The following is a 57,671-nucleotide window of genomic DNA, read 5'->3' as shown; positions in this document are numbered from 1 at the left end:
CGGGGACGCGCCGGGGGAAACGATGTCTCACGCGGGCCGAGGCTCCGGCCGCCGCCCGCTTCCTCTCTTCTATGACGTGCTCTCTCTCCATGAAGTCAGCCCACTCGCCGAACAAGCATGTGATTGAGGGTTCATGGAGACTTACACCGCCGAGCGCCTGGCGCAGGGTTTCAGCTGGACCGAGTGCCCGCGCTGGCACGCCGACCGCTTCCACTTCTCCGACATGTACAACCGCCGTGTCGTGTCACTGACCGAGAACGGCGAGGCCGAGACCATCGCGGACGTCTCCGGCCGGGAGCCCTTGGACGGGGCCGAGCTCGTTCCGGCCGGCACGGGGCACCTGCCGGACGGCCGGCTCCTGGTGAACTCCATGTTCGAGAAAGTCGTGCTGGTGGTCGAGAACGGCAGGGCGGAGGTCTACGCCGACCTGCGGGACCTGGCGGCCGGTCCGATCAACGACATGGTCGTCACCGCCTCCGGGCGGGCGTATGTGACGCAGCTGGGCTTCGACCTGTGGAAGGGCGAGGAGCCCGCGCCGTCCCCGATCATCATCGTCGAGCCGGGCGGGGCCGCCAGGATCGCGGCGGGTACCGAGCACCTCATGGGTGCGAACGGCGTCGCGGTGACCGCGGACGGCGGCCGGCTCGTCACCGCCGAGGCGTTCGCCAACAAGGTCACCTCCTTCGACATCGCCGGCGATGGGGAACTGTCGAACCACCGGCTGTTCGCGGAGCTCGACGAGCTGCCCGACGGCATGTGCCTGGACGCAGAGGGCGCCGCCTGGGTGGCCTTCCCGATCAGCGGCCGCGTGACCAGGTTCGCCGAAGGCGGCGAGATCCTCGGCCAGGTGACCATCCCCCAGGCCGAGGCGGGTTCGAGCACCGCGTGCGTGCTCGGCGGTGCGGACCGGCGGACCCTGTACGTGGCCTGCGGGTTCGAGGTCTACGACTTCGCCAAGTCCCGGGAGGGCGGCCAGGGGTCCATCTGGCAGGCCCGCGTCGGCGTCTCCGGCGGCGCGTCCCGGCCCTGACCCCCGGCGGCCCCGGACGAAAGGCGACCGGCCGACCGGGGCCGCGCCGCACCCACTGCTTCACCGATACAAAGGACTCTTCCATGCTCGACTTCACCGGCCGCGTCGTCATCGTGACGGGTGCCGCCCGCGGCATCGGCCGCGCCTACGCTCACCTGCTGGGGGCCCGCGGAGCCTCCGTCGTCGTCAACGACCTGGGCGGCGACACCGACGGCCGGGACCCGTCGGCCGAGCCGGCCGCCGCCGTCGCCGCCGAGATCGAGGCCGCCGGCGGGACCGCCGTGGCCAGCGCCGACTCCGTCGCCGACCCCAAGGGCGTGGAGGCCATCGTCGCTCTCGCCGTCGAGGAGTTCGGACGCGTCGACGCCGTCGTCAACAACGCCGGCAACTACCGCATCGGCAGGTTCGAGGATCTGGAGCCCGAGGTCTACCAGTCCTTCCTCGACGTGCACTATCTCGGCAGCCTGCTGCTGGCCCGGGCGGCCTGGCCGCACCTGGTGGCCTCCGGGAGCGGGCGCGTCGTCAACACCGTGTCGGCCGCGCTGACCGGCCAGCCGGACATGGTGCACTACGGCGCGGCCAAGGGAGCCGTCTACGGCTTCACCCGCAACCTCGCGGTCGCCGGCGCTCCGCACGGCATCAAGGTCAACGCCGTCGCCCCCGGAGCCGGCACCCGGATGATGGACGTCGCCGGCCCGGCCCTTCCACCCGGCACCGTCGAGTTCATGCACGAGCAGATGCCCCCGGAGATGGTGGCCCCGGTCGGCGCCTACCTGGCCCACCCGGACTGCGCGATCACCGGGGAGGTGCTCAACGCGGCGGGCGGCTATGTCTCCCGCATGGTCATGGTCGGCACCCCCGGTATCCACGACCCGGAGCTGAGCCCCGAGACCGTCGCGGCGCGCATCGGCGAGATCACCGACCCGGCGAACGCCCAGCCCGCCGAACTCGCCTTCCCTGCCTGACCGGCCGCCACAGCATCCAGGAGAAGCCGAAAACCGAAGGGCCGTCCGCCGGAACCGGCGGACGGCTCTTCGCCTTCCGGCCGGCGGGGCGGCCGGAAGCCGACGTGGAGCGCCGGTTCCGATCTCCCAGTCAGTGGGAGAACTCCTGTTGAGGGGCTTGGCGCGCCTCCTAACTTCGAAACAGAGAGAGATGCACTTCACAGTCACCCGAAACGGCTCGTCGCGTGCGTCCCCGGCATGCGACGAGCCGTTCCGAACCGACATCGCCACTCGACTCTGGAGCTTTTTGTGACCACTCCTCAGACCGCCGACGGCGACGGAGTCCGTGTCATCGAGGCGACCGCGCCGCCCGCGCGTTACGCGCGAGGCTGGCACTGCCTCGGCCTCCTTGAGCAATTCCGCGACGGCAAGCCGCACGCGGTGGAGGCGTTCGGCGCCAAGCTGGTCGTCTTCGCCGACAGTGCCGGCAAGCTGAACGTCCTCAACGCCTACTGCCCCCACATGGGCGGTGACCTCAGCGAGGGAACGGTGAAGGGCGACGAGATCGCCTGTCCGTTCCACGACTGGCGCTGGTCGGGCAACGGCCGGTGCGCGAAGATCCCGTACGCCCGGCGCGTGCCGCCGCGGGCCCGCACCCGCTCGTGGACGACGCTGGAGCGCAACGGCCAACTGTTCGTCTGGCACGACCCGCAGGGCAACCCGCCCCCACCCGAGGTGACGATTCCCGAGATCGAGCAGTTCGGCTCGCCGGAATGGACGTCCTTCACCTGGAATCGAATCCTGGTCGAGAACTCCCACTGCCGGGAGATCGTCGACAACGTCGTGGACATGGCGCACTTCTTCTACATCCACTACTCGTTCCCGACCTATTTCAAGAACGTCTTCGAAGGGCACACCGCCTGGCAGTACATGAGGAGCAGCTCGCGCCCGGACGTCGATCTGGGAACCGGCTCGTCGGCCGACAAGATGACCATCTCCGAGGCCGCCTACTACGGGCCGTCCTACATGATCAACCCGCTGCGGAGCACCGTGGCGGGGCGGACCATGGAGAGCATCCTCATCAACTGCCACTACCCGGTGTCCCCGACCAGCTTCGTGCTCCAGTGGGGCGTGATGGTCAGGAAGATCGACGGGATGAGCGACCGGGACGCCGAGCAGTACTGCGCCGCGGTCGCCAAGGCGGTGGAGACGGGCTTCCTGCAGGACGTGGAGATCTGGAAGAACAAAACCAAGATCGACAACCCGCTGCTGTGCGAGGAGGACGGCCCCGTCTACCAGTTGCGCCGATGGTATGAGCAGTTCTACGTGGACGTGGAGGACGTCACGCCGGAGATGACCCAGCGGTTCGAGTTCGAGATCGACACTGCGCGCGCCAGAGAGTTCTGGCACAAGGAAGTCGAGGAGAACCTGGCCGAGGGCCGTCTCGTCACGGTCGGACCCCCGCAGGCCGAGTCCTGACCGGGCCGGAGGGAGACGGCGTGCATCCGGTGTCCTGCCGCCGCTGCGGGACGTGCGTCCTGGTGAAGAAGAACAGCCTCGCGCACACCGAGATCCAGTGGACGACCGACACAGGCGCCTGCGCGGAGCTGTGGCGGGACCACCGGCCGGACGTCATGCACAGCGTCACTCCCACCTGCGAGGCGATGCGCGGCAGCGTCGAGCAGGCCGTCCGCGAAGGGCTGCTCCCCGTCCCGGGTGAGGAGGAGCGGGCGCCATGACGGTGGCCGGCGGCCGCGAGGCGCCCGCCGGCCCACCCGCCCACCGGGGAGGAGTACCGATGACCGTCGAGGCGACGCGGAAGGCGCTGGCCGAGGTCCTTCCCATGCTGCGGGAGAGAGCAGCCCAAGCCGATCGCGACCGTATCGTCCCGCATGCGTCGATTGAGGACCTCACCTCGGCCGGAGTGTTCCGGTTGCTGGTACCCCGTGATTCAGGTGGAGCGGAGTCGGACGTAGCCGACTTCTTCGAGGTCATCCGGGACGTCTCGGCGGCCTGCGGGTCAACCGGCTGGCTCGCGAGCTGGTTCGCCGTGCACGCGTGGCATCTGGCCCTCTTTCCCCCCAGGGCACAGCGCGACGTGTGGGGTTCCGCGCCCGATGCGCTTCTGACGGCCGCCTATGCGGCGACGGGCCACGTGGCCGAGGTGCCGGAGGGATACCGGCTGGAGGGGCGCTGGAGCTGGGCGACCGGCTGCGAGCACGCGGACTGGGCCCTGCTCGGGGGCATGATCGCCGCCTCGGACGGCTCACCCGCCGATCTCGCCACCTTCCTCGTCCCCATGGCCGACCTGCGGATCGAGCACAACTGGGACACCGTTGGACTGCGTGCGACGGCGGCCCACGACCTGGTCGCCGTCGATGTCCTCGTCCCCGCACACCGCGCGCTCAGCTTCGCTCCGTGCCTGCGGTGCGCCACCCCGGGCCAGGAGGAGAACACCGGCCCGCTGTACCGGCTGCCGCTCCCGTCGATGTTCGCCGCCGCCGCGGCCGCGCCCGTCATCGGCATGGCGGAGGGCGCGTACTCCATGCTGGTCGGATGGCTGCGCGCCCGTCTCGGCATGGCATGGGAGGGGCTGGAGTTCGGCAGCGACGATTTCAACAGCGCCCGCCTGGCCGCGGCGAGCGCCGACATCGACGCCTCATCGCTGCAGCTCATGCGCGACATGCGCGAACTCACCCAGTACGCGGAGGCCGCCCGCCCCATCCCCATGGCCGTGCGCCGCCGGATCCGGCGCGACCAGGTTGTGGCGACGCAGCGCGCAGCCGCAGCGGTGGACCAGCTCTTCGAGCACTCCGGGGGAGCGGTAATACGTACCGGCAACGCCATCGAGCAGGCATGGCGCAACATCCACACCACCCAGGCCTTCGCCCTCAACGACCTGGACCGCACCCTGGCGATGTACGGAGCGGGCGAACTCGCAGTCGAAAGCCAAGCCCCCATGGTGTGAATCCCCACGATCGCAACTTACGCTGGAGCTCCTCCCGTGAAGACCTTGCCGCTGCCCTTCTCGCCCACCTCGGCGTCCAGCCGATCGACACTGCAGGGCCAGGAGCAGCAGCTCCTCGCGAGCACCGAACCGGTGCTCGCGGCCCGGGATGGACGGGTCGGCGCAATCAGCCTTCGCCTGCGGCAACGGACGGCGCTCGCCCGGCTGGCGAAGCCACCAAGGGTTGTTTGCAGAGATTGTGTCAACGACGGCCGAATTCTGACCCCCTGGCGACGTCTGAAAGTTGACCCCCTGATGTTGTCGGTCGTTACTGCTCGTTGTTGGTGGTGTTGGCCGCGGGGACGCGGCCCAGGTCGCGGTTCTTGAGGCGGTAGCTGTCTCCCTTCAGGCTGATGACCTCGGCGGTGGTGGACGAGGCGGTCGATCATGGCTGCTGCGACGACGTCGTCGCCGAACACCTCGCCCCAGCGGCCGAACGGCTTGTTGCTGGTCACGATCAGCGAGGCCCGCTCGTAACGGGACGAGACCAGCTGGAAGAACAGGTTGGCGGCCTCGGCTTCGAAGGGGATGTAGCCGACCTCGTCGACGATCAGGACCGGGACGCGGGCGAGCCGGGTCAGTTCGTCTTGCAGGCGTCCGGCGGCGTGCGCGTCGGCCAGGCGGGCGACCCACTCGGCGGCGGTGGCGAAGGCGACGCGGTGTCCGGCCTGGCAGGCGCGGATGCCCAGCCCGATCGACAGGTGGGTCTTGCCAGTTCCCGGCGGGCCCAGGAAGACGACGTTCTCGCGGGCGGCGACGAAGTCCAAGGTGCCCAGGTGGGCGATGACCTCGCGTCGGGCGGAGCGCTGGTGGTCGAAGTCGAAGTCCTCCAAGGCTTTGCGGGCGGGGAAGCGGGCCGAACGGATGCGGGCCTCGCCGCCGTGGGCCTGGCGGGCGGCGACCTCACGTTGCAGGCAGGCGGCCAGGAACTCCTCGTGCGTCCAGCACTCGTCCCGAGCCCGCTCGGCCAGACGAGCGGCGGCGGCGTGCAGCGACGGCGCCTTGAGCACCCGGGTGAGGTAGGCCAACTCGGCCTCGATATTGCGGCCGCCGGCGCTGGTCGCGGCGCCCGCTGCGGTGGCTTTCGGGGTGGTGGTCTTGGTGCCGGGCGCCATCACGCCACCCCTTCGATGCCGGCGGCACCGATGTCCTGGACTCCCAGGACGGCGTCGTAGTCGGTCAGCCGCCGCTGCTCGACCTCGGTGTCGGCGGGTGGCCGGGTGGTCTGCAGGCGCAGCCGCCGCATCGTCGCGGCCGCCTGGGCGTGCGCGGGGTCGGTGATGGTCTGGTGGACCGCCCAGCAGCGCGGGTGCGCGGCGACCTGCTGCCCGCCGCAGGTGACCCTCACCTGCTCGGGGTCGGCGACGACCTCGACCAGCCGACCGATCACCGAAGGATGCACCGAGTAGTCGTTGGAGGCGATCCGGACGTAGTGGTCGCGGGCCAGCCGCGTGGACGTGCGCCAGCCGACCACCGGTGCGACCGGCGGCAGCGGCACCATCGCCGTGGTGTCGGTGGCGATCCGGTCGGCGGGCCGGCACTCGATCCGCCGGTGGTGACGGACGTTGGCGCGATGCGCCAGCCAGTGGTCCAGCTGGGCGTTGAAGTCGCCCGGGCCGGTGAAGGACCGGCCCGGCATGAACGAGGTCTCCAGATACTCGTTTGCTCGCTCGACCAGGCCCTTGGCTTCGGGATCGGCGGGGCGGCACTGCACGATCTTGATGCCCAGGGTGCCGCGGAACGCGTTGGCCTCGGCGGTCAGGACCGGACCCCCTGCCCGCCACTGCCCGATCGCGCCCTCGTTGTCCCACACCAGCGTCTTGGGCGCCGCGCCCAGCAGGCGCAGCAGCGCCCACATCCCGGCGAACAGGTCCCCGGCCGCCCGCGAGGGCAGCATCCGCGCCAGCATCCACCGCGAATACCCCGACACCATCACCAGCACCGGCGGGCTGGTCTGCTGCCCGGCTCCCACCGGCACCTTCGCCGGCGGGAACCACAGATCGCATTGCGCCAGCTCACCGGGCTGATACGCCGTCCGCGACGCCGGATCAACCGGCTTGTACTGCGGCCGCAACTGCCGGATGCGGTCCTTGAGCACCGTCATCGACCGCTCCCAGCCGATCCGCTCGGCGATCACCGTCGCGGGCATGTCCGGGAACTCCGCCAACAACTGGCGGATCGCCGGCTCGGCCGCGTCCACGATCGAGCCCTTCCCCGCCCGCCGGTACTTGGGCGGCTCATCGGCCGCCAGCGCCCGCTTGACGGTGTTCTTCGAGATGCCCATCCGCCGGGCGATCGCCTTGATCGGCATGCCCTCAGCCCGGTGCAACCGGCGGATCTCCGCCCAGTCCTCCACCTTGATCACCCTCCACAGTGACAGTGGGGGGTCAGATTTCGGCCGTCGCCTGGGGGTCAGTATTCACGCGTCGTCGACAGATTGTTACCGGTATGCGGACACCCTTCGAGCAGGCGCACCAGGTCAGGCTCAGGTGGGACACGAGGGGATGAAGTTTTCTAGCTGCTGCGAACAGGGCGAGAACGGGTGCTGAGCAGAGTGACGATGGCCAGCCACGATCCCTTCTGGTGACGGGCCGCGGACCGGCCGGTCCAAGCGGCGGACCTTCACCGCCTCCTACAAGCTGCGGATGGTCGAGGACGCTGCACACCGGCGCCGGCCTGCTCACCGACCGCCAGAAAGACCGGTCGGTTGCGGCGCGGTTGCCGCCCTCGAACGGCACCTGGAGACCGCCCTCGTGCACGCCTTCGCGAACGGCCGGTGGACCTTCGTCGCGTGGCGGTCCATTTCTCGGGATCTGGGTCCGTCAACCACATGCAGTTATGTCCATTGGGTGTTGCCCCACATGAGCAAGCCACCCGATTCGGGGTGGACCGGGAACGTGGGTTGCCTTGACTGGACGGGACTGTACGGGGTTTTCGGCTCTGCCGCTTTTTCGGGGGAAGCCCCTCTCCATGGGAGTCCTGGGGTGCCACCACCTGCTTGACCGCGGCATGGGTGACGCATGCTGCGCAACCTTGGGTGACGCCCGGGCGGAGTGCCTCGTCGATGGCATTCCGCGCGGGGACTTCGCGGTGGGGACGGTGTCGCTCGCTGCCGGCGTGGGGGTGCGGCCCGGCCGGGGCGGATGCAGTTACCGGCTGTCCGCGGCTGGGATCACGCGAGGCTCATGAAGAGCTTTTCCAGCTGGGCGCGGTCTACTTCGATCTGCTCAGGGTCGGTGCCCTCTCGAATGCACTTGTCCAGACCGGTTGCGATGATCTTGAATCCGGCGCGGTCCAGTGCCCGTGAGACCGCCGCCAGCTGCGTGACCACGTCCTTGCAGTCCCGCTCGTCCTCGATCATCTGGATGACGCCGCCGAGTTGTCCCTGCGCACGTCGCAGGCGGACGACGACATCGGCCAGCGAGTCTGCCTTGAGTTCCACGTTGCCCTCCTAATACCCACCAGGGTATACGGCCCGGCCGGGATTGTGCTGGCCCAGGCGGTGGCCGGGATTGTCGCGGCCGGTGCCCGGCCGGGCGGGGATGTTGCGGGCAGAGATACCCCTGGGGGTATTTGCGTGTCGGATGGACCTTCGATTACTGTCCATCACATACCCCGGGGGGTATGGACCCGGCCGGGGGTCGGGAGAACCCGTCTGAGGAGTGGAAGGGGCAGTTCGATGGTCGAGATCGTTCCGATCGACACACCCACGTTGGGGGACCGCAGCTACTTCGTCAGCGACGGCGAGGTCGCCTTCGTGGTCGATCCGCAGCGCGACATCGACCGGGTGCTCGCCCTGGCCCAGGAGCGGCAGGTGCCCGTCGTTGATGTCTTCGAGACTCATATCCACAACGACTACGTGACCGGCGGGCTGGCCCTGGCCAGGGCGACGGGGGCCGCGTACCACGTCAACGCCGCCGACTCGGTGGCCTTCGAGCATGACGCGGTGGCCGACGGCGACGTGATCCAGGTGGGTGAGCGGATGCGCGTGCGGGTTCTGGCGACGCCGGGCCACACCTTCACGCACCTGGCTTACGTCTTGGACGTTCCGGACCGGGCGCCGGCGGTGTTCACCGGCGGATCGCTGCTGTACGGATCCACGGGACGCCCGGACCTCCTCGGCCCGGCCCACACCCAAGAGTTGGTGACCGCCCAGTTCGGCTCCGCGCACCGGCTGGCGCGCGAGCTGCCGGACGAAGCCGCGATCTTCCCGACCCACGGATTCGGCAGCTTCTGCTCCGCGACCCAGTCGCGGGCCGAGGCGTCGACGATCGGCCGGGAGAAGCGCGTCAACCCCGCTCTCGTCCTCGAAGAGAAGGCTTATGTGGAGACACTGCTGGCCGGATTGGACGCCTACCCCGCCTACTACGTCCACATGGGCCCGGCCAACAGTGCTGGACCGGAGGCGCCCGACCTGTCGGAACCGCACCGCGCGGACGCGACCGAACTCCGGCGGCGCATCGAGGCGGGGGAATGGGTGGTCGATCTGCGGAACCGTACGGCGTTCGCGGCCGGGCACATGGCGGGGACGCTCAACTTCGGGCTGGACGGGAGTTTCGCGACCTACCTCGGCTGGCTCGTCCCGTGGGGTACGCCGCTGACGCTGCTTGGCGAAACGCCCGATGATGTGGCCGCCGCGCAACGTGAGCTGGTCCGCATCGGCATCGACCGCCCGGCGGCCTCGGCCACCGGCGGCCCGGGGCGCTGGGCGGCCGGGGAGCGGCCGGCCTCCTTCCCGAGGGCGTCGTTCGACGAGCTGGCCTCCGTGCGGCACCACCGGCCGGTCGTGGTGCTGGACGTCCGCCGTGCCGCGGAGTGGGAGCAGTCCCACATCGACGGTGCCGTGCACATCCCGTTGCAGGACCTGCCGCAGCGCTTGGACGAGGTGCCCGAAGGCGAAGTGTGGGTCCACTGCCAGGGCGGCTACCGCGCCGCCGTGGCCGCCTCGTTCCTGGCCGCCGCGGGGCGGCGCGTCGTCGCCGTCGATGACCGGTACGACGCGGACGGACTGTCCGGGCTTCCGGTCGTTGCAGCCGCCGCGTGACCCCGACGGTCACCGCGCACGGCGCCTCACGTCGTCGATTCACAGCCTCCGATTCCGGGCCCGGCCCGCACCGGGTCCGGAACGGCCCAGACCGCGAAGGGTGAAACCGAGATGGCCAAGCTCTCCCCGAAGATCGGCCCTGCGTCCCTGCGCGACCGCATCGCCGCCCCGGACGGGCCGCGCATGCTGGACGTGCGCACCCCCGCCGAGTTCGCCGCGGCGCACATCCCAGGCTCCTACAACGTCCCTCTCGACACGCTCCGGGAGCACCGCGACGAGCTGCGCGGCTCCCTGCAGGAGGTGGTGCTGGTCTGCCGGACCGGCGCCCGCGCCGCTCAGGCCGAGCACGCACTCGCCGAGGCGGGGCTGGCCAAAGTACACGTCCTGGACGGCGGGATCGTCGCCTGGGAGGCGGCGGGCGCGCCGATCAACCTCGGCCGGGCCCGCTGGGACCTGGAGCGGCAGGTGCGCCTGGTCGCCGGGCTTCTGGTGGTGGTCGGCGTCCTGGGCGGCATTGCCGTCCCCGGGCTCCAATGGCTCGCGGCCGTGATCGGCGCCGGCTTGGCGGTCGCGGCGTTCACCAACACCTGCGCGATGGGCATGCTCCTGGCTCGGCTGCCCTTCAACCGGGCACCGGCCTGCAACGCCGAGGACGTGGTCGCCCTCTTGCGGGACCGGCGGCCATGCTGACGCTCGCGCTGACACTGCTCGCCTCGGTCGCCGTCGGCATCTCGCTCGGGCTGCTCGGCGGCGGCGGGTCCATACTCACCGTGCCGATCCTGGTCTACGTGGCAGGGGTCGAGGCCAAGCAGGCGATCGCCATGTCGCTGTTCGTGGTGGGAGGAACCGCGTTGGCCGGTCTTCTGCCGCACGCCCGAGCCGGGCAGGTCCGCTGGCGCACCGGACTGCTGTTCGGCGGCGCGGGTATGGCCGGCGCCTACACCGGTGGACGGCTGGCGGCCTACATACCCGCCGGTGTACTGCTGGCCGCCTTCGCGGTGATGATGGCCGTGACCGCGATCGCGATGCTCCGCAGCCGCCCCGCCGTCGCGGGTCGCCCGGTCGAACGCCCGATGCCGCGGATTCTGGCCGAAGGAGTGATCGTCGGAATCGTCACGGGACTGGTCGGGGCGGGCGGAGGATTCCTCGTCGTTCCAGCGCTCGCTCTGCTCGGCGGCCTGTCGATGCCCGCCGCGGTCGGCACCTCGCTGCTGGTCATCGCGATGAAGTCCTTCGCCGGCCTCGCCGGATACCTGTCCGGCGTCGGCATCGACTGGCCGCTGGCCCTGGCGGTGACCGGCGCGGCCGTCGTGGGCGGCCTGGTCGGCGCACGGCTGGGCGGACGCCTCGATCCGGCGCGGCTCCGCCAGGCATTCGGCTGGTTCGTCCTGATGATGGCCGCGATCGTGGTGGCCCAGCAGGCGCCGGACGCGGTACGCCATGCCCTGTTCACCATCCCCGTCGGCTGTGCGGCGGCCGCAGGCGTCCTCGTCGCCGCGGTCGCCGTGCTTCTGACGCACAGGCGCCCGAAGCGCAGGGGGAAACGGCGGGGGCGGCCGGCCACCGAAGAGGGACCGGGCGCCACCACGCCGGAACCGGCGCCGCGGTGACCGGCCGACGGTCCGTCCGCAGGCGAAGAACGCGCAACGGCCCGCTCGCCTCGGATTCGTCTCGGAGACCTGGACTCGCGGGCGGTCGATCCCTTCGGACCACCCGGCTTGGGGACCTTGGTCCTGTCGGGGGTGCCCCTACGGTCCTAGGGCGGCGGATGGCGCGGCGGTTGACTCGTTGGTGAAGGGAAAAGGCCGAACGAGAGAAGGCGAAGGGCCATGGCAGTCAGCGAGCACAAGACCCGCAAAGGGCAGAGCACCATCATCCGGGTGGTGACCCCCGCCCCCCTCACCGAGTCGCCCGCGGCACGCTACGTCTGGGCCGTGACCCGGATCGCGCTGGGCTGGATCTTCGCCTGGGCCTTCATCGACAAGCTGTTCGGCCTCGGCTACGCCACCCCCGCCGGCAAGGCGTGGATCGACGGCGCCAGCCCCACCGAGGGCTTCCTGGCCAACGCCCCCAAGGGCCCCTTCGCCGGCCTCTACAACGACCTGGCGGGAGCGGCCTGGGCCGACTGGCTCTTCATGATCGGCCTCGCCGGCATCGGCGCCGCGCTCATCCTGGGCATCGCGATGCGGATCGCCGCCGCCAGCGGCGCGCTGCTGCTGGTCCTGATGTGGACGGCCGTCCTGCCCCCGGAGAACAACCCCTTCATGGACGACCACCTCATCTACGCCCTCGTCCTGGCCGGACTCGCCCTTGTCAAGGCCGGCGACACCCTCGGCCTCGGCGAATGGTGGAGCAACACCAAGCTCGCCCAGCGCTTCCCGATCCTCAAGTGACCTGACCGAGACAGCAAGGACGCCCACCGGACGGTGGGCGTCCTTTCATCGTGCGGCCCCGGCGTCAGGCGGCCAGGCCATCCTGACACGCGCCGAAGACCGGCCTGGCGGTCGAGAGCCGGGCGAGGATCCCGAGCCGCAGGCGGAAGGCCCCGCGCGCAGGGCCGTTCGGCCCTGTCCCGGCAATGAGCTCTGGAGTGTCATGGAACCGGAGACAGGAGGACGTCATGAGCCATGTGGTCGTCGGCTACGACGGAAGCAGCGAGAGTGAGCGCACCCTGCGGTGGGCGGTGGACGAAGCCCGGCTGCGGCGGCTGCCGCTGACGGTCTGCCACGTCTGGCGCTGGCCGTACCCGATCAGCTACATCGATTACGAGGGCTTGGCCATCGTCCGCCGGATGGGCGGGCACCTGCTCGACCACGGCGCGGCACTGGCACGGGACATGGCTCCGGGCCTGAAGGTGCACAAGCGGCTGCATGACGGCAGCTCCGCCCCGGCCCTCGTGCACGAGGGGCACGGCGCCGAGCTGATCGTGATCGGCTCGCACGAGCCGGACGAGGTGCCCGTGGGTTCAACGGCACTGCGCGTGCCGGCCGAAGCCGACCGCCCCGTCGTGGTCGTACGGTCCGCGGCGACCCGCGACGGCCTGGTGGTCGTCGGGGTGGACGGTTCGGCCGGTGCGGACGTCGCGCTGGCCTCCGCCTTCGAGGAGGCGGCGCTGCGCGGCTGGCGGCTGAGGGCCGTGTACGGCTGCTGGGAGCCCGGGGCGGCGCCGGACGGGGACCTCTCCTTGTTCGGTGACGAGGAGAGACTGCGCCGGGTATGCGGGGCCGTGCTGGAGCGGGCGGTGGCGCCCTGGCTGGTGAAGTACCCCCACGTCCAGGCCACCACGTCGCTCGTGCTCAAGTCCCCGCGCGAGGCGATGCTCGAGGCGGCGGAGGAGGCGAGCCTGACCGTGGTCGGCGCCCGCGGCGCGGGTGTCGTGGACGCCCTGGCACTGGGGGCGACCAGCGACGCGCTCCTCAAGCACGCCCCGTGCACGGTCGCCGTCGTGCCGTCCCCTTCCGGATGACGGCGGGCGCTCACCGCGAGTGCGCGAAGGCGTGCCGGGCGTCTGAAGGGCGCGTCGGCGGCTGAAGAGGTGCCGAAGCCCCGCGTGGCTCCTCCCGCGTCGGGCGGGCCGCTGGTGGGGACGAAGGTCCCGTCCGCAGATGACCTTGGGACGCTGGGCCCGTGCGGGGTGCTCGGCGGACGCTGGAGACATGACGGAGCTCACCGATGCACGGGCGTTCGCGTTGCTGACCGACGGGACCCAGGTGGAGATCAGGCGGCTGGCCGAGGCGGACTGCGACGCGGTACGCGAACTCCATCGCGGGCTGAGCGACGAAAGCGTGTACCTGCGCTTCTTCGGCCTCAACCGGTCGATGGCGGTCCAGGTGGCCGTGCGGGTGTGCCGTGCCGAAGACCATGACCATGCGGCGTTGGGAGCATGGCTGGGCGGTGAGCTGGTCGGGGTCGCGGAGTACGAGCCGACCGGTGTGCCGGGGGAGGCGGAGGTCGCGATGGCGGTCGCCGACCGGATGCACCACCGCGGCGTCGGCACCCTGCTGCTGGAGCACCTGGGCTCGCTGGCCCGCGCCAACGGCGTCGTCGCCTTCCGCGCCGACACGCTTCCCGCCAACACCGCGATGCTGCGCGTGTTCGCCGACGCCGGGATGCCGGCGCTGCGCCGGATCCGGGACGGGGTGGTCGAGCTGACCATGCCGCTGGTGTCCGACGACGCGTATCTGGACGCGGTGGCCGAGCGGGAGCGGCGCGCGGACGTGGCGAGCCTGGAGCCGCTGCTGCGGCCGCGGACGGTCGCGGTCGTCGGCGCGTCCCGGCGGCGCGGGACGGTCGGGGCGGAGATCGTCCGCAATATCGTCGCCGGCGGTTTCGGCGGCGCCGTCTACGCGGTCAATCCGCACTCGGCGGGCGCGGACCTGCACGGTGTGCCCTGTGTGGCGACGCCCGCCGATCTGCCCGAGCCGCTCGACCTGGCGGTCATCGCCGTTCCGGCGGGCGCCGTCGTGCAGGCCGCGGCCGCCTGCGGCCGGGTCGGGACCCCGGCCCTCGTGGTGATCAGTTCGGGGCTGACCGCGGACCGGGGACGCGATCTGGTGGCCGTGTGCCGCGAGTACGGCATGCGGCTGGTCGGGCCGAACTGCCTGGGCATCGCCAATACCGCGATCGGGTTGGACGCGACCTTCGGTGCCCGTGCTCCCGTCCGCGGCGCGGCGGGAGTGGCGGTGCAGTCCGGCGGCGTCGGCATCGCGCTGGTCGAGCAGTTGTCCCGGCTCGGCGTCGGCCTGTCCACCTTCGCCTCGGTCGGCGACAAGTACGACGTCAGTGCCAACGACATGCTCATGTGGTGGGAGGCGGACGAGACGACCCGGCTGGGAATCCTGCACGTCGAGTCCTTCGGCAATCCCCGCAAGTTCGCCCGGACGGCCCGCCGGGTCGCCGCCGGGATGCCGCTGCTGACCGTCCTGGCCGGGCGTTCGGCCCCTGGCAGCCGGGCGGCCGCCTCGCACACCGCGGCCGCCGCGACCCCCGAACTCACCCGCCGGGCGCTGTTCGCGCAGGCCGGCATCGTGGCCACCGACGACCTCGGTGAACTGGTCGACGCCGCCGCGCTGCTGGCGACCCAGCCGCTGCCGGCCGGGCCGCGGGTGGCGGTGGTCTCCAACGCGGGCGGCGCCGGGGTGCTGGCCGCCGACGCCTGCGCCGACGCCGGGCTGACCGTCCCCGTCCTCGGCGCGGCGACCCGCCGGCGCCTTACCGCGGTCCTGCCGTCCTGCGCGGCGGTCGCCAACCCCGTCGACACCACCGCCGCCGTCCCCGCCGGTGTGTTCCGCAAGGCCGTCGACGCCGTCGCGGCGGACGCCGCGGTGGACGTCGTCGTGGCGTTGGTGGCCCCCACCGCGCTCGGCGACCTGCGGGCCGCCCTGGGCGGCTGTGCCAAGCCGGTCGCGGCCGTGGTCCTCGGTCAGCCGGAGACCGTCAAGATCGCCAATGGGATCCCCTGCTACGCCTATCCGGAGAACGCCGTCCGCGCGTTCGCCCACGCGTGGTCGCACGCGCGGCGCCGCGGGGCCCCGGCCGACGCGCCGCCCGAGCTCACCGGCCTGGACGTGGAGGAGGCGCGTCGCATCATCGGCGGTTTCCTGGCCGGCGCGCCGGAGGGCGGCCGGCTTCCGCCCGCCGAGACCTTCCGCCTGCTGCAGTCCTACGGGTTGCCGCTGGCGCCGTGGCGCTGGGCGCGCACGCGGGCGGAGGCGGTCGCGGCCGCCCGCGAACTGGACGCCCCCGTAGCCATGAAGGCGCATGTGCCGGGCGTGGTGCACAAGACCGCGGCCGGTGGCGTGCACCTGGGCCTGCGCGGCGACGACGACGTCCACGATGCCTTCCGGTGGCTGGTCGAACGCTTCGGGGACGATCTCGAAGGCGTGCTCGTCCAGGCCATGGCGGACGAGGGCGTCGAGGTGCTGTGCGGCGCCGTGCAGGAAGAGGTGTTCGGCGCCGTGGTGGTCTTCGGCGCCGGCGGCATCGACACCGATGCCCTGGCCGACCGCGCCGCCCGCCTGGCGCCGCTCACCGCCGGGGAGGCCGACGACCTGATCGGCGAAACGCGCTCGGCCGCGCTGCTGCGCGGCCACCGCGCCCGCCCGGCCGGTGACGTCCCGGCGCTGCGCGACGTGCTGCTGCGGCTGTCCAGACTGGCCGCCGACCACCCGGAGATCGCCGAACTCGACCTCAATCCGACCATCGTCCGCCCGGACGGAGTGGTGGCCGTCGACGCCCGCGTCCGCCTCGCCCCCCGCCGCATCTGGGACCCGTACCTGCGCCGCCTGCGCTGAGAGGAGCCGTCGTGCGCCATCACCACCGTCCGGGCGGCAGGGCCGATGGCGGCCGGGCGGAACCGGCCGCCGGAGTGATCTTGAGGACGAAGGTCCCTATTGAATGGAGGGCGCCACCCGCGAAAGTGTTGAAGAGATGACATTGAGATCAGCGAGTCCGGCCGGCACTGCACTTCGCCCGAGACGCGTGTGCGGGGCGCTGCCGGATAATCCCCGGGGGCTGAGTGGAGGCGGGGCGAATGGACTCCGAGCCGCGCGTTGGGGTGGTAGTGCCCATTTACAACGTCGAGCCGTATCTACGGGAGTGCCTGGACTCGATCGCCCGGCAGTCGCTCCGTGAGCTGGACGTTGTACTCGTGGACGACGGATCGACCGATGCCGGTGCGGAGATCGCTCAGGAGTTCACGGACAGGGACGCCCGGTTCCGGCTGATCCGGCAGTCCAACGGCGGCCTCGGTCAGGCGCGCAACGTGGGGGCGGCCGAGGTGCGCGGGGAGTACCTCGCGTTCGTCGACAGTGATGACGTACTGCCCGGTCACGCGCTGGAACTGCTCGTGGGGACATTGGAGCGCACAGGATCGGATATCGCCTCCGGAAATGTGCTCCTGCTGACCGACCGCGAACTCGTCCAGTCGCCGATGCACCGCCTTCCGATGGGGACGACGCGCCTGCGCACGCACATCACCCGCGACCACCAGCTGATGTACGACCGGCTGGTGCCCAACAAGGTGTTCCGCCGCCGGTTCTGGGACGAGCACGCGTTCCGTTTCCCCGAGGGAGTCCTGTACGAGGACATACCGGTGACCCTGCCGGCGCATTTCCTGGCCTCGACGGTCGATGTCGTCAGCGAGCCGGTCTACTACTGGCGGCAGCGCGTCGGCGGTGCGCTGTCGATCACGCAGCGCCGCACCGAGATCCGCGCCGTGACCGACCGGTTCGCCGCTGTGGAGACCGTTAGCCGGTTCCTGGGGGCGCGGCCCGAACGGGCGGTGCGCGCGTGCAAGCGTGAATACGACGAGGTGGCGCTGCGCAGCGACCTGCGCATCTTCTTGAACGTGATGGACGAGGCCGATGATGAATTCCGGACGCGGTTCATAGAGCTGGCGCGCGACTTCCTTGCCCAAGCCGACCGGGCGGCACTGGACGCGCTGCCGGCGATGATGCGGCTGAAATGGCATCTGGTGGAGCGCGGGCTGGTGCCGGAGTTGCTGGAGGTCCTGACCTACGAGCGGCGGAAACTGCGGATTCCCGTGGCCCGCAGGCTGTGGCGCTACTACGCGAAGTACCCGTTCCGGCGCGATCGGCTGCTGCGGATTCCGCGGCGGGTGTTCCGGCTCGGCGAAGAGCTGGCGGCCAAGGCGCGGCTCCACGAGGTGACATGGCGGCGCGGCAGGCTGCACATCACCGGCCATGCCTATGTCGCCTACGTCGGCACGCGGTTCCCATGGTCGTCCCTCAAAGCCATCGGCGTACGGGAGATGGGGAGCGGCCGTACCCGGGCCGTTCCGGCGCGCACCCGGCTCTGCCCGGATGCCGACGAGACGTCGGGCGATCCGCACCGGACTCACCGCTGGTCGGGCTTCTCATGCACGGTCGACCCGAAACGGCTGCGGCGAGGCGGGCGGTACGTGGATGGAACCTGGCTGGTCGCGGCCGGGGTGTACGGCGGCGGGGTGCTGCGGCGCTGCGCGCTGGCGGCGCCGGCCTCCGGCAGCGGCGCGCATCCGGCCTGGCGCTATGTCGATGAGGACGTACGCGTGATCCCGCTGATCACGCGCGGGACGCTGCGGCTGCGGGTGGAGACCGTGCGGGCACGCGTCACCGGCCACCGGATGGTCGATGACGCCGTGGAGATCCGTGGAAGGATGCCCGGCGGTGTACCGGACGGGGCCGCGATGGCGGTGCGCCGGCGCACTGGAACGGAGCTGAACCGCTACCCGGTGGCCGCCGAAGCTACGGCCCGCGGCGGTTTCCGCGTACGTGTCCCGCTTCGCGATCTGGTCGCCGACATTCCCGCCGCCGGAGCGGAGCCGGCTCGCACGCCCGGTCACGGGCAGGGTGCCGAACCCGACGACGGGATCGGCTGGCGGCTGGACATGACCGTGCCGGCCGGTTCCGCCGGGGCGGAGGAACCGCATCGGCTGGTGTTCGACGATGACGCCGCCGAGGGGCTGTACACCCTCGCCGGCAGGGAGCTCGCCGTCTACCGCTCGCGCCATGGCTATGCGTGGCTGAAGGTCCGCACGCTTCGTCCCGTGATCACCGGCGCGGTCTGGGAGCCGGGTGGGACGCTGGTGCTGACCGGTGATCGCCCGTCCGGCCTGTCGGCTCCGTCGCAGCTGTTGCTGCGCAGCCGCGACCGGAACGAGGAACGCGCGTTTCCGATGTCCTGCACGGACGGCGGCCGATTCAAAGCCGAGCTCCCGTTGAGCCGCCTGGTCTCGCTCGGCGGGGTCCTGCCGTTGCCGGCCGGTGTGTGGGGAGTGCGCGTCCGGCCGTCCGGGAGCAGGACGAGCTCGGCCGTGCTGCTGGATCACCGGGCGCTCGATCACCTGCCGGTGGAGATGGCGCTCGATGGCCGCCGCTATGCCTTCCGCGAGCAGGGCTACGACGTGCCGGTCGTCGAGGCCCATTCCGACCTGCGGCCGGACGAGCGCGGCGCGTACCGCCAGATGCGGACCCGCATCCGGCATTACCGCAGGCCGCGGCGCCTGCGCTCCGTCCGTCCAGCGGTGGTGTACGACAGCTACTCGGGCAAGCAGTACTCCGACAGCCCGCGCGCCATCCACGACGAACTCGTGCGGAGAGGCGCCGACGTGGAGCACCTGTGGGTGGTCCGGGACAGGCAGGTGGAGCTTTCCGGGACGGCGCGTCCGGTGCGGTTGTGGGGAGCCGAGTGGTACGAGGCCATGGCCCGGAGCCGCTACATCGTCACCAACGCGCACCTGCCTGAGTGGTTCGTGCGGCGCCCCGGCCAGGTCGTCGTCCAGACGTGGCATGGCACCCCGTTGAAGCGCATCGGGTTCGACATCGAGGACGTGCAGTTCGCCAACTCCCGCTATCTGGAGAAGGTGGCGAAGGAGACTCCGAACTGGAACTACCTGGTCTCCCCGAACGCCTTCAGCACACCGATCCTGCGCCGGGCGTTCCGCTACGAGGGCGAGCTCATCGAGACGGGGTATCCGCGCAACGACGTGCTGGCCTCGCCCGACCGGGACCTGCTGGCCGAGCGGGTGCGCGAGCGGCTCGGGCTGCCGGCGGGCAAGCGGGCGGTCCTGTACGCGCCGACCTGGCGGGACGACAGCTACTACGGTCCCGGCAAGTACCGCCTGGACCTGCGGCTGGACCTGGACCGGGCGGTGGCCGAGCTCGGCGAGGACCACGTGCTGCTGATCCGGCGGCACCCCAACGTGGTCGACACCGTTCCGGAGCGTGCGGACGGCTTCGTCCGGGACGTGTCGGCCTATCCTGACATCGCAGAGCTGTTCCTGGTCTCGGACGTCCTCATGACCGACTATTCGTCGTTGATGTTCGACTACGCGAACACCGGCCGCCCGATGCTGTTCTTCACCTACGACCTGGAGCATTACCGGGACGAGCTGCGCGGCTTCTACTTCGACTTCGAGCAGGAGGCGCCCGGCCCGCTGCTGGGCTCGTCCGACGAGGTCATCGACGCCCTCCGCTCGATCGGCGAGGTCGAACGCGATTACGCCGCCCCCTACGAGCGGTTCACCCGGCGCTTCTGCGAACTGGACGACGGCAAGGCCGCCAGCCGCGTCGCCGACCGCATCCTGCAGTCGGACTGACGGCGATGCAGGTGGCGGGCCGGCGTGCGGCCGTGCCGGCGTTGGTGACCTGGGTCGCGGTTACACCGGTCGCGATGCTGCTGCCGGCTCTGATCGATCGGAACCCGTTCGGTCCCCGCGGCGCGGTCCTGCCGATCGCGGTCGGCGGGCTGCTGCTGGCCGCCGGGCTGGCGGTCGCGGTGGCGCGTCCCGCGCGGTGGCGGAGCGCGTCCGGCACGGACGCGCTGACCGGGGTCGCCGCCGGGCTGCTGGCCGCGTGGGCGGCGCTCGCTCTGCGCAACTCCCTGCACGGCACTCCGTTCGGATTCGCCGGCCTCCTCGGCGACGAGGGGCGGATGAGCGCGATGGTCACCCGCTACAGTGCCACCGCGGTCCCATCGGACGGCGTCGTCGCCGGGGTGCCGACCGAGTATCCGCCGCTGTTCCCGTGGCTGGTCGGCCGGGCGTCGGCGCTGCTGGACGTCCCCGCCTGGCAGGTGCTCGGCGACGCGCAGCTCCTGACGATCTCGGGCGCGGTGCTGCTGACGTACCTGCTGTGGACCCGGCTGGTGCCCGCGCCCGCCGCACTCGCCATCGCCGCCGCCGCGCTGGTCGCCTTCGCCGATCCGCGCAAGGCGCACGAGGTCGTCGCGCTGGCCGTGTTCATCCCGTGGGTTCCGGCGACGTTCGGCCGCCCGCCGCGCGGCCGGCTGCACTGGCTGCCGGCCGGTGTCCTCGGCGGCCTGGTCGTGGCCACCTACCTCGGGTTCGTGCTGTGGGGCGCGGCCGGCATCCTCGTCCTGGCCTGGCTGACATGGCGCACCTCCGACGACCGCCGCCGCTACCTGTCGTACCTGGCGAAGGTGATCGCGGTGGCCACCGTGACCACGAGCTGGTACGTGTTCCCCTACGGCTGGACACTGCTGCGCGAAGGCGGGCAGATGGTCTCCGACCAGTTCCCCGCGCCCGCCATCACCGGTGACCCGTTCCCGTTCCTGGCCGCGACGCCATTGGGCGCGATCCAGACGATCGGGCTGGCAGGGGTCGTCTGGTACCGCCGGGCGACGTGGTGGGCCACTCCCTTGCTCTGCCTGGTCGGCGGCGCGTACCTGTACCGAGCCGTCGCCGCCGGCCGGTACATCGTCACGGGCAATACCGGCCTCTACTACCACACCGCCCGGATGATCACGGTGCTGCTCGCCGTCGCCGGCGTCCTCACCCTCGCCCATGCGGTGCCGGGACTGGTCCGACGCTTCGGCACCCGCGACACCGTTCCGTCCGGCGCCACCGCGGCGGCCGTCGCGGTCCTGGTCGGGTGGTCGGCGTTCACCTACTGGCAGGCGTGGACGCCGCCGACCAGCGATCCGGCCGCGGTCGGCGGCACCCGGCGCTATGCCGTGCTCGCCCACACCGAGCCACGTCCCGACGGCTCACTTCCGCGCTACGCCCCGGCCGAGCCGGAGACCCGCTGGTTTCCCGTCGGGCCGATTCGGGACACCGTGGCGAACGACCTCGGACCCGATGCCGTGCCTCGCACGCTCTCATACGACGAGCGGCTCTTCGCCTACCTGCCGTGGCCCGGCTACATCGCGGTCGACCGCACTGCCGCCTCCAGCACGAGCCGTTGGGACGACCGGCATGCCGCGCTGGGCGCGCTCGCCGCGATCCCCGACCCGGACGCCTTCGCGGCGGCGGCCGCCGACACCCGTTACGGCCCCATCGACCTGTTCATCCTGCGGGCCGACTCTGGTACCTGGAGATGGGGTGACATCCACTTCCGCCCCGCGCAGTTCACGGAAGGCCACTTCACGGTGCGGACGCTCCCGAACGAGACCGTCATCGCCCTCCGCCACAAGCCACCGCCTCCTGCTCCTCGGGACCTCACCGGAAACTGACCCTGCGGAATGCCAGCGCGGCGGGCAGGATCGGAAGCCAGAAGTCCAGCACCCGGTAGATCAGTACGGTGAGGACGGCCTCGGTCGGTCCCGCCCCCAGCGTGGCGAGGGCCAGGACGAGCACGGGTTCGACGATTCCGAGCCCGCCGGGAAGGGGACCAAGAAGGCGCAGCGGAACCAGCAGGAGATAGACCGCGGCCAGGACGACGGGGGAGATCGGGACGCCCATTCCGTGGCCCACGGCCAGGAACGCCAGCACGGAGCAGCTGGTGACCGCGGAGTTTCCGGCCAGCAGCGCGATCATGCGCCTGGGGTGGTGAAGCCGCCGGGGCAGGCCGGCCGCGGCCGCCTTGAGCGGTACGGCGATCTCCCTTCGGCGGCGCCATAGCAGGATCGCCCCCAGGGCGGCCAAGGCCAGGACGGCCACTACCAGTGGCCGTGACCAGGCCGGTGGGCGGAGAGCCGTCCCGCCCTGTGCCGCGACGGTGGCCAGCGCGAGCGCCAGGGCGACCAGATGGACGAACACACCCGTCAACCTGGTGAGCGCGACGGTCTCGACCGCTTCCTTCGGCCCGGTTCCGTGGGCGCGGAGGTAGGCGCTGAGGACGCTGGCGCCACCCCGACCGCTCGGGTGCCGCCGGGATGCGTAGGACGCGGCGGCCTGCCGCACGCAGGTGCGTCCGAAGGCGAGGACGCGCAGAGAGGCGCCCATCAGGGCGAGCGCGCCCCCCGCACGGGAGGCCGCCACCAGCAGGGCCGCCACGAAGAGCCAGCGCAGGTCGGCACCCGCGAGGACGGTCACGGGGGTACGCACCCCGGCGATGCCGATGAGGACGTGGTAGGTGACGTATCCGGCGAGGACGAGCAGCAGCAGGAACCACGGGCGAGGCGGGACGCGCGATAGGGCCCGGGGAGCGGCGCGGGTGGCGCCCGCCCCGACCAGCGCGGCGCGGATCTCGTCCAGGAGACCGGGGAAGTCGCGCAGCTTCGTCCGGGTGGAACGTGCCAGCGCCAACGGCTGCAGGTAGGGGACGGCCGCCTCTGCCGCGGCGAGCCCGAGGACGTCCACGGCGGCTCGGACCGACCGCCCCGGGTCGGTCACGAGGGCGGTGGAGACCAGGAGTTCGGCGACATCCTGGGCCAGCCGCCCGTCGCTCGCTGCGTCCTCGGCGAAGCCGAAGTCGACGAGCACCGGGTCGCCGCCGGTGTCGATGAGCACGTTCGCCAGGCGCAGGTCGCGGTGTGCGATGCGTGCCGCATGGAGCTTGGCGATCTCGCCCCACAGGCGGTGGAGCGAGGTGCCGTCCGGCGCGGCCGCCGCCTGTTCGTCGGCGTCGATGGTCTCCTCCGCGAGAATCCAGGTGCCGTCTCCGGCGGGCGCCACCCCGAGGACGGCGGGGACGCGTACGCCGGCGCCGGCCGCCCGCATCAGCATGTACGCCTCGTGCTCGACCTGGCGTTTGGGGCTCGCCATCGGCGTCTCGTCCTCGACCTCGCGGTAGAGGAGGAAGCGGGCGGCCTTGAAGAGCAGGTCCGCGTCGCGCTGGTCGCGGCCGAGCGCCTTGACGAAGGCGGTGCGTCCGCCGGGGGTGCGAGCGGTGAAGGGAACCGAACCGCGGGCGTCCGCCTTGACCGGCTCCACCTCGGCGGCGGGCAGGCCGCACCGGGCGAGGCCGGCCGCGACCTGCGCCGGCGTCGGGACGTGATCGGGTGTGCCGCGCGCGAGGTGCACGGCGCCGCCGACCGCCCAGCCGAGGGCCGCCCCGGCGACGACGTCGAGCGGGAAGTGGGCGCCCACGTAGACACGGCCGAGCGGGACGGCGACGGCGACGGCCCACAGCGCCCACCGGACCGGCCGGCGGACGTGCGCGGCGGCTACGGTGGCCAGGGCGGCGGCCACCGCCGCGTGACCGGAGACGAAACCGAGCCCGCCCTCGTGCGCACCGCGCAGGACGACCTCCGACAGCAGCGCACCGGGACGTCCGCGGTCGGCGACCTCCTTGACCAGCTTGGCGAGCAGCCAGGCCAGGGAACCCGCGAGGGCCAGATCGACGGCGAGCCGGACCCGGCGGACGGCGAGCGCCGCCGCCGCGGTCGCTCCGGCGGCGCCGAGGGCGCCCGTCTGCATCACCACGTTGACCGGCCGGAACAGCCAGTCCGGCAGATCGTTGATCAGCCGGAAGAGGTTGGTCTCGGGGCGCAGCAGGAACCCGTCGGCGGCGAAGGCGGCGAGGAAGAGGCAGACCGAGAGCCCGGCGACGAGCCGGATCACGTCACCGGGGTGCCGTGCGGTGGCGGGTGCGTCCGGTGGGAACGGCCCGGCCAGGGCGGCCGCCAGGCGGCGCCGCGGCCGTCGTTCGCCGGCCGCGGGTGCGGCCACCGCCGTACGGCGGTCTCGCGGTCCGGACGTGAGGCTTGCGGCGACGGCCGGGCTTAGGGCCAGGCGGGCGGCGGCCATTCCCCGTTCGCGGGTGGTGACCGCGGAGGTCAGCGCGATCAGCCTGGCCGCGTCCTCGTCGAGCAGCGCCGGTGCGGTGTCGGTCTCGGCCCGCCCCCAGCCGACGATCCATGCGAATCCCCGCCGATCGATCAGGACGTTCTCGGGCCGGAGATCGCGGTGGGCGATGCGGTCGTGCCGAAGCACCGCGCACTGCCGCCACAGATCGTCCAGAACCTCCTGTGCGAGTGAATCGGCCTCGGGTAGCGGCCGCGCATCGATGTGGTCCATGACCAGCGCCCAGCCGCCCGGACCGGCCTCCGCCACGAACCGGACGGCCGGCACCCGCGCGCCGGCCCGGCGGGCGCGCATGAGCAGGTATCCCTCGTGCTCGGCCAGGTGCTTGGCGGTGGCGAACGGCGGCTCGCCCGGTCTGCGCCGCCACAGCCGGCCGAGCCGGTGGAGGACGTCGGCATCGCGCTGGTCGCGTCCGATGACCTTCACGAAGAGCCGCCCGGTGGAGGTCGTGACGGCGTAGGGGACGGCGCGCCTCATGTCGCCGGGCAGCGGACGCACGTCAGTGACCGTGTACCCGTGGCGGGTGAGCGTCTCGCGTATCGCCGCCAGCCGCGGACGGTGCGCGGGAGTCCCGACGACGAGGAGCGCAGCCGCGCCCAGGGCCCAGCCCAGGGCGGCGCCGCCGAGCACGTCCAGCGGGAAGTGCGCCCCCACGTACATCCTGGCCGCTCCGACCGCGGCGACCACGACCCAGAGGATTCGCCTGTACGGGCGGGGAAGATAGGCGCCCGCCACCGTCACCAGTGCCGCGGCGACGGCGGTGTGGCCGGCGACGAAGCCCGTGCCGAACGGCGTCGCGTCGGAGCGGAGGGCGACGTCCTCCAGCAGTGCGGCGGGGCGAGGACGGCCGGCGACGTCCTTCACGACCTTGGCGAGCACCCACGCGAGCGTCCCGCCGACGGCGAGCGTGACGGCGAACCGGAACCTGCGGAAAGCCGCGGCGGCCGACGCCGCGGCGGCGACCGCGCCGACCCAGCCCGCCTGCATCAGCAGCCACATCGGTAGTTCGACGGCATCCGGGAGGTCGTTGATCAGCCGGAACAGGTCGATGTCCCAGCCCGGTACCCCCCGGCTCACCGCCACCAGCACCATCAGCACCATCAGTGCGAGCACCAGGCGGACACCGTCCGTCGGGTGGCGCAACGCGGCCTCGTGCGGACGCGCGGCGACCCGCGGGCGGCGCCACCGCCACCACGCCCACACCGCGCCGCCCGCAGGCAGGTAGAGCAGGTAGGTAAAGAACCGGAACAGCAGGACACCGGCCGCGGCGGCCGGCAGGTCCGCGCCGGTGAGGCCGAGCCCGCCGATCAGCGCGAGTTCGAGGACGCCCGCGCCGCCGGGTGTGAGCGGGATGGCGGTCACCTGCCGGGCCACCGTGTAGACGGCGAAGGCCTCCAGCACCCCGACCCGGGACACGCCGGCCGCCTGCAGCGACACGTACAGCACCGCGAACACGCAGACGTGGTAGCCGACGGCCGACAGCGTCAGCGCCGGCCACCGGGCGCGGACGAGTTCACGGGCCTCACGCTGGAAGCGTCCGACGTCACCGACGTGGTCGGTTACCCGGCGGTGCAGCAGCCGTCCGGCGGGGCGCGCGATCCTGGCTAGGCCGGCCGCGATCGCCGACGCCGCGCGGTCGCTCCACATCATGACCACGGTCAGCACGATGAGGACGGCGGCCAGCCCCAGCCCGATGGTGCCCGCCCCCCGCACTCCGGGAGGAACGTCCGAAACCATGGCGAGCAGCCCGAGCGCGAGCAGCGGCAGCGTCAACCGGGTGACGAGGTTCCATACGCCCGTCACTAGCACCTGCAGCGCGATCGGGCCCGCTCGGAACCCGAGGTCCCGGGACATCGCGACGTTCAGCGCCGCGCCGGCGGCGCCTCCGCCGGGCAGGGCGTAGGAGAGGGCGGTGGTCACCACGTTGATGGCGGACGCGGGGGCGAGCCGCAGCCCCGGCAGGGCAGCGCTGAGGCCGATGGCCGACAGCAGCACTGACAGGGCCGTGAACGCCGACAGCAGTACCAGGTCCAGGGCGTGCACGCGGGTCTGCAGGATACCGGCGACCTGCTCCAGATCGACGAGGTCGGGCAGCACCTTGCCGAAGATCGCGACGACGATGAGCAGGGCGAGGACGCGGCCGAACCAGGTCCGGCCGCGTCCCCGGCCGCCCGAGCCGTCCTCGGCGGCCGGTGTCTCGGCGGGTCCGCCCTCGGCGGTCTGCACGTCCACGGGTCAGGGGACGAGAGCGTCGAGGGTGGTGAAGGAGTACCCGGCGGCGCGGAGTCCGGTGATGATCGCGGGGAGCGCGTCGGCGTCCAGCGTGGTGCCGTCGTCGGGATTGGCGCCGACGTGCATCAGGACGATCATCCCGGGCGTCTTGGCGGCCAGCACGCGGGCGCTGACCTTGTCGGCGGTCTGCCCGCCGGAGGTGCCCTGCCAGCCGAGGGAGTCGACCGTCCAGCCGACCGGGACGTAGCCGAGCCTGTTCAGCAGCGTCACGTCCGAGGCGGTGTAGGCGCCGTAGGGGAAGCGGAACAGCGGCACGGCGTGCGCGCCGTTGGCGTTGAAGATCGCGGTGCGGGCGGTGGTGACCTGGGTCGTGGCCGTGGCGTCGCTGATCTTGGTGAAGTCGGGGTGGGTGTTGCTGTGGTTGCCGATCCGGAATCCCGACCCGGCTAGCAGGTTGCTGTAGACGGGGAACCCGCGGGCGAAGTCGCCCACCAGGAAGAACGTCGCCGGGACGTTCTCGCGCTGCAGGGTGGCGCGGATCGAGGAGACTCCGGACGCGTCCCACGCCGAGTCGAAGGTCAGCGCGGCGACCTTGGACGTGGTGGGGATCTTGGTGACGTTCTTGCCGCGCAGCGCGGACGGCACGCCGGGCGGAGGTCCGGGGACCCAGGCCTTCACATCGGTCGTCCAGGTGGTGCCGGTGATGGTGCGGCTCCAGAACGCCCCGTCCCGGCCGCGTCCGACCGACACGGTCCTGCCGCCGGCGAACGCGGCGCCGGGCCCGTCGACGTACAGGCCGCCCATGATCTGCCAGTCGCCCCACGAGCCGGTGTAGGCGCGGACGCGGAGCCGGTGGGTGTCGGCGTTGCGGACGTACACCCAGGCGCTGCCAGTGGCGGTGTCGGCGGCGATGCCGGGGGTGCTGTAGGTGCTCTCACCGAGCGACGTCCAGTTCGACCAGGCGGCGCCGGTGCGGGTGCGGGTCCAGACGGCGTGGTCGCGGCCGGTGGCCACGACGCGGACGGTGTCGGCGCCGGTGACGGCGACGGCGGGCGCGGAGTCGGCCGTCATGTCGAGGCCGGTCCAGGCGCTCCACCCGGTGCCGGGGGTGTAGGTCTTGGTCCGCAGCTTGTCGGCGGCGTCGCGGACGAACACCTCGACGCGCCCGTCGGGGTGCCCTGCGGCCGCGGGCGAGGTGCTGATGGGCAGGTCGTCGACCTTCGTCCAGGGCTGCCAGGTGCCGCCGACGCGGACGCGCTCCCACAGCTTGCCGTCCACGCCGCGCCCGTACACGTGCGGGTCGCCGCTGGCGAAGGTGACGGCCGGACCGCCGATCAGGCGTCCGGCCAGGTTGAGCGGCGTGGACCAGGTGCCGTCGACCAGCCGCCGGTACAGCACGTTGGTGGTGGAGGCCCGGTAGGCGACGTCGAAGCCCTTGCCGCTGGGCCAGCCGGCGATGCCGGGGGTGTAGGTGGGCACGTCCTGGGTCGCCGCCGCACGGGCCGAGGGGGAGGACGCAGCCAGGACGGGCAGGGCGGGCGCGGTCACCAGCGTCACTGGGAGCAGCACCGCCGTCGAGAAGGCTGTGAGGCGTCGCATCGGAATTCACCGTCCTTCGGTGGGGATTCCAGCGTTCGCCCGCAGACCTGCGCTGAGGAGTGACGAAGGTCCCGCCATTACCACCGAACGTCAGGATGGCATCCAGCCGCAGAACCGCTTACAGTTCACGGGCTTCCGTGCGGCGGTTCGGGAAGGGGTGCCCCGATGCCCTTCGGGAACTCTCGTTGCGGCTGTGGACGTGAGCGCGGTGTGGCCCCAGGAGGAGCGAGGCCTGGCCCACACCGAAACCGTCACCCTTTCAGTGCGCTGAGCCGGGCGAACGCGCCTCTGAGCAGTCCCGCCAACCGATGGCCGCGGCCCTCTTCGTGATGGCCGCGGCTTGCCCGTCTCCGCACACGATTGCGAGCGGGGCCACTGAGTGGGGTCGCGTAGAGGCCGGTGACGGTCGTCCCCGAACGGCGGGACCTTTGACCGCGGAACGGCGGCGGACCGCGGCCTAGCGTCGAAGGCGAAAGCGACCAAAGGGACGGCTAAGGAGGACTGACCGATGTCGGCTCCGATCGTGGTGGGAATCGATGGTTCCGCGCATGCCTGGCGAGCATTGGACTGGGCGGCGGATCGTGCCGTCCGTCGGCGTCTGCCGTTGCTGCTGGTGCACGGTTCACGTGCCCTGGCCGACGATGGTCCTATTCCGCCAGACGCATTGCGCCGGCTGGTCGCCGAACGCGAGGACCTGCTCGCCGAGGCCCGCCAGTACGCGCTTAAGCTCCACCCGGATCTCGACATCCGGACGCGGCTGGTGCCGGTGGACCCGGGTCGGGCGCTGGTGGAGGAAAGCGAGCATGCCGACCTGGTGGCGGTGGGATCGCGCGGGCTCGGCGGGTTCGAAGGACTGTTGTTCGGGTCCGTCGGCTTGTACACCGCCGCTCACGCCCGTTGCCCGGTGCTGGTGGTGTCGCGTTCGGCCCCCTACCCGGCCGACGCGCCGACGGAGATCGTGGTCGGTGTCGAGGGCCGCCGCGGTGAGGACGCCGTCGTCGAATGGGCCGTCGCGGAGGCCGCCGCGCGGGACGCCAGGATCCTGGCCCTGCACGCCATTGGCGGGGAGTTCGGCTCGCCGCGCCGACGAGTGATCGAGGACATGGAACTGTCGGAAGCCCTGGTCGGGATGCGCGAGCGGTATCCGGACGTCCGAATCGACCAGCTGGTCTCGGAGCGGACACCGTCCCGGGCACTGGTGGAGGCTTCGCAGAACGCCGCCATCGTCGTGGTCGGCGCCCGCCAAAGGCGAGGGCCGGGCGGTATGGCGCTGGGCCGGGTCAACCACGCGGTGCTGCACCACGCCCACTCACCGGTCGCGATCGTCCCCACCGGGGACTGATGCCACCTCAAGCTCCGCGCGACACCCCGCTCCGGAGGACTGAGCAGAGAAGTTGACCATGTCCCATCCGATCATTGTCGGGGCCGATGGCTCGGTTCCGTCCGAAGTCGCCGCGGCCCGGGCCGCCGAGGAGGCGGCCCGGCACGGACGTGATCTGGTCGTGGGCTCCGGTCCCTTATCGGTGGATGCCATCTTCATGCTCACTCTGCCGACGGGTCGCCCCCACGGCCATCGGTCACCCCTGGCCGGGACCAGAGTCCGTTCCGCGGTCCTTGCAGCGCTACGTCAACTTGCGCTGGCTCCGTCCGGCCGTGCTGGAGGGGTCGCTCCCAGGTGGCGCCGGGCTGGATCTCGGTCTCCTCGGCTCGGTAGGAGACGCGGATGGGGGAGGTGGCTCCGGGACGGAGCGTCACGCGGATCAGGTCCTGCCGGCACGTCATATCGATGCCCCAGTGGCCCCGGTAGCGGAGTCCGAGGCGGAGTTCGCCGATCGCGGTGGGCAGCCGCGGCTCCAGTTGGAGGGTGCGGCCGCGGGTGCTGATCCCGGCGTGGCAGCGCTGGACGAGGTCGACGGTGCCGGCCATGGCGCCCAGGTGGACGCCCTCGCCGGTGGTGCCGTGCTGGGCGTCGTTGATGTCGCTGAACAGTGACTCAAGGAAGAGGTTCCAGGCGGTGTCCCCGTCGGTGCGTGCCAGGATCCAGGCGTGCACCAGCGAGCTGAGGGTGGATCCGTCGCAGGTGCGCGGCAGGTAGTAGCCGATGGTCCGGGCCGCCAGGGCGGGTCCGTGCTCGTAGCCGAGTTGCCGCAGGACGTCGTCGAGTTCGCCGGGGGACAGCACGTAGAACAGCATCAGCACATCGGCCTGTTTGGAGGCCTTGTAGTGGTTGGGGGAGTCGCCTTCGGCTTCCAGGATGCGGTCCAGCCTGCGGATGTCGCCGTAGCGCTCGCGGTACCCGGCCCAGTCGAGTTCCTTCAGCTCTGCGTAGCCGTCGAACTGGCTTATGACGCCGTCGTGGAACGGGACGTGCATCTTGCGGGCGACGTCCTCGAACCGGATGATCTCCTGGCGGGTCAGTGTGAGCCGCTCGCGCAGTTCCTTGCGGCGGTCCTCGGGCAGTGCGGCGAGCGCGTCGAGCGACCGGCGCAGCACCCAGGCGGTGAGGACGTTGGTGTAGGCGTTGTTGTCCAGGCCCGGCTCGTCGCGTCCGGGGTAGGCGTCGTGGTACTCGTCGGGCCCCATGACGCCGTGGATCCGGTACCGGTCGGTGGATCGGTCGTAGTCGGCCAGGTCGGCGAAGAACCGGGCGACCTCCAGCATGATCTCGGTCCCGTGCTCGCCGAGGAACTCGATGTCTCCGGTCGCCTCGTAGTAGCGCCAGACGTTGAGGGCGATGGCGAGCCCCACGTGCCGCTGCAGATGCGAGTGGTCGGTCAGCCATCGGCCCGAGCGCGGGTTGAGGTGGACGCGCTGGGTCTCCTCGCGCCCGTCGGCGGCGCTCTGCCACGGGTACATCGCGCCGCGGCGGCCGGCCGCCGCCGCTGCGCGGCGTGCCGCGGGAAGGCGCCGCCACCGGTACATCAGCAGCGCGCGGGCGATCTGCGGGAACCGCATGGTCAGGAACGGCAGGATGAACAGCTCGTCCCAGAAGACGTGACCGCGGTACGCCTCGCCGTGCAGGCCCCGGGCGGGGACGCCGGCGTCCAGGTTCACGCTGTGCTCCGACACCGTCTGCATCAGGTGGAAGATGTGCAGGTTGAGGGCGCGCTGCACCTCGGCGTGGTCGACGCTGAGCTGGCAGCGCCGCCACAGCCGGGACCACGCCGAGGTGTGCCGTTCCAGGAGAGCGTCGAAGCCGCCGGCGTCCGCGGCGGCGGCCAGCGCGGCACGGCCGCACTCCTCGACGGCGTGGTCGCGGGAGGTGAAGACCGCGGCGACCTTCTCGACCGTGACCGGGACTCCTTCGCGGAGGTCCAGCGTCAGGTCATGGCCCGTCCAGCCGTGCTCACTGCGGCGGGTCGCCGCGGTCTGGGCCGATGCCCGGGTGCGGGCCGCCACCGCGATTCCGATGTCCGACGAGTTCGTCCGGGTGCGCAGCAGGAGAAGCTCTGGATCATCCGGCTGAGCGGTCTTCGTGTGCTTCAGGTGCGCCTCCGGCAGCCCTCGGTACCGTGCGACACCGGCGTTGACGACACGCCCGTCCAGCGCCGACACGATCTGTGCGGTGCCGCTCCAGTCCTCTGCCACAACGGTGGTCTCCAGGGCGGCCAGGTGCGGGTCGTGCATGGACACGATGCGGCGCTGGGCGACCCGTGAGGTCCGTCCCCGTGAATCGCGCACGCGCACGAGCCGGGTCAGGACGCCGCGCCGCACATCCAGTTCCTGCCGGTAGGACAGCAGCCGGCCGCTCGCTTGGGCATGGTCGATGTCCAGCCACTCGCCGTCGGCGGCGCGGAAGGCCAGAGGCAGCCAGTTCGGCATGTTGACCAGGTCGGCGTTGTCGATGTGCCGTCCGGCCACCTCGGCTGCTTGCCGGTCATAGCAGCCCGCGATGTAGGTCCCCGGGTAATGGGCGCCTCCGGCGGGCGACTCCGGGGCGGCTCCCCGGGTGGCGAAGTACCCGTTCCCGAGGGTGCAGAGGGCTTCCCGCAGCCGCTCGGTGCCGGGGTCGTAGTCATCGTAGGACAGGATCCACCGGTTCATGGTGTCCCCTCACGCTGCCGTCCGCGGCCGTCCGCAGAGCATTCCCGGCATCCTCACGTTCCCACCGCCTTGCCGCGCCGGGTAGCACCGGAAGGCACAGCCGGTCGGGACCTTCGACCCCTGCATGGCGGCCCGCGGCCTGCGGAAACTGGGAAGGAGACCTGCGTTCCCTCAGCGGGCGCGCTGGACGAGCTTGAGAAGCTCCACCGCCGCGTACGACAGGACGGCGATCACGGCGATGCGCATCCAGGCGGCGGCGTCCAGGGGGGCGGAACCGAACACCTCGTTCATGCCCGGCAGGGTAGGTGTAGACGGCCTGGAGCGCGAGGAGGCCGAGGGCGCTGGCGGCGACCCAGGGATTGCGGCGGACGCCTTTGAGGAGCATCGGGCGGTCCAGAGACAGGCAGTTGAACAGGTAGGTCAGCAGGGTCAGCGCGAACACGTTGACGACGATGGTCTGCGCGGCCTCGGGCGACGCGCCGTGCGCCCGTTCCCAGGACTGGAGGCCGAACGCGCCGGCGAGCAGGATCGCCGCCACCAGCCCGATCCGGGCGGTCAGCGCGCGGGAGATCAAGGGGAGCGAGGGGTCGCGCGGTGGGCGGGTCATGATGTGCTCGTCCTTGGGTTCGACGGCGAACGGCAGGCCGAGGACGAGCACCGCGGTCATGTTCAGCCACAGGACCTGGAGCGGCAGGATCGGCAGGTCGGTTCCGGCGAGGATCGCGGCGACCAGGACCAGGCCGAGGCCCACGTTGGCCGGCAGTGCCCAGACGATGAACTTGACCAGGTTGTCGAAGACGCCGCGTCCCTCCTCGACGGCCTGCTCGATGGAGGCGAAGTCGTCGCCGGTCAGCACCATGTCGGCCGATTCCTTGGCGGCGTCGGTGCCGGCACGGCCCATGGCGACGCCGATGTCGGCCTGCTTCAGGGCGGGGGCGTCGTTGACGCCGTCGCCGGTCATCGCGATCACATGTCCGGCGCCCTGGAGCGTCCGGACCAGGTGGAGTTTCTGCTCGGGGGAGACGCGGGCGAACACGGCGGTGTCGAGGACCCGTTCGGGGGAGACGCCGGCGGCGAGTTCGGCGCCGGTCATGACCCGGCCGTCCAGCCCGATGCGGGCGCCGATGGCGCGGGCGGTGGCGGCGTGGTCGCCGGTGATCATCTTGACCTGGACACCGGCGTCGTGGCAGGTCCGGACCGACTGGGCGGCTTCGGGCCGGGGAGGATCCAGCATGGCCTGCAGGCCGAGGAACCTCAGCCGGGGCAGCGCGTCCAGGCCGGGCGTGTCGGTGCTCCCGCGGGCGAAGGCCAGCACGCGCAGCGCCTGCGCCCCGTAGTCCTCGGCGCGGTCGTGCACGGCGGAGGCGTCGAGCGGGACCGGGCCGCCGGGCCCGGCGGCGTCGTCGCACAGCTCCAGGATCCGCTCGACCGGGCCCTTGACGTAGACGGTGCCGTCGTCGTGCAGGGTCGCCATGAAGCGGCGTTCGGAGCTGAACGGCAGTGCCGCGGCACGGGGCGGGACGTGGTCCAGCCCGGCCTTGGCGGCGCTGGTGAGCAGGGCGCCCTCGGTGGGGTCGCCGGTGATCGTCCACTCCCCGCCTCGGTGCTCGAGCCGCGCGTCGTTGCATCCCAGGCCCGCCCGCAGCACCTCCCGCAGAACGGGGTGCCCGGCGAGGTCGACCGGGCGGCCGTCATGGAGGATCTCCCCCGTGGGGGCGTAGCCGGTACCGGTGAGGGTGTAGTCGAGTCCGCCCGCGGTGACGGCGGTGACGGTCATCTGGTTCTGGGTGAGGGTGCCGGTCTTGTCGGTGCAGATCACGGTGGTGCTGCCGAGGGTCTCCACGGCGGGCAGGTGCCGGACGATCGCGCCGCGCCGCACCATCCGGGCCACGCCGAGGGCCAGCGTGATCGTCACGATGGCGGGCAGGCCCTCGGGGATCGCGCCGACGGCGAGCGCGACCGCGGCGGTCAGCATCTCCGCCGTGCCCCGGCCGCGCAGCACTCCGACGGCGAAGGTCAGCGCGGCCAGCGCCAGGATCGCCACCGTCACGGTCTTGCTGAACTGGGTGATCTTGCGGGTGAGCGGCGTCTGCACCGAGGCGGTGGTGTGCATCAGGCGGTGGATGCCGCCCAGCTCGGTGTCCGCGCCGGTGGCCACCACCAGGCCCGCGGCGCGTCCGCCAGTGACCAGCGTGCCGGAGAAGACCATCGCGGTGCGGTCGGCCAGCGCGACCTCGGGCAGTGCCGCCGGGTCCTTGGCGACCGGCAGCGACTCACCCGTCAGCGCCGACTCGTCCACCGCCAGCTCGTCGGTGCGCAGCAGCCGCAGATCGGCGGGCACCTTGTCGCCGGCGTCCAGTTCGACCAGGTCGCCGCGGACCAGATCCTCCGCCGCCACCCGGCGCGGGGTGCCGTCCCGCACGACCGTCGCAGACGTCCGCGTCAGCGCGGCCAGCGCGGTGAGCGCCTTCTCCGCGCGGGACTCCTGGACGAACCCCACCACGGCGTTCACGATCACCACGCCGAGGATCACCACGGCGTCCACGTGCTCGCCGAGCAGCGCCGTCACGGCCGCCGCCGCCAGCAGCACGTAGATCAGCGGGCTGTTGAACTGCAGCAGGAACCGCAGCACCGGTCCGCGCCCGCGCGCTGCGGGCAGCGCGTTAGGGCCGTCCCGCTCCAGCCGGGCCCGCGCCTCACCGGACGCAAGCCCGCATGACGCGTCCCCGCCGAGGTCGCGTACGACGTCCTCGGCGGACCTGCGGTAGGGCGCGAGCGCCGCGGTCATCGCAACGTGGCCAGCCGCTCGTCGTACTCCGCGGTGTCGATCTCCGCCTCGGCCGCGGTGCCGGCCTCGCCGACGATCTCCAGGTCGTCCTCGGCGCACAGCAGCGCGGCCACACCCCGCCGGACCACCTCGTGATCGTCCAGCAGGAAGATCCGGACGCTTCGTGCGCTCTCTCGGGCCTGCTCGGTCATGGCAGATCGTTCCTCGGCTCGACGGTGACGTGAGCGACGTTACCCACCGGCCGACAGCGGGCACAGTGACGAACGTCCCAGCGAACGTCGTCCACCGATCTTCGAGGACGTCATGACTAGAGGAAACGTCAGCGAACCTCCTCTTCAACACGTCTGCCAGAAGCACTAGCCGTGGTTCTGGGGTCTGACATCCCGCCTCGAACTCGGCAATACTGATCCCGTGGCTGACGAGTCTGGTGTCGGTGCAGACCGGGCGCGGCTGATCTTGCCGCAGTTGCAGCTCGACGAACTTCTAAGAGAACTTCATACCCGGCTGGAGGCCGCACGGGCCACGCGCGACCGCGTGCACGCGCTGCTGGAGGCCGTGGTCTCCATCGGCAGTGATCTGGAGCTGGAGACGGTGCTGCGGCGCATCACCGAGGCCGCCACGACCCTGGTCGACGCACGGTACGGGGCTTTGGGCGTGATCAGTGACGAGGGGGAACGGCTCGTCCAGTTCATCACGGTGGGTGTGAGCGAGGAGGGGATCGAAGCGATCGGGCACTGGCCGCACGGCCACGGCATTCTCGGGCTGCTGATCCGTGAGCCGCGCCCGATCCGGCTGCCGGACCTGGGCGAGCACCCCGACTCCTACGGGTTCCCGCCGAACCACCCGCCGATGCGTGGGTTCCTAGGGGTACCGATTCGGGTGCGGGACGAGGTCTTCGGCAACCTGTACCTGACCGAGAAGGCGGGCGGCGGCGAGTTCGAGGACGAGGACGAGGTCGTGGTGATAGCGCTGGCCACCGCGGCCGGGGTCGCGATCGAGAACGCCCGGCTATATCAGGAGACCCGACGGCGGGAGCGGTGGCTGGAGGCGTCACAGGAGATCTCCACGGCTCTGCTGTCGGGCACCGACCCTCACGAGGTGACCATGCTCGTGGCGCAGCGTGCTCGGGAGGTCGCCGACGCCGACCTGTCGACGGTGGCGCTGGTTGAGGAAGGCGCCCAGGATTTCGTGGTGGATGCCGCGTACGGCGAGGGCGCCGACCGCCTGAGAGGCACCCGGGTGCCGCTCGATCACTCGGTCGCCGGCCCCGTGTTCGCCAAAGGCGTCCCCCTTCGGCTGGCCGACGGCAGCGAGGCCGCCCGCGAGGCGAATGTGCCGACGCAGGTTCCGGTCGGGCCGTTGCTCGTGGTGCCGCTCGGGGTGGGGGACTCGGCGCACGGGGTCATCTCGGTGATCAACCCGCCCGGCGGCGCCGCCTTCTCCGAGGGGACGCAGCGGTTGCTGGAGGCGTTCGCCGGGCAGGCGGCGGTGGCGCTGGAGTTGGCGGAGCGGCGTCGGGACGCCGAGCGGCTGACGCTGCTGGAGGATCGCGACCGGATCGCCAAGGACCTGCATGACACGGTGATCCAGCGGCTGTTCGCCACGGCGATGACGCTGATGGCGACGCTCAAACTGGTCCAGCGCAAGGAAGTAGCCGTCCGGGTGCAGCGGGCGGTGGACGACCTGGACGACACCGTGCGGCAGATCCGCTCGACGATCTTCGCCCTCCAAGGCCCCGACGACACCGAATCGCTGCGCAGTCGTGTGCACGCGCTGATCGACGCGGCGACCGAGAATCTCGGGTTCGCGCCCTCCGTCCGCCTGGACGGACTGCTGGACACCGCCGTCGACGACGATATCGGCGAGCATCTGCTGGCCGTCGTCCGGGAGGCGCTGTCCAACGTAGCTCGCCATGCCCGCGCCTCACAGGTCACCGTGGTCATCGGCGTCGGGGACGACCTGGTCCTGCGCGTCGAGGACGACGGCGTCGGCATCCCCGAAGGCGGCCGCCGCAGCGGGCTGCGCAACCTTGCGGAGCGGGCCGAAAGCCTGGGCGGATCATGCACCACGCACTCACCCGAGGACGGCGGAACAGTACTGGTCTGGCAGGTCCCGCTCAAGAACGGCTGACTTAGGTCCCGCACCAACATGTACAGGCCCAGAAGGCCGTCCGTATCCCGCCGGTTCCGGTTGCGGGCCACTCGCGATCTTCAGATCACCGGCTCGGGGACTTTGGTCCTGCTGAGCGTGCCCCTAACGGTCCTGCAGCACCGAACCGACTGGCTGTTCATGATCGGCCTCGCGGGCATCGGCGCCGCGCTCATCCTGGGCATCGGGATGCGGATCGCCGCCGCGACCGGCGCGCTGCTCCTGGTGATGATGTGGACGGCCGTCCTGCCCCCTGAGAACAACCCCTTCATGGACGACCACCTGATCTACGCGATCCTCCTCGTCGGATTGGCGCTGGTCAACGCCGGCGACACCCTGGGCCTCGGCCGCTGGTGGAGCAACACCCGCCTGGCCAGGCGCCTTCCCTTCCTGAAGTAACCTATCCGACCACATGGGCCGCAGGGCAGCGACATCGACCAGCCGGACTCGGTCAGCCTGCCGCTGTACAGCGGCGTCTCCCGGCTGATCTCTTCGATGGCGTCCATCCCGTGGACGGTGCGAACGCGGATGCGCGGACCCGAGGCGGGCAGGACGATGATCGGTGCCTCACGCGTGTACTCCTCGCTGACCAGGAGCGCGGCGATGCTGGTGATCGCGGACAGCTCGCGGTGGGCCGTGCTGCCCGGCTCGGCGACGAGGTCCACGATGGCCCCCCAGGTCTTCGACGAGGTCGGGCGGGGACGGCTGCGACGTGGCGGGCGATGGTGCTCGCCGATTCGTGGATCACCATGGAGGAACGGAGCCACGGGGTGAGAGGCAGCGTCCGGAGGCGTTCGATCTCGCCCGAATCGGTGACGACCTCGGTCGGCCCGACGATGAGGACGCTCCATGCGGTCCTGAGCGCCATTTCGAGGGACCTCGAACCCCCTTCCGGGAAGAGGCACGCAAACCTCGGAGGGACGGTTCTTCCGGGCAGGAGGCGGTTCGGTCAGGTGCAGGAACTCTCGTTCTCGATTCGAGTGCCCGCGGTCCCGGACAGGAGCGCGGTGGTGTCGGTGAGAGAGCCGATGATTGCGACGGCACCGCGGCGGTGCTCGGCGAAGCGGCAGGCGGCCTCGGCTTTGGGGCCCATGGATCCCTTTGGCAGATCCATCGCACGCAGCGCCCGAGGAGTGATCTGGCGGATGGGACGGGCGTTCACGGTCCCGTAGTCGTGGATGACGGCCGGGACGTCGGTGAGGAGGAGCAGTGTGTCGGCCCTGAGGCGTTCGGCGAGCAGCGCGGCAGTGAGGTCTTTGTCCACCACGGCCTCGACTCCCTGGTGATCCGGGTCGACCGGGATGCCGCCACCGCCGGCGGCGATGACCAGGCAGCCTTCGTCGACAAGGCGGGCGATGGTGGGGAGCTCAACGATCTCGCTGGGGTCAGGTGACGGGACGACTCTGCGCCAGGCAGCCCCGTCCTGCCGCACGGTCCAACCGTGTTCGGCCTGCAGCCGGTGAGCCTCGTGGGTCGAATAGGTGCGGCCGACGAACTTCGTGGGGCGGGCGAACGCCGGGTCGTCTCGGGCGATGACGGTCTCGGTGAGCACGGCGACGACCTCATGGCCGGGCATGGCCCGCCGCAGTTCCCGGGCCAGCCAGTAGCCGATCATGCCCTGGGTCTGGGCACCGAGGACGTCGAGAGGGTAAGGCGCGGACAGCGCCGGGTCGGTGGCGCTCTCCACGGCCAGTAGCCCTACCTGGGGCCCGTTGCCGTGGGTGATGACCAGTTCGTGCCCGGTCGTCGCGACGGCCAGGCTGCGCACGGCCTTACGGATGTGTCCGATCTGGACGGACGCGTCGAGCGGGTCGCCCCGGCGGAGCAGCGCGTTGCCTCCCAGGGCCGCGACGATCCTCATCGGTGCCCCTTGAGACGGTCGGTGAGCAGCGCGTACAGGACGGCCTGCGGGGCGGGCAGCCAGTTGGCGGTCTGGCAGAACGCCTGGAAACGGCCGCCGTCGACTACGTCGGGGGTGACCTCCTCACCGCGATGGGCTGGCAGGCATTGCATGAAGACCGCGTCGTCCCGGGCGAGTGCCATGAGGTGCCCGTTGACCTGGTAGGGGTCGAGCGCCTTCCAGTGCCGTGCCCGCTCCTCCTTCGGGTCGCCCATGGACGGCCAGACGTCGGCGAACGTGCGGATCACGATCGCGGAGGCGTAGGAGCCCGTCGCCGGTGCGGTGTCGGTGATGTGCAGCAGGTCTTTCATGGGGTCACCTCGTCGCGCTCAAGAGGGCAGCTCATGCACCGGGGGCCGCCGCGGCCGCGGCCGAGTTCGCCGCCGGGGATGGTGATGACCTCGATGCCGTGGTGGCGGAGCATGGTGTTCGTGGTGACGTTGCGTTCGTAGGCGATGACGACTCCGGGTGCGACGGCGAGGACGTTGTTGCCGTCGTCCCACTGCTCGCGTTCGGCGGCTCGGACGTCCTGCTGCGCGGTCAGCACGTGGACACGGGACAAGCCCAGCGCCCGTGCGATCGCGGGGAACAGCGCCTCGTTCTCGTGTACTAGCACCTCGCGGCCGTGGTCGCGGCCCGGCGACAGGGTGTGGGACCGCAGCGGTGGCAGCTCTGGATAGACGGTGAAGGTGTCGGGGCCGACCATCGTCATGACGGTGTCCAGGTGCATGAACGCGCGCCGCTTGGGCAGTTGCGCGGCGATCACCTGGCGTGCTCTGCCGGCGGTGAACAGCCGTTGGGCGAGCAGTTCGATGGCCTGCGGGGTAGTGCGCTCGCTCATCCCGATCAGGACGGCGCCGTTGCCGAGGACGTGGATGTCGCCACCTTCCAAGGAGGGCAGCGTGAAGTCCGCGCCCGGGTACCAGACGGGGACGGTCTGCTCGGTGAACATCGGGTGGTGCCGGTAAATCGCGGCCAGGTGGAGGGTTTCGCGGCGTCGCGCGGGTTTGGCCATCGGGTGAAGGGTGATGCCTTCGTGGATCCATGCGGAGGGGTCCCGGGTGAACAGGTGGTTGGGCAGCGGCGGCAGTACGAAGTCGCCGTCGTCCAGGGACGACAGCAGCAGGCTGTGGGCGGGCAGACCGAGTTCGGCTTTGGTGAGCCCGCCGATCAGGTGCCGGGCCAGGGCGGCGGGGTCCATGTCCTCCAGCACGGCGCGGACCGGTCCGGCCGCCGTCGGGCCGAGCGCGATGTCGGATGCGGTCTGGTCGAGGACCTGGACGCGGGCGTCGTCGATCTTGAGGGTCTCGGCGAGCAGGTCGGCCAGGTAGTGGACCTGGACGCCGCGTTCCCGCAAAGTGTCGGCGAACACGTCGTGTTCCTGGCGGGCGCGCTTGGCCCACAGCACCTCGTCGAAGAGCAGGTCGTCCTTGTTGGCCGGGGTGAGCCGCAGCAGTTCCAGGTCGGGGCGGTGCAGCAGCACCTGCCGCAGCCGCCCGACCTCGGAGGAAACGGTGAACACAAGAGGCCTTCCTTAAGCAGCCTGGGCGGGTGGTTCGGGCTTGCCGGGCCGGGTGGTCCGGTCGGTGGTGCGCTGGTCGCGGTACTTCAGCCAGGCGTAGACGGGCATTCCGGCGAAGATCAGCAGCGTGCCCTTGTAGACGACCTCGTAGCCGGCGCCGGCGATCGCCCACACCGAGTACCCGAATGCCAGGAGCGCGATGACGGCGTCACGGGCCAGGCGCCCGCCGGAGAACGCCGCCCGGTCGGTGGCCAGCAGCACCAGGTCGGCGGCGGTCGCGTAAGCGTAGGGGATCACGGTGGTGAGCGTGGCCAGCAGGATGATGAAGGTGAACTGATCGACCAGGCTGGCGTTGTAGTTCATGACCATCAACCCGGTGACCAGGACGCTGGAGACCACCAGCCCGACGATCGGAGTCCCGTCCCGTCCGGTGCGGGCGAACACACGGGGGAACAGCCCGTCCCGAGCGGCGGCGAGCGGAATCTGGCCCTGCAGCAGGATCCAGCCGTTGAGTGCGCCGAACGCGCTGATCACCGCGCCCGCCGCGACCAGGTCGGCCGCCCATCCGCCGAACGCGGCGTCGGCGGCGTCGGCGAACGGTGCGGTCGAGGTGGCCAGTGCGGCGGCGGGCACCAGTCCGAGGACCGCGACGGTCCCCAGGATGTAGATGAGCGCGGTGACGGCCGTTCCGGCGACGGTGGCGCGCGGGATGTTCTTCTCCGGGTTCTTCACGTCCTCGGCGGGGACGGTGGCCGACTCCAGCCCGATGAACGACCACAGCGTCAGCGCGGCCACGGCGGTCACCGCGCCGAACGCGCTGCCGCCGCTGGCGTTGAACTCACCGAAGTTCCCGGACTTGACGAAGAAGATCCCGCCGACCGCGATCAGCAGGAGAGGCACCAGCTTGATGATCGTGGTGGCGACCTGGACGGCGCCACCCTGGCGGATTCCGTAGGCGTTGACCGCGGTCAGCAGCCAGATCGCCGCCAGGCCGACCCCCGCCGCGAGGACCTTGTCCTCGCCCAGAGCGTCCCAGAAGTGCGCCAGATAACCGACGAACGCGACCGCGATGGCGGCGTTGCCGGCCCATATCGCGATCCAGTAGCCCCACGCGGTCTGGAACCCGACGAAGTCGCCGAACGCTTTGCGCGCGTAGGCGTACGGGCCGCCCGTCTTGGGGTAGGCGCGAGCGAGCCGGGCGAACACCAGCGCGAGCAGAATCGCGCCGGCTGCGGTGAGCACCCAGGCGACCAGGCTGATCGGCCCGTAGGCGGCCAGCGAGCTGGGCAGCAGGAATACGCCCGATCCGATCATGTTGCCCACCACCAGGGCGGTGGCCATCCATAGCCCCAGTCTTCGGCGAGCTGGTTGCGCAGTCATCAACGCCTCCCCTCATCAACGGCGTCACCGCCGCGTTCTCAGCTGATCACCACGCCGTCGGGCTGGGCGCCGGGCGTCCGTCCCCCGGTCAGCGGACCAAAGTCCTCCTGCGGGCACGCCGGACCCGATTCGGGCATGTGGCGCCCGGCGCGTCGGGCCCCTCGGCACTCATACGGGTGCTCGAGGGCGACGGCTCGGCACGGGTGGCGGCATGGTCGCTGCGGACGAGCGGTCGGTTCCGACGGGGGAGGACCGTCGTTCGTGCGGTGGATATGGGCGTCTCGGGGACGGGCCAGTCTTAAGCCGCGATGCCCGACGCCGTCAGAGCCAGTCGCGGTGCCTGAACACCGCGTACAGGACACCGCAGACGACGGCCATGAGCGCCAGCGCGAACGGGTAGCCGAGCAGCCAGTGCAGTTCGGGCATGTAGCGGAAGTTCATCCCGTAGATCGTGCCGACCAGGGTCGGCGCGAACAGGATGGCCGCCCACGCGGAGATCCGCTTGACCTGCTCGTTCTGCGCGTAGCCCGCCTCGGACAGGCGCCTCATCTCCTCGTTCTGCGCCTGCCCGACGAGGGCGGCGTTGACCGTCAGGATGTTCTGGAGGTTCTGCCGGAAGCCGTCCACGCGCTCCACCGCGATGGTGGCGTGGTCGCCGACGTCGCGCAGGTAGCGGTGCATCTCCTCGTCGATGCCGCGCTTTACGAACTCAGCCGACACCGCGGCCAGCATCGGCATCAGCGGCCGGGCGACGCGCTGGAACTCGATGACCTCGCGGGACAACTCGTAGATCCGCCGCGACACGGTCGGCTCGCCGTCGAACACCTCGGTCTCGATCTCGTCGATCGCGTTCTGCAGCCCGGCTATGACGGGTGCGTAGCCGTCCACGGCCGCGTCGAGAATCGCGTACAGCACGGCTTGGGGCCCCAAGGCCAGGAGTTCGGGCTCGGCTTCCAGGTCCCTGCGCACCGCGGCGAGGTCGAACGACTCGCCGTGCCGAACCGTCAACACGAAATTCGCGCCGACGAACGCGTGCACCTCTCCGAAGTCGACTTCCTCGGTCCGTTCCAGGTACCGGGCGGTGCGCACCACCACGAACAGCGTGTCGCCGTAGCGTTCCAGCTTGGGACGCTGGTGCGCCACGATCGCGTCCTCGATCGCCAACTCATGCAGGCGGAATTGCTCCGCCAGCGACCACAGTTGGGTTCGCGACGGGCGGTCGAGCCCGACCCAGGCCATGGCCCCGTCGCCCATCGCCGCCAGTTCGCGGTAGGTGTCGGCCAGGCTCGCCGGGGACCGGCGGCGGACGCCCTCCACGTAGATCCCGCTGTCCATCGGACCGTCGGAGTCGGCCCAGTACGGTTTCGCCGGACGGGGATGCATCATGTGCTCGGGTGCGAGCTGCTCTTCGCGACCCGGGTCGCCGGGCCGCAGGGGGCGCTGCTTGAGCGGCCGCACACGCCGATCGACCACCAGACCTCCACTTGGGACGGGCCTTGCCGCGGGGTTCTCCACGGCGGTGTCCATTGTGTCGCCGTCACCCGTCGAACGCCGTCGGCGCCGCGTGGGCGGCTTCGCCACGAGCACTGATCCGGCCGCGGTCCCTGCGACCTGTCCGGCACCGCCGCCGCGCTCTCGCCGGGCCGAGCCCGGAGACCGCGCCGGTGACCGGCGGGCCGGGGACGCGGCCGGCCGCACCCGGCCGCGTCCCGTCCGCGCTCGGCCGCCGGTCAGCGGATGAGCGCGTCGAGGGTGGTGAAGGTGCAGCCCGCGTCCCGGAGCCCCTTGATCATCGGGGCGAGCGCGTCGGCGTCCAGCGTTGTGCCGTCGTCGGGGTCGGCGCCGACGTGCATTAGGACGATCATGCCGGGCGTCTTGGCGGCCAGGACGCGCGCGGTGACCTTCTCCGCGGTCCGCCCGCCGGAGGTGCCCTGCCGGCCGAGGGAATCGACCGTCCAGCCGACCGGCACGTAGCCGAGCCCGTTCAGCAGCGTCACGTCCGAGGCGGTGTGGGCGCCGTAGGGGAAGCGGAACAGCGGCACGGCCTGCGCGCCATTGGTGTTGAAGATCGCGTTGCGCGCGGTGGTGACCTGCGGACGAACACCCAGACCGCTGAGACGCGTCGCATCGGGAGTCACCGTCCTTCGGTGGGGCTTCCAGCGTCCGGCTCCGCCTCCGCAGGGGGCGAAGGTCCCCCGTCTCCGCGGACCCAAGCCTCTGAACGGCCCGCCGGCGAGCGGCGATGCTCAGAACGCGGGGAGGGCCGCATGGACGGACGAGAACTCCGGTCCGTCCGTCACCTCACCCGGCCGCTCGGCTCGAATGACCGACCCGGAAGCGAAGGAGCCGTCATGATCAAAGTACTGGTGGCGTACGCCTCCGAACGCGGAGGTACCGCCGAGATCGCCGACTGGATCGGAGCCGCACTGCGGCAGGCGGGCGTGGACGCGGACGTGCGCCCCGCCGGCGAGGTTCCGGACCTGGACGGGTACGACGCCGCCGTCGTCGGCGGCGCCCTGTACGCGGGACGCTGGCCCCGGCAGGCGCGCCAGTTCGTCCGCCGCCACACCGACGAGCTGGCGCAGCGGCCGGTGTGGCTGTTCAGCAGCGGCCCGCTGGACCGCAGTGCGGAAGAGCGGACGATCGACCCCGCGCCGGGCGTCGCCAGACTCGCCCGCCGGCTGACCGCTCGCGACCACGCCACCTTCGGCGGGCGGCTGGCCCCGGACGCGAAGGGCTTCCTGGCCTCCAAGATCGCTCAGCGGTCCGGCGGGGACTACCGGAACCGGGCCCACGTCACCGAATGGGCCACGGCCATCGCCCATGACCTGCAGAGCGCGGCCGCTTGAGCGAGCCCGTCGGCCGGCCCGCGACCGGGGGGCGAGGCTCCTGCGGGCGGCGCCGGAACGGCGCGAGGACTCATCCGGTCGGCGAAAGGGATGACCGGGTGCTCGACCTGATGAGGAGGGCCAGATGAACGGTCGGGATATGCCGGTCCGCGTGGACGGGCGGCTGGAGGAGCCGCTGTCGCGCTGGCTGTGGCTGGTGAAATGGCTGCTGCTGATACCGCACTACGTCGTGCTGTTCTTCCTGGGCATCGCCTTCGCGGTGCTCACCGCGGCCGCGTTCTTCGCGATCCTGTTCACCGGCCGTTACCCGCGGCCGGTCTTCGAGTTCAACGTCGGGGTGCTGCGCTGGGCGTGGCGGGTGGTCTTCTACGGGTACGGCGCCCTGGGCACCGACCGGTACCCGCCGTTCACGCTGAAGGACGTCCCGGAGTTCCCGGCGCGCCTGCGGATCGAGTATCCCGAGCGGCTGTCGCGCGGCTTGGTGCTGGTGAAGTGGTGGCTGCTGGCGATCCCGCACTACCTGGTGGCCGCGGTCCTCGCCGGTGGCGGTTTCGGCGGAGACCACGACGGGACCGGCGGCACGCCCGGCCTGATCGCCGTGCTGGTGCTCATCGCCGCCGTCGGGCTGCTGTTCACCACTCGGTACCCGCCGGGGATCTTCGAGTTCGTCATGGGGATGAACCGGTGGCTGCTGCGGGTGGCCGGCTACGCCTTCCTCATGACCGACCGCTACCCGCCGTTCCGGCTCGACATGGGCGGCCCGGAGCCCGAGGCCGGGCAGGCGGTGCCGCCGCCTGCCGGGCAGGGACGTTAGCCGCCCGTACCGGGACCTTGGGCACTGCCGCCCCTTCCGGCGGACTTCGACGCTGGAGGCGACAGAGCAGCCGTACGAAGGAGGAGTGTCATGCGAGCGATGGTGTACCACGGCCCCGGGGAGAAGGCGTGGGAGGAGGTGCCCAAGCCGCAGGTCGTCGAGGACGGCGACGCGGTGGTGCGGGTCGACGCGGTGACGATCTGCGGGACGGACCTCCACATCCTCAAGGGCGATGTTCCCGCCGTGACCGACGGCCGGGTGCTCGGTCACGAGGCCGTCGGGACGGTCGAGGCGGTCGGGCCCGCCGTGCGGACGGTCAAGCCCGGCGACCAGGTGCTGGTGTCGTGCATCACCGCGTGCGGGAGGTGCCGGTTCTGCCGCGACGGCCGCTACGGGCTGTGCCTGGGCGGCGGCGGCTGGATCCTCGGCCACAAGATCGACGGGACGCAGGCCGAGTACGTGCGGGTGCCGTTCGCCGACACGTCCGTGCATCCGGTCCCCGGCGGGGTGCCGGCGCAGGACGTGCTGATGCTGGCCGACATCCTGCCCACCGGCTACGAGGTGGGCGTCCTCAACGGGGCCGTGCGCCCCGGTGACGTGGTCGCGGTGGTGGGCGCGGGCCCGATCGGGCTTGCGGCGATCATGGGGGCGCGGCTGCTCAGCCCCAGCCGGATCATCGCGATCGACCTGGCCGGCAGCCGGCTGGAGGCGGCCAAGCGGTTCGGGGCGGACGTCACCGTCGACAACTCCCGGGAGGACCCGCTCGCCATCGTCCGCGACCTCACCGGCGGGCTCGGCGCGGACGTGACGATCGAGGCGGTCGGCGTCCCGGACACCTTCGAGCTGAGCGTGGCGCTGTCGCGGCCGGGCGGCCGCATCGCCAACATCGGTGTGCACGGAGGCCCGGCCACCCTGCACCTGGAAGAGCAGTGGATCCGCGGCATCACCATCACCACGGGCCTGGTGGACACCTTCTCCACCCCGACGCTGCTCCGGCTGCTGTCCGGCCGCCAGCTCGACGCCGGGCGCTTCGTCACCCACCAGTTCACCCTGGACGAGTTCCCCAAGGCGTACGACGTCTTCGCCGACGCCGCCGACACGGGGGCGCTGAAGGTCGTCCTGACCCGGTGAACCGGACCACGAAGCCGCGGCCGCCCGAGGACGGCCGCGGCTCTTCCGTTCCCGCCCCCACCCACGCCACCGACCGTTGACTTGCGGCGTGTTGTTGTTATGGAGCGCCCCATAACAACAACACGCCGCAAGTCAACGAGTTCGGGGGGCCTTGTGCCTGTCGGGGGTGGGGACGTCATCGACCGCCCCGGCTCCCGGCGGTTCCCCGCGGATACTTCCGGCCCATCCACCGAAAACGGCCCCCGGCGGCTCGGGTAGGCGCTACCTTCGGCCAGTGCCCTCGCAGTGGTCCGACGAAGATGCCGGCTTTCGCCCTGAGATCCCCAATGAGGCACGCATCCTCGATTATCTCCGCGGCGGCAAGGACCATTTCGCCGTCGACCGTGAGGCGGCCGAGGAGGCGCTGCGGATCGCGCCCGAGCTGAGAATCGCCGTCCAGCAGTCGCGCCGGTTCCTGCGCCGTGCGGTGGACGCCCTCGTCGCCGAAGGCATGCGGCAGTTCATCGATGTGGGCTGCGGACTGCCCACGCAGGGCAGCGTCCATCGCATCCTCCAGGAGACCACGCCGGGCTACCGGCTGGTCTGCGTGGACAAGGATCCCGTCGTGGCGGCACACGCCGCTTCGGAGTTCGGGATCGGCGGGCCGTCCCGCATCCTCCTGGCCGACATGCGCGATCCCGACGTACTGATGGACGACCCGGTCGTCACGTCGATGATCGACCCGGACGAGCCGGTCGGACTCATCCTGCATTCGGTCCTGGCGGTGGTTCCCGAAGACGACGTCGCCGACCACATCGTCCGGCGACTCTTGGCGCGGGTGCCGCCGGGCAGCCACCTCCTGCTGACGCACGCCATCAGCGATCCCGACCCCGAGACGACCGCCCAGCTCGCCGCGCTCTATCAGGACAACAAGACGGTCCGCGGGTCAAGGACGCGCTCGAACCTGCGCACCGCGGCCGAGGTCGAGGAGCTGATGCGGGACCTGGATCTGCTGCCTCCGGGCATGGTCCTGCTGCAACAGTGGCGTCCTGACACCCCCGAGCCGGAACCGGCCCCCCGGTCGATCCGGGCCCTCGGCGGAATCGGCCGCAAACCCTGACCGAACCTCCCATGGAGTCCGGGTCGCCATAACTCAGACGCAAGCCGTTCCCGCGGCGGGAAATCGTGCAGTCGAAGCCGTTTTTCGGCTTCGGTGAAGGCGCGATTCGCAGAGTTCCAGAGATCCCGAGGCCCCTCAGATCCGACTGGAGGTCGGCTGCTCGCGCTGCGGTGGGCAGGGGTGTTCATGACCCACGCCCCCCACATTGCTGGACGTTCACTGGTGGAGTAACAACGGTGGCGAGGTATGTGAGTCAGCCCAACGTTCGCTGAGAGGGTCTCGCATGGTGATCGGACAGGACGGCCAAGTCGATCTTCTGGTTCGCCTGGTCGGGTGGCGAGGAAAGGGAGGCGCACATGCGGACTGGGCGCAGGTGGAACGAGAGCTCGGTAGCGTAATTCCGCGTGACTGCAGAGCACTGGTAGACCGGTTTCCGGCCGGCGAGTTCAACGACTACATTGGGTTCTCCGCTCCCCGGGATGGAGAAATGGGGATCCAGATGCTCGGGGAGCTTGGGACTGAGTGCGTGGGGTCGATCGGTCTGCTGTGGCACTCGGGTCCGAGACCCGAACCGATCCGGTGCTCTGGTGAGAGCGTGTCAAGATGGCCATTATTAATTTCTGACAGCTGACAGGTAATCAGGATATGGCTGGTGAGTGCCTTTACCGTCTGTCGCCGCTGGCGGACGATGCGTTCTTCGTCGCTCGTACTTCGCGGAGGACACATGGCGTCGACATCGGCACGCACCGGCCACAGCACGAACTGCGCGAAAGCCCGGACGCCGCCGTGCGAATGCGCTTGCGGGGGTGCCGAGCACGGCTGGCAGGGGGCTCTCGCCGTCGCGTCCGCCCCATCCGACGCGGAGCTGCGCGACCTTACGATTAAAGCCGATGAAGCCTGGTACGAGGGCAAGCGCGGCGCCGAGATCTCCAGCACCCGCTCGCGCAAGCCATGGCCGCAGACGAAGGAGGGACAGTCGGCGGCGATCGGATCTTTCGTCCCCGAGGTCGTCCGGTGGTTACGGCGCATCCGGGACATGTACGGAGCCACGGAGCAGCTTGGCGAACGGTTTTGCATCTCCCGTCGAAAGAACAAGAACGAGCCTCGCCGGAGCCCCACCCCGGAGGAAGACCGGCAGTTCGTCAAGGACCACGTGATCCCACGGCTGCGCAACGAGTTCGGTGGCCCGTGCATCGATGCCTTCCAGGTCAAGGCTCGTAAGACGCACTTCTGGTGCGAACTCCTCGCACAGAGCGCCGATGCCCTCAGGGAGTACAACGAACAGTACGACCGGGCACAGCAAGCGGTCGTCAGTGCGCTTACCAGCATGGCCGAGAAGCGTCCAAACGGCTGGACCGCGCTGCTCCAGAATGCAGACGTGATCGAGCGGGCCGTGGAACTGGTCTTCGAGTACCTGCCGCCCCTTGCAACCGGCGGTCTCCTCACCAGGGACGTGTCTTCGCTGCTTTGGCCGGTCCGCGTCCTGGCCTTGCTGATGTGCCGCGAACCGCGCCGTCACCCGGCCGTCCTCGAGTACTGCGTCAAGCCGATCACCGAGCACGGGCCGGCGGAGGTCCGCGAGCAGGTTAAGGATCGGCTCCGGGAGGCGTTCCCGCTTTACTGGCCGCCGCCGTCCACAGCAGGCGGAACGTGATGGCGGTCTGACGTGCTTCGTGGAACACAGATCGGGCTGCGTGCCGGTTGACAAAGGTCCGGTGGCCGCTTCCAGACACGGAACTATGTGTGTGAGCCGTGCAACTTGCGTATCGCTTCGGGCCCGTTGACCTGACCCCTTGTGAGCGCGGCCAGGGGCGGCCGTCGCGCGCGGGAGTCCGAGCGTCCGGCGGAACTTGGGGCTTGGGGTCGGTGGCGGGTGAGGCGGGCGCCGGACGTAGATGGCGCGTTGTTCCTGTTTCCATCCGGGCGCACCCGCCGGCGGCCACGCGTGCCAGGACGGGAAGAGGCTTAGGTGTGAGGCGTCGCTGAGGGGTGGAGGCCGCGCGGCTGGGAGGGAGGGGGTGTCTTCCGGCCGCGCGGCGGCTTGTGGTCACCTTCTCGGATGGGCCTTGAGGACGGCTTCGACGAGGTCGTCAGAAGTAGGGGCGTTGACGATCTGCCATCGCGTACCGCCGGGGACCAGCGCCCACCACTCCCTGGTCGAGCTGTCCCACCAGCAGATGACGCCGGCGAACCGCTCTTGCAGTTTGGCGATCGTCGCTGCTTGAGCCGGGTCCGAGGTGCTCGGGACGTCGACGCATGGCGCGTTGACCGCCGCCTGCCCGTGTGTCCGGGCGGCAAGTACGGCGGTGATGTACGGGACGAGGATGCGGGTGATTTTCACGGCAGCGAGGGCCGGCCTGTCGTATGGGGCGAGGTTCTCGCCCGTGCTCGACCGGTACCACCATGTGCGGGACGCTGAATCGTAGACGAGGCTGACGCTTTCCCTGAAATGGGGCACGGTGGGATCGAATACTCGGAGAAGCGGGTGCGGCCCGTCATAGCGGCGGAGGGTTTGCCAGCCCTCGCGGATGACTTCCGTTGAGAGCCTGTCGAGATGGGGCGTTACAGAGGAGTGGAGGTCGACGCAGAAGGACGCCCCTGCGTATCGCTCCATCGCTTTACCATCGATCCCACCTACTGGGCTGCCCCGTAGAGCGATTGGTCGCGCGATCGAGTTCGATTGTCAGCGCCTTGCGCAGCTCTTCTGCGCTGTTGCGTACAATGGTCGGGTCTATGCCGGCCTTGGGGTCGTGCAGAGTGGCGACCCAGTCGCCGAGCTTTCCGTTGTAGCGTGTGGCGCGCCAGATCCGATGTCCTTGGAAGTCCTGGCGGAGTTGAGCCAACGCCTGGTCAGCGGGGTTGACGGGCGTCTCCATGATGAGTCCGAGCTTTCGAGTCGATTTCTCTCCGTTACCGCTTCCCAGCTTCCTGTAATCGCGCTACCTTCTGGAAGAGCAAGAAGCCCAAGGAAAGAAACCCCCCGCGCGCGGTTGGAAAACCGTGTCGCTTTCGGATCTTGGAGGCTCCCATGCCCCGTCGTCCTCGTGACCCGGATGTCCCGTCATCGCCGGTTGAGTACTTTGGTGTCGAACTGCGTGCATACCGGGAAGCAGCCGGTCTGTCGCGTCCGCAACTCGCTGAGAGGCTCGGATATACACCTCAGTGGATTGGGCAGGTCGAGTCGGGCAAATACGGACCTTCAGATGATTTCGCGAAAGATTGTGACACGTGCTTCACTACGAACGGAACGTTCTATCGTCTTTGGGAGTGGATCCAGCGCTTCGGGCGGCTCTCCGTCCTACCGCCGGGCTTTCCCGACTTCATCGAACGTGAGAAGGAGGCGGAAGTAATCCACATCTTCGAAACCATGGTCATTACTGGTCTCTTCCAAACTCCCGAGTACGCCTATGAGGTGCTCAAGTCAGAGCAGGCGTCCGACACTGCGAAGCAGCTTGTCGCGACGCGAGTGGAGCGACAGGAGATCCTCGTACGAGAGCCGCCGCCACACATCGTCGCGATATTCGATGAAGGAGCCATCCGGCGGCCCATCGGAGGGCCCGAGACCATGAAGGGGCAGATACAGCACCTCATCGACTTGTCGGCTCTGCATCACATCATGATCCAGATCGTCCCGGCAGCCAAGGGTGCCTATGTCGGGTTGCCTGGTGCATTTACGATCTTGAGTTTCCGAGACGCCCCGGAAGCCGTCCAGGTCGAAGGCCATGTAGGCGCGCAGCTCATTGACCCCTTTTCATCCGCGGGTGAGTTCGTAGTTTTGTAGGACGGCGATGGCCTTGACCAGGTGGCCGGCCTTGCCGGGGCTGCAGCGGAGCTTGCGGAGGAGCCGCCATGATTTGAGCTGGGCGTTTGCGCGTTCGCCGGGGCCGCGGAGCTTGGCGTGCGCCCGGTTGGCCTGCTTCTGGGACTCGGGCTTGTTCTTGCCCTTGTAGGGCGTGATGACGACCGGGGCTTCGGCTCCTTGGTAGGCCTTGTCGGCCAGGGTGAGGATGCCGGCCTTGTCCAGTGCGCGCAGGATGCCCCAGACGCGGGCGGCGGTCAGGTCGTGGATCTTGCCGGGCATCGCCCCCGACGTCCACACGATCGTCCCGTCAGGGCTGGCGATGATCTGCACGTTCATTCCGTGGCATCGGTGTTTGGCCGAGTAGTACGGCCGGTCGGCGCGTACCCGGTCACAAGCGATGAGCGTGCCGTCCAGCACCAGCAGGTGCAGCCCGTCCCGCTGGGCTCTGTCCAGCGCCGCCGCCAGTTTCGGCGACCGCGCCGACAGCAGCGCCACCGCCTCCTGGACGTACCTCCAGGCGGTGCTCGTCGATACCTCGAACCCGGCCCCGAGTTCGGTGAAGGTGTCGCCTTTCCGCAGGTGGACCAGCACCAGCAGGGCCTGACGGCCGGGGTTGAGCCGCCGCCCGGGCGACCCGATCGCCTTGCGATGCCGGCGGAGCACACCGGCCAGGTAGTTCAGAGTCGGACGCGACAAATCGACGGCGGCGCGGTAGAACAGCATGCGAGGCCCCTGGTGCGACGTGGTGGTTGTGGTGATCAACCCGTCTACCAGGGGTTTCTTCACTTCACTCGCCGAACGTCCCGATCGCGATCATGCTGTGATCGACGTCCGCCCGGACGGATGAAAAGGGGTCATTGATCACCCTGACGCAGTCCGGAGATATGAGGTACGTTTCGATTTGATCAGGGGCTCGGCAATGACCGCCGAAGACTCCGTGAACCTCCTCCGGACAATGTTGGAGAGCCTATGAGTACCCGGCAGGGGTTGGCCGTGCGTTGGCGCAGGAGCAGTCACAGCACCGGGACTGGTGGACAGTGTGTTGAGATCGCCTCGGTACCCGCGAGTTGGCAGAAGAGCAGCTACAGCACCGAGACGGGTGGCCAGTGCATCGAGGTAGCAGCTATGGTTCCGATGTCCATTGCTGACTGGAAGAAGAGCAGCAAGAGTGACAACACTGGTGGTGCGTGCGTTGAGGTGGCGGACCTGACCGCGGCCGTGGCGGTGCGGGACTCGAAGGACCCGGACGGGCCGGAGCTCGTCTTCGGCACTGACGCGTGGCGGGCGTTCGCAGGCCGCGTCAAGAGCGGGCACCTCGATCTGGCCTGACACGACCACTCTGAAGCCCCGGTTGGTCGAGATGACTGGCCGGGGTTCTCTGCGTTGGCGTCCGGCTGCCTTCACGTCGGGCACGTTGACTTTGTGGGCGCGGCAGGCGGCTTGTCCTTGCCGTGCCGGGTGAAGGATAGGTGCCGCCCTCAACGGCGAGAACTGATTGACACTCGGTCGGGGAACGCCCGGCGCCGGCACGGCCCCCGCGCGTTAAGCACGCAGGCATGATGCTCGCCCTTGCCGACGTCCAACCCGAGGAGCATCGCGTATTCGCTGCTCATCGAACCGCGAAAGCCTCCGCGCCGCCCGCGGAGCCCAGGCGGCCGCTGCCGCCGGGAATGACACAGAGCGGACGAGTGGGTGCGCTGCGCCCCGGTGAGGTCGGGGCGCCTGCGCCCCGACCTCACCCGCGAGACGTGGACAGCCGGAACCGCTGACGCCGCCGACTGGCTCTGTCTCCCTGACATCGACGAACGCGCCTTGCGCGGCCTCAAGTCAACGAGTCCCTTGCCGCCGGCCACCCTCGCCAACCTCGTCCGCTTCGCCACCGCGAATCGACTGGAATGCCGCCTCGGCGTGGTGGCCTTGACTTAATGAGCCTAGAGATCGTCCGCCTGGTGCCAGAAGCGGGGGCCTCAAGGCTGCCCTGTGCCTTCGGTTGTCTCAGTGGGGTCCGCGACGCCGTCGAGCCGGGCGACGAGATCGCGCAGGGCGGCCAGTTCCTCTGCCAGCGCACGTGATCCCTCCGGGGTCAGACTGAGCCAGGTCCTGGGACGGCGTCCGTGGTAGCCCTTGTGGATCTCGATGTAGCCGGCCTCGTCCAGCGTCCGCAGATGCCGGGACAGATTGCCGTCGGTGAGGTTCAGGGTGTCGCGCAGGTACCCGAATTCGGCACGGTCGATCTCGCGCAGCACCGTCATGATGCCGAGGCGGGTGCGGTGGTGGACGGTGTCGTTGAGGTTCTGTGTGGGGTGCGGTGCCCCCGGCGGCCCGTTGGTCTCGCTCATACCTGGACCGGGGCCGCGGCGGTGACCGAACGCAACCGCGCCCACGCCCGCAACTGGACGAGGAGCGCGCCGACCAGCAGGACGGCGGCCAGCAGGAACAGGTTCTGCGCCGGGTTGACCAACCCATCGATCGTGCCGCCGGACGGGGGCGCGATCCAAGGAGGAACCTGGCCGAGGCCGTAGCCGTTCATGATGACGCACAGCCCCCCGTACAGGAGACCGCAGACCGCCACCCCGGGGCTCCGCTCCACCTTGGCCAGGACCAGCAGCCCGACCGCGATCGCCAGCAGGGGACTGACCACGGCACTTGCCGCGAACTCGCCTCCGAGGGGCGGAGGCGCACCCTGGCCGCCGTGGTCCTGGGCGAATACGGCGAACAGGAAGACGGCGAACAGGGCTGCGCCCGTATACGCCCAGGGCTGCCACCGCACGGTAAGGCCGACGCGGGCGGCCCGCCGCCGGTACCACCAGGCACATGCCAGGTAGCTCAGCGGCCCTGTGACCAGCCAGAACGCGATCGAGAGGGATGCGGACCGGTCGAACCCGTCCAGCCCCGCATAGCCGCTCGTCGAACCGGGCCTGCTCGCGGCGCCGCCGTCCGGCAGCGTCTGCATCGCCTGGAAGGGGTGGGAGTACAGGGCGATCGAGGCCAGCGTCAGCAGGCCGAAGATGGCCAGCGGGACCGCCGCCCCGCGCGCACGGGCGCGGGTGAGTCGCCGCAGCCTGGCCACCTCGTCGAGTATCCGGTCGGGGGACTGTGAATCCATGATGCCTCCAGCGGATTGCGTCTGCCAAGTACTTTGCATTAGCGAGTACTTTCGTGTCAAGAGTGGCAGTGCCTCTCGCGGGCCGGCGGTATCCGGGCGGGTGGGCGGCCATCACGCGGAGCCCGGTGATGCCCCTCGCGCGTGGCGGCGTTTGGTCCGTTTTCGCTGGTCTGGTGGGGGTTTGGCGACCTGTGGGTGAACCGCTCTTGGGCTCGGTGCGGGTACGTCTCAAGGCATGAGCAAGCTCATGGCGATGTAGCCCGGTGGCTCCGCGGGCATCCGCGACGGCGCGTCCGCTCGGCCGGGGCGAGCGGGATCCCACGATCGCGGGGGGGGAGCACATGAGCAGGAATCGGATCGCGGGGACGGCTGTGGCCGTCGCGCTCATCGCGGCCGGTGGTGGAGCGTGCGGGTCGGACGAACCTCCCGCCCCGTCCAGCCCGTCCCAGACGTCTGTGGAGAGTTCGGCGGAGCCGACCAGGACGACGTCGCGGGCACCCGGCCGGGGGCCTGAACCCACGTGGCAGACCACCGACGACCGGCCGCTCCCGGAAGAGTGCAAGCATCCTGCCGGGGCGAGTCTGCGGGAAAGCTGTATCGAGGAGTTCGGGCCGGAAGGCGTGGGCACGGTCTCGCCCGTCCCTCCGGAGCGGGATCGAGACGGCGACGGCATCGACGACTCCGTGCAGGAGTCGGAGCCGCCCCCGGAGCAGGAGCCGACGGAGGGGCCGGAGCCGACTGAAGAGGAGGGGCCCACGGAGGTGCCCGAGTCACCCCAGGACGAGGAGTCGGCGGACACCCCGTCGACCCCGGAGGAGTCGCCCCCGGAGGAAGCGCCGACGCAGGAGCCTGGGGCGAGCCGGGACGAGCAGCGGGTGCCGCCGGACGAAGAGCAGATCGAGCAGTGCGCCGAGCAGACCGGGTCGCCCGAGGCGTGCCGGGAGAAGATCGATCCCTGAGCGCCGTCCAGGCGGCCCGCGAAGGCCCGCTCGCGGGTCAGTACCGGCGCGGGGGCTGGGGGAGGGCCCAGGGCGGCGGCTGTACGCCCTCGATGAGGATGGCCGGGTTGTGAAAGCGGAGGCGGTACACCAGGTCGCCGAAGTCCTTGCCGCCGTGGCCGGACTTGTAGCGCAGAGACCACTTGGAGCGCTGTACGGGCGTGTACCTCACGGGCCGCCAGATCGACGACTTCCCGCCGTCCCAGTGGATCATCGCGGAACCGAACCCCAGGCGGGCTCGGCGCGGGACGGTGACGGCGGTGATCTGGTGAGCCCGGATGTCGAGGCTCCTTCCGAGCCCGGTGACCCGCAGGCGGCCGTCGCGCGTCAGCGTGACGCTGCGCGTGAGGGACGAGATGACGACCCCGGAGACGACGGCCATCGCGGCGCCCAGTGCGAACGCCGGCACACGTGCGTCCAGGGCCGCCAGGGCGAGCGCGATGGTCTCACCCGCCAGCAGCTTCTCCAGGACGATGCCGAACCCGGCGGGCAGGCTCGACAGGTAGCGGAGCGCGTGCCCGGTCGTCTCGTCTGCCTGCTTCGAGACGCCTGTGACCATGGGGCGTGCCCTGCCTTCCGGCAGTGTTCGATCAGCCGGGACCCGACATCGAGTTTAATCCGCGGTCCGGGGCGGCCGGTCATCGATCATGACCGGCTCCGGCCAGCCGGAGCCGCCGGTGCGCGGCGGAAGGTGTTCGCGGGCCGCCGCGCGTGCCGGGGGCGCTATGCGCCGAGCTCGGAGGCCAGTTTCGCCAGTTGGGCGTCGTAGATGCGCTGGAGGCCCCTGGGGGCGAAGGTCTTCTCGAAGAAGCCGCCGATGCCGCCGGCGCCGTCCCAGGTGGTCTTGATCTGGACGCGGGCGCCTTCACCGGCGGGCGAGACGGTCCACGTGGTGACCATGGACGAGTTGGCGTCCTTTTCCACCAGCCGGTCCGGGGCCGGGGCGCTCACGGTGACGAGGCAGTCGCGCACGCGCTTGCTTGTGGCCGCCAGTTTCCAGTGCACCACGGTGCCCGCGCCCTGCCCGCCCTCGCGGACCTCGTACTCGCTGAAGTGCTCGGTCAGCATGCGCGAGCGCACGCCCGTGTAGTCGCCGAGTGCTTCGGCCACCCGCTCCGGGCTCGCGTTCAGCGTCTTCTCCGTGGTGACCACGACTTGTGCCATGCCGGTCATCTTCCCATGGCGCACCGTCCCACGCGCCCCACCTGCCGCGCGGCTCAGGGCTCCAGGGCGGGCAGGAGCATGGCGTCGAGCAGGGCGTCGACGTCGCCGGGCGGAGGCGCGATGACCAGCATCATGAATACGCGCAGCAGCCAGTGGGCGAGGTCGGTCGGGTCCTGTTGCCGGATGCGTCCGGCGTCCATCAGGCTCCGGTACAGCGGGGCGAGCATCTGGGCGCCCTGGTCGAGCATGGGGGCGGCGTGCGCGGCGAGTGCGCGGCCGACGAAGTCGGGCTCGTCCCGCAGGACCTTGGCGAGCACGGGGTTGGCCCACGCATGGCGCAGCAGCGCGGCCAGCGGCCGGGTGATCACTTCGGGGCCCTCGGCCTCGGCGAACATCCGCGGCAGTGTGCCGTAGAAGGTGTGCAGGTCGCGGGAGAGCAGCAGCCAGGCGGCGTTCTCCACCGAGCCGATCTGCCGGTAGACGGTGCTGCGCGAGACGCCCATCTCCCGGGCGATGTCCGCCATCGAGGTCCGGGACAGGCCGTGCCGGGCCAGGCAGCTCGACGCGGCGTCCAGGCAGGGG

At 70.7% G+C, this 57,671-nt stretch carries 44 protein-coding genes and 3 pseudogenes; 25 read left to right on the top strand and 22 right to left on the bottom strand.

Features of this window, described 5'->3' with window-relative positions; all coding sequences use genetic code 11:
* The first annotated feature begins 133 nt into the window (after window positions 1-133).
* The 5 genes from E1200_RS01405 to hsaA all read left to right on the top strand — a co-directional run bounded on the left by E1200_RS01405 (window position 134) and on the right by hsaA (window position 4,942).
* On the top strand, window positions 134-1,030 hold the full coding sequence (locus E1200_RS01405) for an SMP-30/gluconolactonase/LRE family protein (protein ID WP_131949907.1): 897 nt from the start codon (window positions 134-136) through the stop codon (window positions 1,028-1,030).
* A gap of 83 nt (window positions 1,031-1,113) precedes the next feature.
* Complete coding sequence (locus E1200_RS01400) at window positions 1,114-1,995, top strand: SDR family NAD(P)-dependent oxidoreductase (RefSeq protein WP_131949906.1); 882 nt, start codon at window positions 1,114-1,116, stop codon at window positions 1,993-1,995.
* 288 nt (window positions 1,996-2,283) lie between these two features.
* Window positions 2,284-3,453: a Rieske 2Fe-2S domain-containing protein gene (locus E1200_RS01395; RefSeq protein ID WP_243708281.1), complete on the top strand. Its 1,170-nt coding sequence runs from the start codon at window positions 2,284-2,286 to the stop codon at window positions 3,451-3,453.
* Window positions 3,454-3,473: 20 nt separating this feature from the next.
* The gene (locus E1200_RS01390) at window positions 3,474-3,713 is read left to right on the top strand and encodes a hypothetical protein (protein ID WP_131949904.1); all 240 of its coding nucleotides are present in this window, start codon (window positions 3,474-3,476) and stop codon (window positions 3,711-3,713) included.
* A gap of 59 nt (window positions 3,714-3,772) precedes the next feature.
* Window positions 3,773-4,942 carry a 3-hydroxy-9,10-secoandrosta-1,3,5(10)-triene-9,17-dione monooxygenase oxygenase subunit gene (hsaA, locus tag E1200_RS01385; protein WP_165950155.1) on the top strand — a complete coding sequence of 390 codons (1,170 nt, stop codon included), beginning with the start codon at window positions 3,773-3,775 and terminating at the stop codon, window positions 4,940-4,942.
* 17 nt (window positions 4,943-4,959) lie between these two features.
* Here hsaA and istB read toward each other — a convergent pair whose 3' ends face one another.
* The 3 genes from istB to E1200_RS01370 form a co-directional block, all read right to left on the bottom strand.
* Entirely contained in the window at window positions 4,960-6,096 is a 1,137-nt protein-coding gene (gene istB / locus E1200_RS01380) for an IS21-like element helper ATPase IstB (RefSeq protein ID WP_279483426.1), read from the bottom strand.
* Window positions 6,096-7,346: an IS21 family transposase gene (gene istA, locus E1200_RS01375; protein WP_131949902.1), complete on the bottom strand. Its 1,251-nt coding sequence runs from the start codon at window positions 7,344-7,346 to the stop codon at window positions 6,096-6,098. The genes istB and istA overlap by 1 nt, the downstream gene beginning before the upstream one ends.
* Before the next feature lie 807 nt (window positions 7,347-8,153).
* A complete protein-coding gene (locus E1200_RS01370) occupies window positions 8,154-8,423 on the bottom strand; it encodes a metal-sensitive transcriptional regulator (RefSeq protein WP_131949901.1) in 270 nt (89 codons plus the stop codon).
* A 237-nt stretch (window positions 8,424-8,660) separates the two neighbouring features.
* On the opposite strand from E1200_RS01370, the gene E1200_RS01365 reads away from it, so the two are divergent.
* From E1200_RS01365 to E1200_RS01330, 8 genes are all read left to right on the top strand, one after another.
* The gene (locus E1200_RS01365; protein ID WP_131949900.1) at window positions 8,661-10,025 is read left to right on the top strand and encodes an MBL fold metallo-hydrolase; all 1,365 of its coding nucleotides are present in this window, start codon (window positions 8,661-8,663) and stop codon (window positions 10,023-10,025) included.
* Between the two features lie 111 nt (window positions 10,026-10,136).
* Window positions 10,137-10,715 carry a rhodanese-like domain-containing protein gene (locus E1200_RS01360; protein WP_131949899.1) on the top strand — a complete coding sequence of 193 codons (579 nt, stop codon included), beginning with the start codon at window positions 10,137-10,139 and terminating at the stop codon, window positions 10,713-10,715.
* Window positions 10,709-11,635 carry a sulfite exporter TauE/SafE family protein gene (locus tag E1200_RS01355; RefSeq protein ID WP_131949898.1) on the top strand — a complete coding sequence of 309 codons (927 nt, stop codon included), beginning with the start codon at window positions 10,709-10,711 and terminating at the stop codon, window positions 11,633-11,635. Before E1200_RS01360 ends, E1200_RS01355 begins: the two co-directional genes overlap by 7 nt.
* Window positions 11,636-11,854: 219 nt before the next feature.
* Window positions 11,855-12,418: a DoxX family membrane protein gene (locus E1200_RS01350; protein WP_131949897.1), complete on the top strand. Its 564-nt coding sequence runs from the start codon at window positions 11,855-11,857 to the stop codon at window positions 12,416-12,418.
* A 227-nt stretch (window positions 12,419-12,645) separates the two neighbouring features.
* Window positions 12,646-13,491 (top strand): universal stress protein, encoded by an 846-nt coding sequence (locus E1200_RS01345; RefSeq protein WP_131949896.1) that lies wholly within the window; start codon window positions 12,646-12,648, stop codon window positions 13,489-13,491.
* Between the two features lie 190 nt (window positions 13,492-13,681).
* Window positions 13,682-16,318, top strand: a complete 2,637-nt coding sequence (locus tag E1200_RS01340) for a bifunctional GNAT family N-acetyltransferase/acetate--CoA ligase family protein (RefSeq protein ID WP_131949895.1) — start codon at window positions 13,682-13,684, stop codon at window positions 16,316-16,318.
* Between the two features lie 239 nt (window positions 16,319-16,557).
* On the top strand, window positions 16,558-20,124 hold the full coding sequence (locus E1200_RS01335) for a bifunctional glycosyltransferase family 2 protein/CDP-glycerol:glycerophosphate glycerophosphotransferase (protein ID WP_279483422.1): 3,567 nt from the start codon (window positions 16,558-16,560) through the stop codon (window positions 20,122-20,124).
* A gap of 5 nt (window positions 20,125-20,129) precedes the next feature.
* A complete protein-coding gene (locus tag E1200_RS01330) occupies window positions 20,130-21,998 on the top strand; it encodes an arabinofuranosyltransferase (RefSeq protein ID WP_131949894.1) in 1,869 nt (622 codons plus the stop codon).
* Here the strand turns inward: E1200_RS01330 and E1200_RS01325 are convergent.
* Complete coding sequence (locus E1200_RS01325; protein ID WP_131949893.1) at window positions 21,985-26,745, bottom strand: lysylphosphatidylglycerol synthase domain-containing protein; 4,761 nt, start codon at window positions 26,743-26,745, stop codon at window positions 21,985-21,987. The genes E1200_RS01330 and E1200_RS01325 overlap by 14 nt on opposite strands.
* A gap of 3 nt (window positions 26,746-26,748) precedes the next feature.
* Window positions 26,749-28,344, bottom strand: a complete 1,596-nt coding sequence (locus E1200_RS01320) for a polysaccharide deacetylase family protein (protein WP_131949892.1) — start codon at window positions 28,342-28,344, stop codon at window positions 26,749-26,751.
* Window positions 28,345-28,852: 508 nt separating this feature from the next.
* On the opposite strand from E1200_RS01320, the gene E1200_RS01315 reads away from it, so the two are divergent.
* A complete protein-coding gene (locus E1200_RS01315) occupies window positions 28,853-29,686 on the top strand; it encodes a universal stress protein (protein WP_131949891.1) in 834 nt (277 codons plus the stop codon).
* Window positions 29,687-29,886: 200 nt separating this feature from the next.
* On the opposite strand, the gene E1200_RS01310 is transcribed toward E1200_RS01315, so the two are convergent.
* The 3 genes and pseudogenes from E1200_RS01310 to E1200_RS01300 all read right to left on the bottom strand — a co-directional run.
* A complete protein-coding gene (locus E1200_RS01310) occupies window positions 29,887-32,388 on the bottom strand; it encodes a glycosyl hydrolase family 65 protein (protein WP_131949890.1) in 2,502 nt (833 codons plus the stop codon).
* Window positions 32,360-35,176, bottom strand: coding sequence for an HAD-IC family P-type ATPase (locus E1200_RS01305; RefSeq protein ID WP_207933030.1), 2,817 nt, complete (start codon window positions 35,174-35,176; stop codon window positions 32,360-32,362). The genes E1200_RS01310 and E1200_RS01305 overlap by 29 nt, the downstream gene beginning before the upstream one ends.
* Window positions 35,177-35,220: 44 nt before the next feature.
* Window positions 35,221-35,367: pseudogene (locus tag E1200_RS01300) on the bottom strand (DNA-binding response regulator); the annotation flags it as partial.
* Between the two features lie 220 nt (window positions 35,368-35,587).
* On the opposite strand from E1200_RS01300, the gene E1200_RS01295 reads away from it, so the two are divergent.
* Window positions 35,588-37,306: a GAF domain-containing sensor histidine kinase gene (locus E1200_RS01295; RefSeq protein WP_131949889.1), complete on the top strand. Its 1,719-nt coding sequence runs from the start codon at window positions 35,588-35,590 to the stop codon at window positions 37,304-37,306.
* A gap of 147 nt (window positions 37,307-37,453) precedes the next feature.
* Window positions 37,454-37,723: pseudogene (locus E1200_RS01290) on the top strand (hypothetical protein); the annotation flags it as partial.
* 550 nt (window positions 37,724-38,273) lie between these two features.
* Here E1200_RS01290 and E1200_RS01285 read toward each other — a convergent pair.
* The 6 genes from E1200_RS01285 to E1200_RS01260 all read right to left on the bottom strand — a co-directional run bounded on the left by E1200_RS01285 (window position 38,274) and on the right by E1200_RS01260 (window position 44,264).
* Window positions 38,274-39,185, bottom strand: coding sequence for a carbamate kinase (locus E1200_RS01285; RefSeq protein WP_131949888.1), 912 nt, complete (start codon window positions 39,183-39,185; stop codon window positions 38,274-38,276).
* Window positions 39,182-39,535, bottom strand: coding sequence for a hypothetical protein (locus tag E1200_RS01280; protein WP_131949887.1), 354 nt, complete (start codon window positions 39,533-39,535; stop codon window positions 39,182-39,184). Before E1200_RS01280 ends, E1200_RS01285 begins: the two co-directional genes overlap by 4 nt.
* Window positions 39,532-40,746: an arginine deiminase gene (locus E1200_RS01275; protein ID WP_131949886.1), complete on the bottom strand. Its 1,215-nt coding sequence runs from the start codon at window positions 40,744-40,746 to the stop codon at window positions 39,532-39,534. The genes E1200_RS01280 and E1200_RS01275 overlap by 4 nt, the downstream gene beginning before the upstream one ends.
* A gap of 12 nt (window positions 40,747-40,758) precedes the next feature.
* Entirely contained in the window at window positions 40,759-42,087 is a 1,329-nt protein-coding gene (locus E1200_RS01270) for an amino acid permease (protein ID WP_207933028.1), read from the bottom strand.
* A gap of 360 nt (window positions 42,088-42,447) precedes the next feature.
* Window positions 42,448-43,599, bottom strand: a complete 1,152-nt coding sequence (locus tag E1200_RS01265; protein ID WP_131949884.1) for a magnesium and cobalt transport protein CorA — start codon at window positions 43,597-43,599, stop codon at window positions 42,448-42,450.
* Window positions 43,600-43,856: 257 nt separating this feature from the next.
* Entirely contained in the window at window positions 43,857-44,264 is a 408-nt protein-coding gene (locus tag E1200_RS01260) for a polysaccharide deacetylase family protein (RefSeq protein ID WP_207933026.1), read from the bottom strand.
* 213 nt (window positions 44,265-44,477) lie between these two features.
* On the opposite strand from E1200_RS01260, the gene E1200_RS01255 reads away from it, so the two are divergent.
* The 5 genes from E1200_RS01255 to E1200_RS01235 all read left to right on the top strand — a co-directional run bounded on the left by E1200_RS01255 (window position 44,478) and on the right by E1200_RS01235 (window position 49,673).
* Window positions 44,478-44,975 (top strand): flavodoxin domain-containing protein, encoded by a 498-nt coding sequence (locus E1200_RS01255; RefSeq protein WP_207933024.1) that lies wholly within the window; start codon window positions 44,478-44,480, stop codon window positions 44,973-44,975.
* A gap of 124 nt (window positions 44,976-45,099) precedes the next feature.
* On the top strand, window positions 45,100-45,789 hold the full coding sequence (locus tag E1200_RS01250; protein WP_131949882.1) for a DUF4389 domain-containing protein: 690 nt from the start codon (window positions 45,100-45,102) through the stop codon (window positions 45,787-45,789).
* 90 nt (window positions 45,790-45,879) lie between these two features.
* Window positions 45,880-46,920, top strand: coding sequence for a zinc-dependent alcohol dehydrogenase family protein (locus E1200_RS01245; RefSeq protein ID WP_131949881.1), 1,041 nt, complete (start codon window positions 45,880-45,882; stop codon window positions 46,918-46,920).
* A 274-nt stretch (window positions 46,921-47,194) separates the two neighbouring features.
* Window positions 47,195-48,019, top strand: coding sequence for an SAM-dependent methyltransferase (locus E1200_RS01240; protein ID WP_165950153.1), 825 nt, complete (start codon window positions 47,195-47,197; stop codon window positions 48,017-48,019).
* Window positions 48,020-48,743: 724 nt separating this feature from the next.
* Entirely contained in the window at window positions 48,744-49,673 is a 930-nt protein-coding gene (locus tag E1200_RS01235) for a hypothetical protein (protein WP_131949879.1), read from the top strand.
* Window positions 49,674-50,066: 393 nt separating this feature from the next.
* Here E1200_RS01235 and E1200_RS01230 read toward each other — a convergent pair whose 3' ends face one another.
* On the bottom strand, window positions 50,067-50,360 hold the full coding sequence (locus E1200_RS01230) for a hypothetical protein (RefSeq protein ID WP_131949878.1): 294 nt from the start codon (window positions 50,358-50,360) through the stop codon (window positions 50,067-50,069).
* A 277-nt stretch (window positions 50,361-50,637) separates the two neighbouring features.
* Window positions 50,638-50,895 (bottom strand): hypothetical protein, encoded by a 258-nt coding sequence (locus tag E1200_RS01225; protein ID WP_131949877.1) that lies wholly within the window; start codon window positions 50,893-50,895, stop codon window positions 50,638-50,640.
* Between the two features lie 152 nt (window positions 50,896-51,047).
* On the opposite strand from E1200_RS01225, the gene E1200_RS01220 reads away from it, so the two are divergent.
* Entirely contained in the window at window positions 51,048-51,800 is a 753-nt protein-coding gene (locus tag E1200_RS01220; protein ID WP_131949876.1) for a helix-turn-helix transcriptional regulator, read from the top strand.
* On the opposite strand, the gene E1200_RS01215 is transcribed toward E1200_RS01220, so the two are convergent.
* Window positions 51,771-52,544 (bottom strand): transposase family protein, encoded by a 774-nt coding sequence (locus E1200_RS01215; protein ID WP_131949875.1) that lies wholly within the window; start codon window positions 52,542-52,544, stop codon window positions 51,771-51,773. The two genes, E1200_RS01220 and E1200_RS01215, sit on opposite strands and share 30 nt — an antisense overlap.
* A gap of 344 nt (window positions 52,545-52,888) precedes the next feature.
* On the opposite strand from E1200_RS01215, the pseudogene E1200_RS35340 reads away from it, so the two are divergent.
* Window positions 52,889-52,942 (top strand): annotated as a pseudogene (locus E1200_RS35340) (hypothetical protein); the annotation flags it as partial.
* 4 nt (window positions 52,943-52,946) lie between these two features.
* Window positions 52,947-53,150: a DUF397 domain-containing protein gene (locus E1200_RS34585; RefSeq protein ID WP_347813195.1), complete on the top strand. Its 204-nt coding sequence runs from the start codon at window positions 52,947-52,949 to the stop codon at window positions 53,148-53,150.
* Between the two features lie 638 nt (window positions 53,151-53,788).
* Here the strand turns inward: E1200_RS34585 and E1200_RS01200 are convergent.
* Together E1200_RS01200 and E1200_RS01195 are read right to left on the bottom strand one after the other, a co-directional pair.
* Window positions 53,789-54,160: a transcriptional regulator gene (locus tag E1200_RS01200; RefSeq protein ID WP_131949872.1), complete on the bottom strand. Its 372-nt coding sequence runs from the start codon at window positions 54,158-54,160 to the stop codon at window positions 53,789-53,791.
* On the bottom strand, window positions 54,157-54,927 hold the full coding sequence (locus E1200_RS01195; protein WP_131949871.1) for a hypothetical protein: 771 nt from the start codon (window positions 54,925-54,927) through the stop codon (window positions 54,157-54,159). Before E1200_RS01195 ends, E1200_RS01200 begins: the two co-directional genes overlap by 4 nt.
* 341 nt (window positions 54,928-55,268) lie before the next feature.
* Here E1200_RS01195 and E1200_RS34275 point away from each other — a divergent pair, with 341 nt between their 5' ends.
* The gene (locus E1200_RS34275) at window positions 55,269-55,886 is read left to right on the top strand and encodes a hypothetical protein (protein ID WP_131949870.1); all 618 of its coding nucleotides are present in this window, start codon (window positions 55,269-55,271) and stop codon (window positions 55,884-55,886) included.
* A 37-nt stretch (window positions 55,887-55,923) separates the two neighbouring features.
* On the opposite strand, the gene E1200_RS01185 is transcribed toward E1200_RS34275, so the two are convergent.
* From E1200_RS01185 to E1200_RS01175, 3 genes are all read right to left on the bottom strand, one after another.
* Window positions 55,924-56,484, bottom strand: a complete 561-nt coding sequence (locus E1200_RS01185; protein WP_131949869.1) for a hypothetical protein — start codon at window positions 56,482-56,484, stop codon at window positions 55,924-55,926.
* Between the two features lie 164 nt (window positions 56,485-56,648).
* Window positions 56,649-57,089, bottom strand: coding sequence for an SRPBCC family protein (locus E1200_RS01180; RefSeq protein WP_131949868.1), 441 nt, complete (start codon window positions 57,087-57,089; stop codon window positions 56,649-56,651).
* Between the two features lie 53 nt (window positions 57,090-57,142).
* Window positions 57,143-57,671: TetR/AcrR family transcriptional regulator (locus E1200_RS01175; RefSeq protein ID WP_131949867.1), on the bottom strand; the 529-nt coding region annotated here is incomplete at its 5' end.

The organism is Actinomadura sp. GC306 (assembly GCF_004348665.1).
Lineage (GTDB): Bacteria > Actinomycetota > Actinomycetes > Streptosporangiales > Streptosporangiaceae > Spirillospora.
The sequence above is the reverse complement of the archived record's forward strand: the minus strand, read 5'-3'. Positions and strand labels throughout refer to the sequence as shown.

What these genes read in the sequence shown, in the direction of transcription:
- E1200_RS01355 (WP_131949898.1), top strand. Translation starts at nt 10,709, where the DNA reads ATGCTGACGCTCGCGCTGACACTGCTCGCCTCGGTCGCCGTCGGCATC.
- E1200_RS01405 (WP_131949907.1), top strand. Translation starts at nt 134, where the DNA reads ATGGAGACTTACACCGCCGAGCGCCTGGCGCAGGGTTTCAGCTGGACC.
- E1200_RS01255 (WP_207933024.1), top strand. Translation starts at nt 44,478, where the DNA reads ATGATCAAAGTACTGGTGGCGTACGCCTCCGAACGCGGAGGTACCGCC.
- hsaA (WP_165950155.1), top strand. Translation starts at nt 3,773, where the DNA reads ATGACCGTCGAGGCGACGCGGAAGGCGCTGGCCGAGGTCCTTCCCATG.
- E1200_RS01195 (WP_131949871.1), bottom strand. Translation starts at nt 54,927, where the DNA reads ATGGATTCACAGTCCCCCGACCGGATACTCGACGAGGTGGCCAGGCTG.
- E1200_RS01245 (WP_131949881.1), top strand. Translation starts at nt 45,880, where the DNA reads ATGCGAGCGATGGTGTACCACGGCCCCGGGGAGAAGGCGTGGGAGGAG.
- E1200_RS01280 (WP_131949887.1), bottom strand. Translation starts at nt 39,535, where the DNA reads ATGAAAGACCTGCTGCACATCACCGACACCGCACCGGCGACGGGCTCC.
- E1200_RS01235 (WP_131949879.1), top strand. Translation starts at nt 48,744, where the DNA reads ATGGCGTCGACATCGGCACGCACCGGCCACAGCACGAACTGCGCGAAA.
- E1200_RS01225 (WP_131949877.1), bottom strand. Translation starts at nt 50,895, where the DNA reads ATGGAGACGCCCGTCAACCCCGCTGACCAGGCGTTGGCTCAACTCCGC.
- E1200_RS01330 (WP_131949894.1), top strand. Translation starts at nt 20,130, where the DNA reads ATGCAGGTGGCGGGCCGGCGTGCGGCCGTGCCGGCGTTGGTGACCTGG.
- E1200_RS01180 (WP_131949868.1), bottom strand. Translation starts at nt 57,089, where the DNA reads ATGGCACAAGTCGTGGTCACCACGGAGAAGACGCTGAACGCGAGCCCG.
- E1200_RS01335 (WP_279483422.1), top strand. Translation starts at nt 16,558, where the DNA reads ATGGACTCCGAGCCGCGCGTTGGGGTGGTAGTGCCCATTTACAACGTC.
- E1200_RS01270 (WP_207933028.1), bottom strand. Translation starts at nt 42,087, where the DNA reads ATGGCCACCGCCCTGGTGGTGGGCAACATGATCGGATCGGGCGTATTC.
- E1200_RS01185 (WP_131949869.1), bottom strand. Translation starts at nt 56,484, where the DNA reads ATGGTCACAGGCGTCTCGAAGCAGGCAGACGAGACGACCGGGCACGCG.
- E1200_RS01220 (WP_131949876.1), top strand. Translation starts at nt 51,048, where the DNA reads ATGCCCCGTCGTCCTCGTGACCCGGATGTCCCGTCATCGCCGGTTGAG.
- E1200_RS34585 (WP_347813195.1), top strand. Translation starts at nt 52,947, where the DNA reads ATGGTTCCGATGTCCATTGCTGACTGGAAGAAGAGCAGCAAGAGTGAC.
- E1200_RS01360 (WP_131949899.1), top strand. Translation starts at nt 10,137, where the DNA reads ATGGCCAAGCTCTCCCCGAAGATCGGCCCTGCGTCCCTGCGCGACCGC.
- E1200_RS01350 (WP_131949897.1), top strand. Translation starts at nt 11,855, where the DNA reads ATGGCAGTCAGCGAGCACAAGACCCGCAAAGGGCAGAGCACCATCATC.
- E1200_RS34275 (WP_131949870.1), top strand. Translation starts at nt 55,269, where the DNA reads ATGAGCAGGAATCGGATCGCGGGGACGGCTGTGGCCGTCGCGCTCATC.
- E1200_RS01340 (WP_131949895.1), top strand. Translation starts at nt 13,682, where the DNA reads ATGACGGAGCTCACCGATGCACGGGCGTTCGCGTTGCTGACCGACGGG.
- E1200_RS01215 (WP_131949875.1), bottom strand. Translation starts at nt 52,544, where the DNA reads ATGCTGTTCTACCGCGCCGCCGTCGATTTGTCGCGTCCGACTCTGAAC.
- E1200_RS01310 (WP_131949890.1), bottom strand. Translation starts at nt 32,388, where the DNA reads ATGAACCGGTGGATCCTGTCCTACGATGACTACGACCCCGGCACCGAG.
- E1200_RS01365 (WP_131949900.1), top strand. Translation starts at nt 8,661, where the DNA reads ATGGTCGAGATCGTTCCGATCGACACACCCACGTTGGGGGACCGCAGC.
- E1200_RS01200 (WP_131949872.1), bottom strand. Translation starts at nt 54,160, where the DNA reads ATGAGCGAGACCAACGGGCCGCCGGGGGCACCGCACCCCACACAGAAC.
- E1200_RS01320 (WP_131949892.1), bottom strand. Translation starts at nt 28,344, where the DNA reads ATGCGACGCCTCACAGCCTTCTCGACGGCGGTGCTGCTCCCAGTGACG.
- E1200_RS01400 (WP_131949906.1), top strand. Translation starts at nt 1,114, where the DNA reads ATGCTCGACTTCACCGGCCGCGTCGTCATCGTGACGGGTGCCGCCCGC.
- E1200_RS01315 (WP_131949891.1), top strand. Translation starts at nt 28,853, where the DNA reads ATGTCGGCTCCGATCGTGGTGGGAATCGATGGTTCCGCGCATGCCTGG.
- E1200_RS01285 (WP_131949888.1), bottom strand. Translation starts at nt 39,185, where the DNA reads ATGAGGATCGTCGCGGCCCTGGGAGGCAACGCGCTGCTCCGCCGGGGC.
- istB (WP_279483426.1), bottom strand. Translation starts at nt 6,096, where the DNA reads ATGGCGCCCGGCACCAAGACCACCACCCCGAAAGCCACCGCAGCGGGC.
- E1200_RS01250 (WP_131949882.1), top strand. Translation starts at nt 45,100, where the DNA reads ATGAACGGTCGGGATATGCCGGTCCGCGTGGACGGGCGGCTGGAGGAG.
- E1200_RS01345 (WP_131949896.1), top strand. Translation starts at nt 12,646, where the DNA reads ATGAGCCATGTGGTCGTCGGCTACGACGGAAGCAGCGAGAGTGAGCGC.
- E1200_RS01305 (WP_207933030.1), bottom strand. Translation starts at nt 35,176, where the DNA reads ATGACCGCGGCGCTCGCGCCCTACCGCAGGTCCGCCGAGGACGTCGTA.